Here is a 55,979-nt window from a genome sequence, read left to right as displayed (position 1 = left end):
TACCCGACGTTTTGCCCGTGGTGAGGCCGCAAATAATGCCCTGCTATGGGGCGCGCGGGGGATGGGGAAGTCCAGCCTGGTCAAGGCCATTCATGGGGCGCTCCTGCCGGATCATGGAGATCTGAAGCTGGTGGAGTTGCAACGCGAAGATCTGCCTTCGGTGGCGCGACTGCTAAACCATCTGCGTCGGGCGCCTTATAGGTTTATCCTATTTTGCGATGATCTGTCCTTTAGTCATGACGACCAACACTACAAGAGCCTGAAGGCTGTGCTGGATGGTGGTATCGAGGGGCGGCCCGACAATGTGGTGTTCTTTGCCACTTCGAACCGGCGCCATCTGATGCCCCGTGACATGATCGAGAATGAGCGTTCCAGTGCCATCAACCCCTCTGAGGCTGTAGAAGAAAAGGTGTCGTTGTCTGATCGCTTTGGGCTGTGGTTGGGGTTCCATCCCTGTGATCAGGATGAGTTCCTCGCAATGATTTCAGGCTATTGCACCGCCTACGGTGTGGATGTGGATGGGGATGTTATGCGTGCTGAGGCCATTGAGTGGCAGGCCACGCGGGGCGCGCGCTCCGGGCGGGTAGCCTGGCAGTTTTTCACCGATCTGGCAGGGCGGTACGGGGTGTCCCTAGCGCGGTAGCGCGGCGATGTGACTGCCGTGCTGCCTGGCGGCCCGGCTAGTTCAGATAGGGCAGCGGATCGAGGCTGTCATAGCCGTCGCGGACCTCAAAATGCAGGGTGGCGCCGTCGGTTTCTTGCAGGTGAGCAATGGTTTGCCCACGCTTTACCCGATCGCCTTTGCTGACCAGGATCTTGTCCACATTGGCGTAGATGGTCAGCAATTGCGGGTCATGGCGGATGACAATAATCGGAATGTTTTGCGAATCTTTGGTGATGGCGGCAATTGTGCCGGCGTCTGCGGCCTTGACCGGTGCGCCCGAGGCAGCAGAGATGTCGATGCCATCATTGCGCCCTTTGGCGTAGGTCTTGACGATTTTGCCCTGAACCGGATAGGCCAACGCACTTTCGCTGGCACGGCTGGGACTTGGCACATCGACGGTCGGGAGATTTTGTGAGGCGACTGAGGCCGGGGCCAGGTTTTCCTCTGGGAGCGGCTTGGTCGCGCTTGGCGGTGTTGGCGTGGCGCTGCCTTCGCCCGGCGCTGTGGTGGTCAAGGTTTGTGGCGTGCGCGAGCGCTGTTGGTCCTTGAGAGGGATCAGCAGGTGTTGGCCCTCTCGGATGGCAAAATCGCTGCCCAAACCGTTCCACTCGGCAAGGGATTTCACTGGAACCTGGTAGAGGCGGGAAATCGTATAGGCTGTTTCCCCGCGCACAACTTTATGACGCACAGGCTCTGGGCCAGGCTGAACGGTGGCGGGTGTGTCCGGAGTGGTGGGCTGCAGATCTGTTGTGGTTACAGAGCCGGGGTTGGGAGAGGTTGCTGGGGAAGCGTCAATGGCGCTGCCCGCCAAGGAGGCAATATCGACGCCGCCGGGGGTAGCCGTCCCTGCGGCGTTCGGCAAATTATCTGGTGCTCGGCGGGGCAGGGCAAGGATTTCCCCCTTGCGCAGGGGATCTCCGGATTGCATGCCGTTGAACCTGGCGATTTCGTTTACCGGCAGGCCGATACGGGCGGCAACATCTGCAACAGTGTCGCCACGTTCTGCCACCGCGACCTGATAGGAGGGATAGGTGATCAAGCCACGCGCATCTGCGGCCGGCCGATTGGTCGTTGCGGCCTGGGCAGCGGCGGTGGTGTTGAACCCACCGATCTGGCCGCGCAGATCGTAGTCCAGTGGGCCATCACATGCGGTAAGAAACGTAAGCAAGGGAAGGGTCGTTAGGGCCAATCGGCGACGCGCTGTAAAGCGAAGCTTGGGGCTGCCAGTCATGCTACCTGTTATCATGCTGTCCTCATTCCTTTTCGCGCCGTATCGCGCTTTTGCCTTGTCGTAGGTTATAGGCGCCGGTTTTTCGCCGATCTTAAGGCCTCTTGGGCTGTTGCATAGGCCAAGGTCAATGGTTTTTTGCGGGTCTCGGTGCAATCGGCGCGGCTTTGCCTGAATTTAGGCTTCTTTGCCTAATCCTTCCAGTAGGGGAACAAAGCGTACCGGGCGCAATTCATCATAGTCGAGACCCTCTTCGCTTTTGCGCACCCGGATCAGTGTCTGCACCGTATCGGACTGCCCTACCGGCACCACCATGATACCGCCAGGCTTGAGCTGCGCCAACAGCGGCCCTGGGGGGTCTTCGGCAGCGGCGGTGACAATGATCCGGTCAAAGGGAGCCTGATCGGGAAGGCCAAAACTCCCATCTCCAACCAAGGAGGTGACATTTGGCAGTTGCAATGCATCAAAGATCATGCGGGCCTCGCGCACCAATCGTGCGTGGCGGTCAATGGTGTAGACCCGGCGGGCGAGCTTGGCCAGAATGGCAGCCTGATAGCCTGATCCGGTTCCAACCTCTAGGACCGTGTCACGTGGCGTGACCTGCAATGCCTGGGTCATCAGCCCCACCACAGAGGGTTGAGAGATAGTCTGGCCACAGGCTATGGGCAGCGGCGTGTCCTCATAGGCACGTTCGGCAAAGATACCACGCACAAAGGGGCCACGGTCGATCTGCTCCATCGCCTCCAGCACCCGGCTGTCGGTGACCCCGCGTGAGCGCAGGGCAAACAGAAACTGCATCTTTGTTTCCGGGTCCGGGCTGGTCATTCGATTTCTTTAAATCCTTCAAGCATCTCGTGGGCAGTTAGGTCCGCACGCATGGGCGTTACCGAGATATAGCCGTTCAGATTGACGCTGGCGTCACTATCGGGGGCGGTCTGAACGTGCTGATCGCCGCCGCGAATCCAGAGATATCGCCGCCCCGTGGGGGAAAGCTGCTCTTCGGCAGAAAAATGCGTGCCGCGGCGAAAACCCTGGCGCACAACCCTTGTACCTTTGACGGCCTGGGCTGGGACAGGGGGGAAGTTTATATTGTAAAACAACCTGTAGTCCTGCTGGTTTGCGGGATCTGCTGCGAGGACCCTGCGCACCACGGCGGCGCCATGCTGGGCGGAGGCCTCAAACGGGTCCTCCAGGTCTTTGTTGTGCGGGCCGAAATACTGCGACAGCCCGATGGCAGGGATCCCCTGCAAGGCGGCTTCCATCGCGCCACCCAGAGTGCCCGAGTAGAGCGCGTTCTCCGCAGAGTTATTGCCTCTGTTGACGCCGGAAAGCACCACATCGGGACGGTGGTCTTTCATCGCCACGTGAATGCCGGCCAACACGCAGTCAGCGGGCGAGCCTTCGGCGGCATAGCGACGGGGGCCCAACTGGCTGAGCATGGAAGGGCGGGTATAGCTGATGCAATGGCCAACGCCGGATTGCTCAAAGGCAGGAGCCACGGTCCAGACCTCGCCCTCTGGACCGGCCAGTTCCTGGGCTATTTGTTCCAGCACCACAAGGCCGGGTGCACTGATGCCGTCGTCATTGGTAATGAGAATGCGCATGATATCCCCTGAAACTGTTTAGATCTGAATATGCATTGGCTCAAATGGGGGCAAGTGTTTCGAGCCGTTGAGAGAAACGAAGCGGGGGGGCTCTGGTAGCTGTGCCACAGATGGACCTGGGCAAATGGGAAAAGCCATCTCAACAGGCAAACAGGGAATGTGCTTTCTCTGCCCTACACACCGGTCGTCATGCGGAGGGGTAGAAGGGGCCGCTAAGGAAGGTGCAGGGCAGACTTCGCCTGCGGATCCTCTTGTTGCCAACCGGGCCGCGCAACTGCGTCCTAGCTATGCCCGGGGCCAATCCAAAGACTGGATCTGGAGGAGGCTGTTCCGAAAGGACAAGAAGGCGGCAGTGTGGGCTTTTACCCGCCTATGACAGGATTGCAGGCAGCAGCCGCGCAGCCTCAGCGTGGACATCGGCCAGAGCGGCGCGGTCCTCACCGGGAAAGAACCGGGCGCGCAGGGCCGTGGGCATAGGCTGAGGTTCAAGGATCTTGACCACAGGGCCGGTCTTGACGGTTTCGGACTGCCAACTGCGCGCCATTGCCATCTGTGCGGCCTTGCTGGCGCCATAGGTGCCAAAAAACTTTTCACCCGCGCGCGGGTCATCGAAGAACACGGCCCGGCCTGCCTGCCCCAGAAGAGGCGCTACGTAAGGAATAAGGATCGATGTCGCTGTGGCATTGACCGCGATAGATTTGCTCCAGTCCTTCTCCCCGATCGAGGGGGCAGGGGTCAGCGGCGCGGCATGGATCGCGCTGTGCAGCCAAAGATCAAGCTGGCCCCAGCGATCGTGAATGCCACGACACAGGGTGGCCATGGCGGCCGTCTGGGTAATGTCCATCGGCGCCAGCGTGGCGGAGCCACCCAATGCCTTGATGCGGTCATCCAGTTCTTCGAGCGCACCGGTGGTGCGCGCAACAGCGACGATGTGATGCGTAGGCGCCAGGGCTTCGGCCAGAGCAGCCCCCAGGCCGCGTGACGCGCCGGTGATAAGAGCGATTTTCTGTGTCATGTGCCGACTTGTGATCGGCTTGAGGCAGAGGGTCAAGTCTCGATCTTGGACCAAGGCCCATATGTTACCGTAAAACGGGCAGGGCTAAACCTGGGCGGATACCCCTGCGGATGTTTTCCAGTGCCGGTACAGAGCCAAGATAAGAGCGCTTTGTTTGCGCTAGACCGTTTAGCGGCCAGGCATTTCGAACCTCCGGCTGCGGCCGGATTTTTCCAAAACCAGTCCTGTGGGGTCAATACCAAGAACTCGGCCCTGGGCCAGCCTGCTGCCGGTTTTGACGGTCTTCACCCGGCCACTGGGCAGGCGTACCATAGCTTGCAGGTCGTTCTTTGACCCAAAAAGCCCAAGCAGGCTGAGGCCGGTCGCGGGCAGGGCATTGGCTTGGGTGGCTTCTTTGGCAACACGTGGGGAGGTTTGGCTGGCAGATTGTGTCATGATCAACTTTGTAAAGACCGCAGACCGCTGGACTGACGGTGGTGGGAAGAGAGGTGGTTTACCCCAAGCCAGAGCTGGTGGGCTCCAAACAGAGGGAGATGAGATTGGAGGCTGATAGGGGCACCAGCCAGGAGAGGCGAGAGATAATTGCCGGACCTCCAGCAAGGCCCAGAGCGGCATAGGCGGAGCCTTGCGGCAGGGAGGGGAAACTGGCGGGCTATCGCCGAGACAGCAACCTTACTGGCGTGTTGTTCCTCCCCGGCGACAGCGTGGACTTGACAGTTTTCACCTGGATTTGGCCAGTGGGGAGCGGGTGGCATACGCGTCGTATTGTGGTTTGGTTTGCCCTGCCTGTGCTGGGACTTTAACTATGAATCATAGACCAGAGAGGCGAGGTCATGCCCGTAGGTGTGGAGCAATTCAAACAGCTCTTCGAGCTGGGCGCCGGCATGCTGGAGCGTTGAGAGAGCGTGGTTGGGCTCAGAGATCTGCAGCTCTGGGTATTGGCCCTCGGGGCGCATGTGCAGCATGCAGGCTATGGGCGTGCCAGAATCGGGGGGAATGGCATTGGCCAGCCAGGCTGGGCGACTGCCGAGGCTTTCGGTCTCTTGCATGTCCAAGAGATCGAGATAGGCGTCAAAATCCTCCGCCCCAAGATTGGCCCAGGTGCCCAGGATGAACTCCTGCCCATCGCCATCGGCCAAAGGTATTGCCAACACTGCGCGGACAAACCGCAGATCGCCAAGGCGGCAAAAATCATCGGTCAGAACATCGCCAGTCTGGGCGAGGATCGCGGAATTGTCCTGTACAACGAAGTCCTCAGGGCACAGATCGGGTCGGTCGCAACTGAGGCTGAGCAACTGGGCAAAAGTCGCGCCACAACAGCGGCACTGGCGTGCAGAGATCAGCATTCGGGCGAGGTGAGCGTCCAAGTGGCGGGTCTTTCCTAGGGCCCAAACGGGCGGGGTCGCAAAACAAAGGAAAGGCGCCGATCTTCGCGATCAGCGCCTCTCCCTATGACGTTGGGGCTCTCTTAGCCTGCTTGTACGGCAAGTTCAAACCCTGCATTCCCGCCTTTTGATCGGTATGTATCGAAGCCGACCAGGAGGGCAGGCCGCGGTCAATACTCAGTTCGCCAATTTCATGCTGTTCCAGGATTCGCCGGGGGCGGGCATATCTTGGATCTTTTTGCTCACACGGCCGCTGCTTTCCAGCGATTCGAGGTAGTCTTCGGTCACGCTGCCGGTGACATATTCGCCGTTAAAGCAGGAGCAATCAAAGGTATCGATTTCTTTGTTACCCTCATGTGCAGCCCAAACCAGATCCTCAAGTCGCTGATAAATAAGCGCATCAGCGCCCAACTCCTGGCGGATCTCTTCAGTGCTGCGACCATCGGCGATCAGCTCGTGCTTGGTTGGCATGTCGATGCCATAGACATTGGGATATTTCACTGGCGGCGAGGCGCTGGCGATGTAGACCTTTTTGGCGCCAGCATCGCGACACATCTGAACGATCTTTTGGATGGTATTGCCGCGCACGATGGAATCATCAATGAGCAGGATGTTCAGCCCCTTCATTTCCAGCGGAATGGCGTTCAGCTTGCGGCGTACGGATTTTTGCCGCTCCGCCTGACCAGGCATGATGAAGGTACGTCCAATATAGCGATTCTTTACCAGGCCCTCGCGATAGCGGATGCCCATTGAGTTTGCCACTTCCAGCGCCACGGGCCGTGCAGAATCTGGAACCGGGATGATACAGTCGATTTCCAGATCTGTTTCCTTGATCTGCTTGGCCAAGGTCTGTCCCATGCGAAGCTGGGTTTTATAGACTGAGATACCATCGAGCATCGAGTCAGGGCGTGCCAGGTAGACATATTCAAAGATACAAGGGGTCAGAGTGCCCTCGACCGCCTGGAAGCTGTGCATGTTGCCATCTAGGTCGATAAGAATCGCCTCGCCCGGGTTCACATCACGCAGTTTTTCAAAACCGTTGATGCCAAAGGCCACGTCCTCAGAGGCAAAAGCATAGTCATCGCCGTCGCCTTCGGCCTCACGGCGGGCCACAGAAAGCGGGCGGATACCATGGGGGTCGCGGAAGGCCAGCATGCCGACGCCAGCCACCATGCAGATCACCGAATAGGCGCCTTGAATGCGCTCCATCGTCATTTTTACCCCTGCAAAGAGGTTACGGATGGGATCAACTGTGCCGTTGACCTTGATGCTGTCGGAGATCTTATCGGCCAAAACATTGAGCAGGATTTCCGAGTCGGAAGTGGTGCGTAGATGGCGGCTGTATTTCGCCGTCACTTTGTCACGCTGCTCTGCTGTATTTGTGATATTTCCGTTGTGAACCAGATAGATGCCATATGGCGCATTAACGAAGAAGGGTTGCGCCTCGGAGGCGCTCAGCGACCCTGCCGTTGGATAGCGAACATGCCCGATGCCGACCTTGCCGCGCAGGGTTTCCGCGTCAGAGGCGTTAAAGACATCTTTGACCAGACCGTTGGCTTTGCGTTCCCGGAAGAACTCACCAGTGTAGGTCACAATGCCAGAGGCGTCCTGTCCACGATGTTGCAGCATTAGCAACCCGTCATAAAGTTCCGCAAAAACCTCGTCCTGTCGGCTCGCGATCCCCAAAATCCCGCACATTGAATGGCTCCAATTTCACTGTAGCGTTGCTGTCGGTTGCTATCGGCTAGGGCGCAGCCCGCCTACCGCTGGGGCTTCCTAGCTTGGATGACGCGCAGAATACAGAAGAAAGCAGTGTTTTTCCTGCGTCATTTTTCGAAAGTCCAAGAACAGGGCAGCGGCCTTAGGAGATTGCATTGAGAAACATACAGCCTGCGGGTGTTATCCCATTTCCTATCTAGCCTGATCTGGGGGCATTTGTCCCGTGTCCCTTGTGGAAAAGAAAAGGGGCGACCTTTTTGCGGGCCGCCCGAGTCGGGGAGGAAATCTTTGGCTCTGCAGATGCAGGAGCAATGGCCTATGCTGCTTTTGGGGCCGCTTTGGGCGTGGCGAGAAGGTCCTTGAGCAGGTCAGGGAAGTCGTCTTCTTTTTCTTCAAGGCCAGTCAGTGCCAGAGCACGGCCTTCATCGCTGGCGAGGATCTGACGGGTTTCCGTCAAAGAGAGCTCTTTGAAAGCACCGTCTGGTCCGCCGGTGCCTGCTTGCATCAGCATGCCGCTTTCGGCCCAGATCAGCTCTTCTTCAGCACATTCAATATGGATACGGCCCTGACGTTCTGGGCTCAGCGCCTTGATGCCCTTGTGACCTGCCAGGGAGATCAGCTTAACCAGCACAAGCGGCAGACCAAACAGGCGCTCAACAGCGTCAATTTCCAGGGCAACCATTTGATCTGCTGGCAGTTGAAGGTCACTATCATTGCCCAATGCGCCAGCGGGAACATGCATCATTGTGGTCATGCGGGGGACAGCATGGCGAATGGTTTCAACTTCCTGGCAGCCACCATCAAAAGTATAAACTCTGTCGCCGGGCTTGACGTCACGTGCCTGAACAAAGCCGCGATCGGTTTCAACAAGTGTTTCGGGCAGGAAGCCACCGGTTTTGGCCGACTGCTGGGCTTCGGCTTTTGGCTCAGGACGCACCATTGGAAAGTCCAACAAAAGGCCCACCGGCTGAAAATCGGCGAAAGTGTTGAAATGATCCAGGAGCATGGTGTCGATCCTTCTGAGCGAGAGTGCCTGTTCGTTTGTTGATCCTATCTGGCCCCTGAATTGGGACGGAAATGGGGCAGGGGTGCGGCCAATTTCGATCTTGGGCACTTTTTTCGCGACAAAAGTGGATTTTTCGCGCTTTTGTTAACCATTCAGAGGCGGCGCTTGAGGATTTTTTAAGAATCTCCGCAAAATTCCAAGTTCCAAATTGCGACCGAATGAAATGATTCTTAATGGTTAACATAAGGTTAAAGGTTAACGGGCGCCGTTAACCCATGGTGACGCCTGCTGTGGATAAAGCTGTGAAGTCTTTGCAGGAACATAGAAAAAGGGCGCCAATATGGCGCCCTCTCCGTAGGTCTGCTGGTTTACCTTGGTAAACAGTTCAAGGCTTAGCTGCCGCAGGAGCCGATCAGGGCCTCATATTGCTGCGTTACCCAGCCCAGGGCCTGTTCGGGATTGCGATCTTCGATCTTGCCAATCATACGCTCAAACACCACTGCTGAGCGGCTCTCGTCAACCATTGTAAAGCTCTGGCCGGTCATCACCACATTATAGAGGAAGAAAGCGATCGCCACGAGCAGAATGCCGCGCAGAACGCCGAAGAAGAACCCTGTGCCCTGGTCCAAGCCACCCAGTGCCGAACGCTGCACCAGGGATGAGAACAGCGGGGTGAAGAAAGACACCACAATCAGCGCTACCGCAAAGACAGCTGCAAAGGCAGCAATGATCGACAGCTCACAGCTGTCAGAAATAAATTCTCCAATCACTGGGATCTCTGCCATCAACGGTTCCACCTGAGGGGCGAACATAAAGGCAAGAACTCCGGCTGCGATCCAGCCTGCGATGGCCATGGCTTCGCGGACAAAGCCACGCGAATAGGCCAGAAGCGCCGATAATACGATGACCAGGGCCACAACCCCGTCAATAATAGTGAAACCTTCCATGACCCTCGCCCGTTAGCCTGCAACAAAATTTTGGCAACTCTAGCCGGCTCCAAAGAATTCGCCAACAAATCCCGCCAGATCGGAGGCTTGGCGTAGGCCAAGACCCTTGATCGAAACAGATTTGCCACCACTTGGAGCTATTGCAGAGGTGAAACCAAGTTTTTGCGCTTCTTTCAACCGGTTTTCTGTCTGCGGGGCGGGTCGCAGGGCTCCAGAAAGCGATATTTCTCCAAAAACGGCCGTATCCGCCGGCAGGGCGACATCTTCGCGGGCACTGAGCAGAGCTGCGGCAACCGCGAGGTCAGCGGCGGGCTCGGTAATTTTCATGCCGCCTGCCACGTTCAGGTAGACATCCAATCCCGCGAAAGGAATACCGCACCGGGCCTCAAGTACCGCCAAGATCATCGCCAGGCGGGAGCTGTCCCAGCCCACCACGGCGCGCCGCGGCTGCGAATGCGGCGAAGGGGCAACCAGGGCCTGCATCTCCACCAGGACGGGGCGGGTGCCCTCAATGCCGGCAAAGACCACAGATCCTGGCGACGGTTCGCCACGGTCCGACAAAAACAGCGCTGAGGGATTGGTGACCTGGGCGAGGCCCGAACCGGTCATTTCAAAAACCCCAATCTCGTCTGCTGGGCCAAATCGGTTCTTCACCGCCCGCAGAATACGGAACTGATGGCCCCGCTCGCCCTCAAAATAAAGCACGGTATCAACCATATGCTCCACGACGCGGGGACCGGCGATCTGCCCCTCTTTGGTGACATGGCCGACCATGATTATGGAAATGCCCTGCGCCTTGGCAAATGTTGTCAGCTCATGGGCCGCAGCCCGCACCTGGCTGACGGAGCCCGGGGCGCTATCGACATGATCGGCCCACATGGTCTGGATCGAATCGATAATGGCCAGCTGTGGCTTTTCCGCCTCCAGCGTGGTCAGGATATCGCGCAGATTAGTTTCGGCAGCCAATTTGACCGGCGCCTGTGCCAGCCCCAACCGCTGAGCCCGCATCCGCACCTGCGCCGAGGCTTCTTCACCAGAGACATAGATGGTTTTCACCCCCGCCTGGGCAAAACGGGCCGCAGCCTGCAGCAGAAGGGTTGATTTGCCGATCCCAGGGTCGCCACCCACCAAAATCGCAGAGGCCGCCACCAGCCCGCCCCCAAGCACCCGGTCCAGTTCCGCCACGCCACAGGTGGCGCGGGGCGGTGGGGTTTCCTCGGTAGAGAGATCTGACAGGGGGATTGTCTTGCCGCGACGGATCCCAAGTGATTTCTTTGAGGGACCCGCTGAGGAAAGCCCCTTGTCTTCAACAATGGTGTTCCATTCGCCGCAGCCTTCGCAGCGACCGGACCATTTGGAAAAGCTCGCGCCACAGGCGGAACAGGAGAAAGAGTTTGATTTAGCCATAGGGTCTTCTGCCTCATGTTCTCACTTTGTTCAAGGGGTGCGAGGCTCTGCCTCGCGCTCCGGAATATTTTTTGGAAAGATGATGAGAGCCCTTGGCTCTGATTTGGTCGCAAGCCTTTTGCGGAGCCCAGGACAGGGGCAAGAGTGCCCTTATTCTTTGTTGGGAAGGGCGCGCTCGGTAGCCAAGCTGAGGATCAGAGAGGCAATGATACAGGCCGTGAACATATAGAGCCCCCAGGCGACCTCGATAGTGGCATAGCCAATGCCCTTGGCGAGGGTGATGTAGAGCGCGATCAGAAAGACATCGGCCATGGCCAGTTTGCCTAGCACATGCAGGACGGGCTGTACCTTGGTGTCGAGGAGGTCCCATTGCACCAGGGCGAGGCCAATGGTTTTGAGGTAGGGGGCAAAAATCGCAAAGAAGGTGACAATCAGTGCCAGGGCGGCGTCGCTGCCCCAAAGGCTTTGCAAACCAGTTATCACCGAAATCTCGCTGAGGCCAAAGATTGGCAGCAGGCCTGCCCGCATCAGAGGCGCAAACCAGGCTACAGGGTAGAGGATCAAAAGCGAAAGGGTGAGGAGGCGGAGGGGCATGGTGGTTTGTTCCCGTGGGTATGCAAATACTTGTGCATTCCATTCCGGATTTGAAAGGGGAAAAAGGTGACAGCCTATTTGGAGAACTCTTGGATAATGTCTGTGGGCAGGCGTTGTCCCTAGTCTGGGATGCGTTCAGCGAGACAGACGTTTATTCAATTCGTCCTGAAGTTCGGATAGCAGTAAATCCAACCCAGCCAGTATTGATTCCACGCAAACTTCTTTAAACGCTCTGTCATTGGCTGGATAACGCGACCGATACCTCTCTGCAGATGTCGAACCGCTACTGTCCTCGAAACTACTGTAGTTATTGTTCAGCGACCGTATTTGAGTTTGAAAGAGAAACCATGCACTCGGATCTTCGCCGCCTTCTTCAAGTCGCTGGAGCATGTCGTTTGGTGGCCCGACAAGAATCGCTGCTTGGAATGCGCTATTTTCAACTTTATCTAGGTCACGTTTCTCAGAGAGTAGTTTGTAGAGTTTTTCTAAGTCGTGCCCTAGCTTACGTAAGTCACCTTTTGTGCTGCCGGACAGCAGAAGAGCTGTTTTGAAGGTGAGTTCGGTGGCGAGTCCAAGGTTTTGATAGACAGGTCCCACTCGAAAAACGCGATCTTTGTGGTCGGAAAACTCTTTAACACTCTTCCCGAGATGTTGCGCTGGTACCAATCTTCGACTGGCCTTGAAACTATAGTTGAAGAAATCAACTATAGTTTCAAGGGATTTACTCAACGTACCGCCTCGATCGGCCCCTCTGCGCGGCCGTTGATGAATTGATCCAGGTAGGGGTCGCCCGACTGGTCCATTTCCGCCACCGGGCCGGTCCATTGGATCACCCCGTCGTGCAGCATGGCGACATTGTCGGCGATAGCCCTTACGGATGACATATCGTGGGTGATGGTCATGGCCGTGGCGCCCATCTCGACGACGATCTCGCGGATCAGATCGTTGATCACCCCGGACATGATGGGGTCCAGCCCCGTTGTGGGCTCGTCAAAGAAGATGATCTCGGGCTCGGCGGCGATGGCGCGGGCGAGGCCGACACGTTTTTGCATGCCCCCCGAAAGCTCGGCCGGCAGGCGATCCGCCACATCCGGTTTCAGTCCCACCCGGCGCAGCTTTTCAATTGCGATCTCGCGGGCTTCCTGGGCGGGGCGTTTCAGCGCGCCGCGCATCAGGCGGAAGGCCACATTCTGCCAGACCGGCAGCGAGTCAAACAGGGCTCCGCCCTGAAACAACATTCCAAAGCGGGCCAGAAAGGCATCGCGGTCGCCGGAACCTGCTGGCTTGCCATCGACATAGATCTCGCCGCTGTCCGGCGTGATCAGCCCCAGCACGCTTTTGAGTGCGACGGACTTACCGGTGCCGGAGCCGCCGATGATCACCATCGAGCTGCCCCTGGGGATCGTAAGGTCCATGCCGCGCAAGACGCGGTTGTCGCCAAAGGCCTTATGCACCTGATCCATTTTGATCATCGGGTGGGGGGCGTTGCCGTTTGTCATGGCTGTCATAGCGAAAAGAACACCCCTGTCAGAATGAAGTTGGTCGCCAGGATCAGCACAGCCGCCGCTTCGACCGAAGATTTGGTCGCACTGCCAACACCCTGCGCGCCACGCCCAGATTGCATACCGTAGTAGCAGCCCATAGTGGCCGCGATAACGCCAAAGAAGGCGCCCTTGACCAACGAGGAAATCAGATCCAGCGGTTCAAGGAAATCGACAGTGTTTTTCAAGTAGGCCGCCGAGTTGAAGCCAAGGTTGTGCACTGAAACGGTGTAGCCGCCGGCAATTCCGATGATGTCACCGATGCCGACCAGAACCGGCACGGTCAACAGCGCCGCCAGCACCCGTGGGGCGACGAGATACTGCATGGGATTTGTTGAGAGGGTCACCAGTGCATCGATCTGTTCTGTCACCTTCATGGTGGCGATTTCGGCGGCAATGGAGGAGGTCACCCGCGCTGCAATCATCAAGCCAACCAGAACGGGGCCAAGTTCACGCACCATGCCAATGGCAACAATCTGCGGCACCACGGCTTCGGCATTGAACCGCGCGCCGCCTGCGTAGATTTGTAAGGCCAAGGCGCCGCCGGTAAAGACTGCGGTCAGGGCGACCACTGGCAGCGATAGCCAGCCGATCTGCAGCAGCGACAGCGCGAGCTCGCGTGGGTAGTAAGGCGGGCGCAGCATATGGGCGAAGGCGCTGACCGTAAACAAGGCGACCCGGCCGATCATTGCCAGCGCCGCCAGCGTGGAACGCCCAAGCCGGGCCAATAGGCTCAAGGGAGTCATCCTTGATAGGTCCGTGCGTAGCGGTGCCCCATGGAGGTGAGCATTTCATAGCCGATAGTCCCTGCAGCATTGGCCAGGGTATCGACGGTCTGCACTTCGTTGAGGATGCTGAGGCTGGCAGGGGTTTCGGGCAAGGCGGTGACGTCGACGGTGACCAAATCCATCGAGATACGGCCCACGACCGGACAGCGGGCTTCACCTGCAAAGAGATCGATACCGCCAGTCATCAGGGCGCGATGTAAACCATCGGCATAGCCCGCTGCAACGGTGGCGATGCGGCTGGGCACCTGAGCCACCCAAGAATTGCCATAGCCGACGCTTTCACCTGGGGCAACGTCCCGTGTTTGAATGACCGGCAGGTCCAATTGGACCACAGGCATCGCATCGCCATAGGGCGCGCCACCATAAAGGCCGACGCCAGGGCGGCAGAGGTCAAAATGATAGTCGCGCCCCAGAAGGATACCCCCCGTAGCCGCCAAGGAGCGCGGCACTTCCAGCCCGTCGGTCATCTCACGAAAGGCCTGTAGCTGTTGGGCATTCATTGGGTGGCCAGGCTCGTCAGAGCAGGCCAGATGCGACATCAGCAGAACGGGGGCCTGCCCCAGGGCAATATCGCGCACAGCAGCCCATTCGGCGGGCTCCATGCCGAGGCGGTTCATGCCAGAATCCAGCTGGACCCCAAAGGTATGGCCAGGCAGGGTCTCAAAATGGCGCAGCATCTGATCCAGTGAGTTCAGCATCGGCGCCAGTTGGAATTCCTTCAGCAGCCGGGTGTCGCCTTCCATATGGCCGGAAAACACCGAAATGCCGGGTCCGGGGCCAAGGGCGCGGCGCAGCGCCACGCCTTCTTCGGCGGCAGCCACAAAAAAATTGCGCGCGCCGCCCTTGGCCAATGCCGTGGCCACGCGGGCGGCATCCAGCCCATAGCCGTTTGCCTTGACCACAGCTGCGGTTTCGCAGTTGGTCATGGCGTTCAGATTCTGCCAGTTGGTCACCAGCGCATCGAGATTGATTGTAAGTCTAGCCGTGCTCATGCCCCGTTCTTGACATGCGCAGGGCAGGGGTCAAGTGAAATTCGCGGGGAATACTGTTAGGTTTGGTGGCATTGGGCGGCTTGTGGCTGGTTTGGATCACCAAAGCTATCCAATGTCCAAGATAAGGGCCAAATTGCCATTGGACCATTTCAGAAAGTCACCGCGTCCGTACCGAGGGGTGGGAAGCGAAGCGCCCGCCCTGTGGGGGCGCTTCGGGCGCTACCAAAGCTGTGCTTTGGCAATTGGTAGCGTATCAAAGGTTCATAGATCAGTTTGAACTACTTCTTATTGAACCACTGCTTAGCGGACAAAGTTACCTTTCGCTGCACTCGTCCCAACGGCTGCTTTTACATTCTGCTCACCCGCATGGATATCAGATCCGATGACTTCGCGATAACCTTTGCCATAAAGAATCGGGCGCATGCGCATGGACATTCGACACCGTCATTGCTCTGTAGATGAGGCGAGATCTAAATTTCCGATCATTGGAGTTGAACAACATGTATAAATTGCCTGCGCTGTCTGATCGTCATTCTGACCCGGCAACGTACCCTCCCGGCATTGCCTTCATGGATGGCCAATATCTTCCGATCAGCGAGGCAAAGATTTCGGTGTTGGATAATGGCTTCCTCCACTCAGATGCGACATACGATGTTGCGCATGTGTGGAAGGGAGCATTTTTCAGGCTTGATGATCATCTTGACCGGTTCTTCGCAGGGATGGAAAAGTTGCACATGTCGATCCCGTTTGGTCGTGCCGAGATGACTGAGATTTTGCACAATTGCGTTGCTCTATCAGGTCTCCAGGATGCGTATGTCGAGTTCATCTGCACACGCGGCACTTCTCCTACGTTTAGCCGCGACCCTCGCGATGCCGTCAACCGCTTCATCGCCTTCGCAATTCCATTTGGGTCGGTTGCAAACCCAGAACAGATGAGACGTGGCTTACACGCAGCCGTCACCGACCTTGTCCGCATTCCACCCAGCTCCGTTGATCCAACCGTAAAGAACTATCACTGGCTGGACCTGGTCAAAGGTTTGTATGCGGCGTATGCGCAGGGAGCCGAAACCGCCATTCTTTTAGACGCCACCGGAAACATAGCGGAAGGGCCCGGTTTCAACGTCTTCGCCGTGAAAAACGGCAAAATTTCCTCGCCCAAGTTTGGGGTGCTGATGGGAATAACACGCCAAACAATCTTTGATCTTTGTGACGAATTACAGATCACCTGCGCGACGGATGATCTGGCACCAAGTGAATTGAGGGCGGCGGATGAAGTGTTCGTGACCTCAACCGCTGGCGGCGTCATGCCCGTCACCAAGATCGATGAAACTTCAATTGGAAGCGGATTGGTCGGCCCGATAACCAAGGAGATCACTGAAGCGTATTGGAGGATGCATGAAGATGATCGTTTTCGGAAAGCGATCCGATATCCTTGAAATAGTTTCTCACAAACCAGACATTGGCCAAAGGGCCAGTTTATGAGACTTACTTCGCTTTTAGTTTGTCAATTGGCAAACAGGAAGGAGATGTGCGCTCAGGGAGACGCCGCCCGGCGGAATGCCGGGCAGCGCCCGACCCTCCCCACGGGAGGGCGCTTTGCACCCACCCAGGGTCAGGCGCTGCCCTAGAGTTTTGTTTGATCTTTCGCGGGCTGGATTAGTACTCGTCTTCGCGGGGGCCGTTCTGCCATTCCTTGGCCAGGTTGCCAAAGCGGGTGAATTCGGCGGTAAAGGACAGCTCTACCGTGCCGATGGGGCCGTGACGCTGTTTGCCGACGATAACCTCGGCCTTGGCGTGCAGCCGCTCCATTGCGGTTTTCCACTCTTCCATCTTGTCCAGCTCGTGATCGCCGGGCTTTTCACGCTCCTTGTAGTATTCTTCGCGGAACACAAACATCACCACGTCGGCATCCTGTTCGATCGAGCCGGATTCGCGCAGATCCGAGAGCTGCGGGCGTTTGTCTTCGCGGTTTTCCACCTGACGCGACAGCTGGGACAGGGCGATTACCGGGATCTGCAGCTCCTTGGCGATGGCCTTCATCCCCATGGAGATCTCGGCGATCTCGTTCACCCGGTTTTCCGACATGCCGCGGCAGAGCTGCAGGTAGTCGATCACCAGCACATCAAGCCCGTGGGTTCGCTTAAGGCGTCGCGCCCGCGCAGCCAGTTGCGAGATCGGCAGGGCGGGGGTGTCGTCGATGAACAGCGGGCAGCTTTCCAGATCCTTGGCGGCCTGAACAAAGCGGCGGAACTCGCTTTCGGTCATGTCGCCCTGGCGGATCTTGTGGCTGGAAATTTCGGAGGCTTCTGCCAGAACCCGGCCTGCCAGCTGCTCGGCCGACATCTCGAGGCTGAAGAAGCCGACAACGCCGCCGTCAATGGCGCCTTCAGAGCCATCGGGCTTGGTGCCGCGCTTATAGGCCTTGGCGACGTTAAAGGCGATGTTTGTGGCCAGCGAGGTTTTCCCCATCGAGGGACGCCCCGCCAGGATCAGCAAATCCGAAGGGTGCAAGCCGCCGAGCTGTTTGTCGAGATCGGCCAGGCCAGTGGAAACCCCGGCCATGCCGCCGCCCCGCTGATAGGCTTCATTGGTGACATTCACGGCCTCGGTGACGGCCTTGAGAAAGGACTTAAAACCGCTTTCAGTCTGGCCTTGCTCGGCCAGCTGATAGAGCGATTGTTCGGCTTCGACGATCTGCTCCTTGGGCTCCGAGGCCACATCAACCCGACGGGCCTTGTCAGCGATGCTCTGGCCCAGAGCGATGAGTTCGCGCCGGATCGCCAGATCATAAATCATCTGCGCATAGTCGCGCACCGCAAAGGCGGAAATCGACGCACCGGCCAGTTTCGCCAGATAGGCGGGGCCGCCCAGCTCTTTCAGCCCCTCGTCATCCTCCATAAAGGCCTTGAGCGTCACCGGGGAGGCCAGTGCGTTTTTGGAAATACGCGCAGCAGCGATTTCATAGATGCGGGTATGGACCGGATCGTAGAAATGGGTGGCATTGATGATCGAGGCGATGCGGTCATAAACATCATTGTTGGTCAGGATCGCGCCCAGAAGCTGCTGCTCGGCCTCAACCGAATGGGGCAGCTCGACAGCCTCTTCTGCGGCTTTGGCAACGACCATGCCCTGGTTCTGACCCTGACCTGTGGTCGAGGCAAGCGCCTGGCTGGCCGGGATATCTCCAATCATCTGCATGGGATCCTGCGCCATCTCATCGGGCATCTCGCTGGAGATGTGATCGGGCATTTCATCCGGCAGGGGGGCGCTGGGGGGGATATCGTTCATTGCTGCTCTCTTTGCTGTAAGCGCAAGTTATACTGTGATTTGCCGCAGTTTGGTATCGGGAAATCTCTGTGGATAAGCCAGGGATAGATAAGGGGGACCTGGTCTGCCTCGGACCAACCCTATGTCCACAAGAGAAAAGGCCGCTCTGATGCGGAGCGACCCTTTTGCTGATCGGCGACTTTTTGCGGATCAGGCCTTTTTGTTTGCCTCTTGCCAGGCGCGTGGGTCCTTCAGGAAGCTTTCAACTTCCGTCAGGGTTTCCTCGTCGAAGGCTTTCTGGGCCTTGGCCTCAGCCAGGACATCCCACCAGGTGCAGAGATAGTGCAGTTCAACCCCATGGTCGCCCAGCCGTTTTGTGGTTTCGGGAAAGATGTCATAGTAGAAAATCACAGCGGTATGGCCACAGCTGGCGCCGGTCTCGCGGATGGCATCGACAAAGGACAGCTTGGAGCCGCCATCGGTGGTCATGTCCTCCACCAGCAATACACGCTGATCTTCCGTCATCACGCCTTCAATACGGGCGTTTCGGCCGTAGCCTTTGGGCTTCTTACGCACATAGGTCATGGGCAGCGCCATCCGCTCGGCCACCAGGGCGCCAAAGGGGATCCCTGCGGTCTCACCACCGGCAATATTGTCAAAGGCTTCAAAGCCGGCATTGCGCATCACGGTGATGGTGAGGAAATCCATCAAAGTGGTGCGGATGCGTGGGAAGGAGATCAGCTTGCGGCAATCGACATAGCTTGGCGAGGGAAGGCCAGAGGCTAGGGTATAGGGGTCACGTGCGTTGAAGTTGACGGCGCCGATTTCCAGCAGCATCCGGGCGGAAAGGCGGGCAATTTCTTCGCGGGTGGGGTAGGAGGTCGGGATCATGGTCTATCCTTCGAAAGCCTGGGCGCCAGAGGCGAGGGCGGATGCCTCCGGCGGGAATATTTGGGGAAAGATGATATCAGGTGCGGGGGCCGGTCAGGCCACCGACCAGTAGATCGGGTAGCCGGGGTCAAAGAGAGTGACGGGTCCGTCATCAGAAGCGATCTTGGCCGGGAACTGGGTCGCGCTCTCGGACTTGACCAACGTGATTTTGTCTGGATTCTCTGGCAGGCGATAAAACGCAGGGCCGTTCTGGCTGGCGAATTTTTCCAGGTTCTCCAGTTTGCTTTCCTCCTCAAAGACTTGGGCCAGCAGCGGCATGGTATTGGTGGCGGTGAAACAGCCTGCACAGCCGCAACCGCTTTCTTTCGCGGCATCCACATGCGGTGCCGAGTCGGTGCCGAGAAAGTAGCGGGCGTCCCCGGAGGTTGCCGCCGCCCGCAGCGCCAGGCGGTGTTCTTCGCGTTTGGCCACCGGGAGGCAGTAATAATGGGGTTTGATGCCGCCCACTAGGATGTGGTTGCGGTTGATGATCAGGTGGTGGGTGGTGATGGTAGCTCCAAGATCCCTGTCCTGGCTGGCGACATAATCGGCCGCGTCTTTGGTGGTGATATGTTCCATCACCACGCGCAGGCCGGGGGTGGCGCGGCGGATGGGATCAAGCACGCGGTCGATAAAGACGGCTTCGCGGTCGAAGATATCAATGTCGTGATCGGTGACTTCCCCATGGGTGCAGAGCGGCAGGCCGATCTCAGCCATTTTCTCCAGTACGGGGCGGACATTGTCAAAGTTGCTGACGCCGCTGCTTGAATTGGTCGTGGCACCCGCTGGGTAGAGCTTGACGGCCTTTACCAGACCGGAGGCCTGTGCGGCTGCCACATCTGCCGGGTCAGTGTCTTCGGTCAGATAGAGCGTCATCAGGGGGGCGAAAGTCATGCCCTCGGGCAGGGCAGCCAGAATGCGATCGCGGTAGGCGGCTGCCTGGGCGCCAGTCACCACGGGGGGGACCAGATTGGGCATGATAATGGCACGGCCAAAATCACGGGCTGTTTCGGGCAGGACGGCCTTGAGCATTGCGCCATCGCGCAGGTGCAGATGCCAGTCATCGGGGCGGGTCAGGGTGAGGCTCTGGAGCGGGTGCTGGGTCATGGCGCCGCGTTAGCACAGCTGCGCCAAAAGGGGAAGCGGCCTGGACAAGGCTGGAATTTCAAACTGCGTGTTCTTGGCGGGCTTGGCCCTGTTTCAGAGGGAGGAAGGGAGTTCGAATTCGCCATCGGCAGCGCGTTGTTCCAGGCTTTGCAGCCGACGACGAAACCGTGGGGCGCGCACTCTGGACAAAACATTCCGACAGACCAGGACCTGGAGGTAAGGGCGATCCTGATGGTCCAGGCGTGCCATCAGTGCACGCAGGTAAGAGGCGTCGTCGCGGCGCGCCCGGAAAAGCCGGGCAAAGGCGAGCTCTGTGAACGCATCGTCAGCTGCTTTTTTCAGGATGGTATTGAGGATTTTCATCTCCAGCATGCGGGTTTGCACGGCCGCGCCAAGATTGGGCACCCTGAACCGAGAGACGTTTTTGCGGCTGAACAGGGCGGCATGCATGGCGTCGAGCCGCTCATAGGGGTCATAAAAGATATAGGCCTGTTTTGCGGCATCCAGCATGTCAGGCGCATAGCCATAGCGATCGGTAAAGGAGACCCGGCGCATTTCTACAAAACGTTCGTCCCATTCGGTCATGCGTGGATCCAGCGTCGCTTGAGGCTGGATCGCCACAACAGTCGCCCCCGGTGCTGCGACTGAAAAGGCAGAAGCCGCATAGCCACAGGGACCAGCTCCATAGAAGATCACGTTGTCAAATTCATCAAAAAAGCCGTCGTCGATCAGTTGATCAAAAAAACCATAGACCCGTTCATTGCGAAACCAGGTGTCGCCGCTGGAGAGCAGACCTAGATGCGACCAGCCTTCGCTTTTGACCATGTCAAAACCCAGGGGTTGCGCCAGCTTGGAAAGGTTATGAATGCCCTGAACCGTTTCAAAAGTCACCAAGAGCGTATTGCCCTGGTCCAAAAAGGTGGCGCAGTGCTTTGGCCCCAAGGGCTGGAACATACCCAGCTCTTCGGTGATGGCGGCAAGACGCTTCTCCCACTGGGCGGGTTTCAGACCAGACAGGTCTTCGCCCAGGATTTCGAGGTTCTCTTGCATTCCAAATATTCCTTGCACTGACAAATACAGCGGTCTCTCTGGCTAAGATTTAGGCAAGGAATGCGGCCAAAATTGGAAAAACTCGGGTCGCTTTGCTGTCCCTTTGCCACCGATCTGTCCAGCAAAGAGGGGGAGAAACAGGGGTTTTGCGCGAAAGTGAGCTGAGCTAGAGCGCCTAGTCGTTGCTATCTGGCTTGGGTTGGTCTTTGCTGGCTGCCTTTTGGGCGGCGCGGCCGAGATTGGCAAATGTTGTTAGAGTTTGGGCGGTTACGGCATTGATGGGGCGCGATGGTGGAGTCATCAACAGGCGGGAAAACAACGCGCGATAGGGCTCAAGCTGCATCAGTTCGCGAAATCTCTGGTGGCGCCAGGCCACTGCTTTGCTGCGTAGATCGGCCAGAGCAGGGTCGGCCAGAAGGTGCTGTTCCAGCTCGCGACGTTGTTGGGAGTAGCGATCAATCGACGTATCCGTAGCAGTGTTGAAATTGCGTTCCACCCAGTAATCAGTTCCCAGCAAATGATCCGAATGCACGGCACGGCCGCGATCCGCCTTCAGAATGTAGCTTTCCATGGCGCCCAGGGGATAATGGTTGAGCTGCGCCAGGTCATAGTTTTTGCGGCCATAGTTGGAAAACAGCCGACGGGTTTTGAAGGCCTCTCCCAGCTCTCGGCCGGTGCAGTCAAACCAGCGAAAATCATCGAGCTTTTCCGGGTCTTTGACATCGCGGGGGCGGTGGACGCCGGTTTTGCGATAGGTACCGTTATTGCGGTAGAGCGTTTTGAACATCGAGGCGCGCCAGGGCCAGTGTATAATCTCTGGGGCGCAGCGGCGAAAAAGCCCGGTCACGGGGGCGTCTTCAAAACGCAGGATGTCGGAATTGCCAAACAGCCGCCAGGTGAGGGTGATCGCGTCAGCATCAGGCAGCGCGCTGAGCAGGTCTGTGAGTGTGCCCTCGCCAGTCTTGATGTTGACAAATTCATCCACGTCCAAGGCCAGGACCCAGTCAGCCTGTTTCGTGAGGGGGTGCTTATCCGCCTGCTTCATCGCGGAGAACTGGATACCGCCTTTGCCATAGGGGCCATCGTTGCGGATATGAGTAAGCTGACCCAGGTGTTCAAGCTGGTCCAGAATGGCATCTGTGCCATCCTGACAGTCATTGGAAAAGACCAGGAAATCGGTGAACCCCACAGCCCGGTGATGGGCCAGCCATTCCAGTAGGAAGGCGCCCTCATTGCGAACTGTGAGGATAGCCAAGAAACGCATCAGTCACCAATCAGAGCGAAACACTGCGACCTTGCCCTGGGACCAGCGGGGGAAAAACACGAGGCCCGCGGCATCCAAGCAGCGAAAGACCTTTTGCATGCCCTGCTTACCGATCCATTGTGGGTGAGTCTCTATCACGACAGCGCGCAGCCCGGTGAGGTCCATCTTGGGCAATAGATCCGCCTCGGCGCCCTCAATGTCGCAGATCAAGACACTTGGCTGCAGCTCTTTGATTACCGCGTTGACGTCCCGGGTCGGGACCTCGACCTCAGTGCACTCTGCGGCATCCTCCATCGGATCCAGGGAAGAGGCGAGAAAATTCTTACGGATGTAAAAGGGAGCGGTTCCATCGCTGTCGCCCAAGACCGCGTTGGTGACATGGGCGTTGGTCACCTCATTCAGGGCATGAACCTGTGCAATATAGGGCATCAACTGTGGGTTGGCCTCGAAGGAATGCACTGACTTGGCCGGGGTTTTTTTGGCCACCAGCGTGGACATGAAACCAATGCCCGCGCCCAGTTCCATCACCACGTCATCCGCCTTAACCAGTTTCCGCACGGCAATGGCCTCTTTTGCCTCATAGTTGCCTTCGCGCAGTAGGGCGCGGATACGTGGCGGCAGGACGTCGCGATCCAGCGGAAAGCGCAAGCCGCGGCATTTCAACATTTTTTGCTTTTCGGCAGTCTTGGTCATGACTTAGCTCTCCACATCAAGCGCCAGCGCATAGGCGACGCGTTCGGTTGCGGTCAGTTTAAGGGATAGGGCCTGTTGGTATAGGTCTTCGAATTCTTCCATGCTGTGCAGCTCATCTGCCTTGGCGCGGTGCCAATCCAGCCCCTTTTTATGCCAGTCGCGCAGTTGGTCGTCTTGCATCAGGCGATCATATTCGGCTTGCAGGCGGGGCTGGTTGCGCTGGATCGTGACATCGCGGTGATCGTTCCAGTCCATGCGGATCCAGTAGTTGATCCCGATCGAGCGATCTACGTGCAGCGCGCGCCCGCGCTGGCGCTTCACCAGAAAACTCTCGGCGGAGCGCAGGGCGTAATGGTTGAGCTGGATCAGATCATAGCCGATGGATTTGCGCGAGTTGCGCCAGCCATTGTCGGCGGCCTCCCCAGTCATGTCCTTACCCGAGCCATTGACCCATTTCACCTTGTCGCGGAGGTTTTCTTCCAGTTTGTTGGGGCGGTGGCAGCTGATCTTTTGGTAGGCGCCGATGTTTTTGAACATGGTCTTAAAACCCCAAACCGTATGCGGCTTTGGCAGTGTTTGGGGGCGCAGGCGTCAAACTGTGCGGTGACAAACTTATCCTTCAGGGACACCACATCGTTGGAGCCAAACAGCCGCCAGGTCATGGCGATATTACTGGCATCCGGCACCCGATCAAACAGATCCTGCAGCGTGCCGTTGCCGCACCGGACGTTCATGAACTCATCCACGTCAATATGGATGATCCATTCGGCATTTTTGATCACCGGCTCATTCAGCGATTGGTTCAACGCATGTTGCTGTGGCGAGTTGCCTTTCCAATCGTCGTTGTTGCGGTGTTGCAGAATGCCCATCTCTTGCAGCCTGTCCAGCAACTCGCTGGTACCGTCCTCGCAGCCATTGGTGTAGATCAGAAAATTATCCACCCCCATGGCTCGGTGATAGGCGACCCATTCCAAAATATAGGGCGCTTCGTTTTTCATGCAGCCAACGATGACATTGCCAGTGCTGCCGCTCGCCAATTCACGCGGGCGGATCTCGCTATAGGGGGGCTGGGGGAGATCCTCGCCTTTATGGCCCAAATTGTTGTGGGGGCGAAACGGGGAGCCTTGCAGCGTTTCGAAGTTTTCCAAGGCGCGCGGGGTCATCACCGAGAGTGCGGCGGCCGTAGGGGTTTCCCTGACGGGAGCCGAGGCTTTGGTCATTCCCAGGAGGTCATTGCCCTTACCCTCCATTTCTTCCTTGGTGGCCCGATTGATGCGGCGCATGAAGGTCAATAGGTATTGTGAAGCGCGAAATCCGCGTTCCGGTGCGGCCTCCTGCCAGGGTGTGGTGTCCTGTGGCGCTTCGCAGGCAGTGCCAAAATCAGCTGCCGTTAGAGCGGGGTGGCGTTGTGCCAGATCCTGATTTGCAGCAGCAAAGTACCGCGACACCGGAGCCAGCGTAGCGGGGTCAATGGCTGGGCCGTCAAGGGCTATTTCATTGAGGAAACTGCGCCAGAGCTGACGTGGCAAGATCTTGTTGCGCTGAGCCAAGAGCTGCAACAACAGCACATTGAGCTGACGGCTGCGCGCCAGCCAGGGGGCTGAGGGCTGTTGTGGGATCTTGCCAAGCGGGCTGCGGCCAATCTGCGCGGCAATGCCAAAGGCTGCGCAGATTTCACTGGGTGCTTCGGCACCATAAACGGCGTCTTCGTTAAAGGGACGAAAGGCGAAATTTCCGACCCCAAAGATGGCCTCCCAATGGGCCTGCAGGGCGGTGTAGTCGAGCCAGAACGGCGCGCCTTGTGTTTCTTCAAACTGACCTGCCTGTGGGTCAGGAACTGGCAGGGTCTGAAGCGCTGCTGGCCACCAGCCATCGCTGTCGCACAGGTTCAGTTCTTGTGACAAGGGGCGATCCCGCCCCTCCAGTATCTGGGACCCGTAGTGGCGTGCCAGCGCGCGGGCGGGGGTGGCAATATGGGCGACCACCTGGATGTCATCCGACAGCGGCGCGAGTAGGGTTTTCAATCGGGTGAGCTCGCTTGGGCGGTGCAGTTTGGTGCCCAGCTGCGAGGCCGAGAGGATCAGGGTATCAGGCTGGGCCTGCGCAACCTCCGTCTGCAGCTCCTGTTCCAGTGTTTGATACAGGCGGCTTTGCTTTTCTGCGGTGATAAAGCCGCGATTATACCGCAGAGGGTCAACGTGATCGGGGTCGGTCACTGCCATGAACAGCCGGGTGTGGTTTTTGCTGCCCGGTGCACGGGGAAACAGTACTCCCTTGCTGCGCAGCTGGTCGCGCTTGTCCGCCATGACCTTTTGAAGCCGGTCTGCACCGGTGTGTTCCAGGCCGATATGAAGATAGATCCGCATCAGGTGTTCTGCGCCTTCCGATTGACATTGGCCTTGCCCCACCAGGGCAGATCGCGTCCCAGATGAGCACTGACTTTCTCTTGCGCCTCTGGCGCGGCCACATTGATTTCCAGATATCGGGGGTCATCGCGGAACCAGTGTTTGAGCGCCTCGTAATGGCCATCAATCCACAGCATCTGTTGATCGGCTGTCTTGCCATATCCGATCGGAAGGCCAGGCACGGTGCTGGAGGGCAGCCGAGTGCTGCCGAGATTGTTCCAGGCCATGATTGATTTTGAATGGCTTTCGGCATCGCGCCGGGTGGCGATAAACCGGGCCTCTGGGTAGAGATCCTGCAGGGTTTTGATCAGGGCGAAATCAAACTGCGGCCAGACCGAGAATTTCCCGTGAATAAAACTGATCTCAGAGACCGCATCATAGTCTTTCATATAGGCCATCGGGTCGCCGGTCTCATAGAGCCCCTTGTACAGCATCGAGCCGACAAAGACGCGACGTTTGCCGGGGCGATCTTTTTCGCGTGACTTCAGACGATGATCCGCAACGGTATAACCCGCCTGGCTCAGCGCTTTGTTCAGCGTGGTGGTGCCTGATTTGGGCAGGCCGAGGTTAATGACTTTTAGCTCCACGGGGCAGGTTCACTCTGTTGCATGTGTCAAAAGGCCGAGGTCTTCCAGCAGGGCCTCTTCCTGCGGCGGTAAGGTCGATGTCGCCAACAGCTGAGCGCGCATGTCTTGGTAGCTGGGCTGCGCCAAGAGCGCATCACGCTTTTCACAATGCAGCCGGACACAGTTTGCATGCAGCTCGGCGATTTCGTGATCCGCCTTGAGTACTTCCAGCGCCGCCGTCAGCTCCGGCAAATAGCGTTGGATCGACAGGTCTTCAAAGGCTGGATCATTGCGTTCGCGCCAATAGCTGTCGTCAAAGGCGCGGTGCTCTCGGTTCACATCACCCCGGTCGTTTTTCACCAGATAGCTGTCCAATGAGCGCAGCGCGTAGTGGTTGAGCGTGGCAAAGTCGCGGCAGCCCTTGGCGGGGAACTTGCGGATGCGGCGTGGATTGTCCGCCACCAGAAACTTGTGCGGCACATCCCGCCCAGAGCCATCGCTCCAGCGCGGATATCTGCGTGGCGGTAGGTTCTTTTTGAAAAAGGGGCGATGGGCACCAAAGTATTTGAGCGGAAAATCTTGCCGCACCAGGCTCTTCACCTCAATTGCGGTTTCAGCACACCATATGTCCGGATTGTGCGAATGGATGAACTGGGAAATGACCGGTGCGTCGACAAAACCCTCGATGCCGTCATTTGCAAAGAACTGGAAGCTGATAGAAATTGCCTTGGGATCTTTACAGGCCTCGATCAGGGCCGGGATGCGGTGGTCGCCCACGTGGATGTTGAGAAACTCATCTACATCGGCCACCCAGATCCAATCGGCATCCTGCACCAGCGGCTGATGGGCGGCATCTTTCAGGGCCTCCATCTGGTAATTGCGCCCCTGAGCCGGGTTGGGCAGATGAGTCAGCATGCCGCGCGCAGCCAATGCATCCAGCAACTCAGCTGTGCCATCGGTACAATCGTTGGAGTAGAACAGAAAATCTGTGACGCCAATTAGGCGGTTAAAGGCGATCCATTCCAGCAGGAAAGGCCCTTCGTTTTTCACACAGGTCACTGCGGTGATGCGCATCTGGCATCCCCTCTCATATGCTCGCGCTGGTGACTGGCTGTGCCAGTCGCGCCTGATTGTGGGTTTGGAACCCGTCTGCCTCAATGCGCCACTTTGATGGGCGCTTTATCTCATTGGCTGCAGTTTTGCATTGCAGGGCTTTGACGTCAATCATTGTGCCGCGCCGCGCATAGGGTGAAGGTCAGAGTGTTGCCTCTGGGACGTAACGGCAGGTTACGGTGGCTTGACCAGAACCGCCCCACATGGCCTGTTGCTCAAGAGCGGCGCCGAATAGGGGTGCGCGGCAGGGGAAAGGGTACCAATGATACAGGCAAAGTCGATTGATCATGTCCAGCAGATGCTGAGCGAACAGGGCTATGTCTGTGGCCGCCCGCTGGCGACAATAGTGTTCTTGTCGTTGAAGCTGGGGCGTCCGCTATTTTTGGAGGGCGAAGCTGGGGTTGGTAAGACCGAAATAGCCAAGGCTCTGGCAGCGGCTTTTGGACGACGGCTGATCAGGTTGCAATGTTATGAGGGGCTTGATGCGTCTTCTGCCGTTTATGAGTGGAACTTTGCCGCCCAGATGGTAGCCATCCGCACTGCGGAGGCAGCCGGTGGGGCGGACCGTGCCACCTTGCAGACAGAACTGTTTTCAGACGAATTCCTGGTGGAGCGTCCTTTGCTGGAGGCGATGCGCCCGGATGAAAACGGCCCTCCCGTTTTGTTGATTGATGAGCTGGACCGCACAGATGAACCCTTTGAGGCATTTCTGCTGGAGGCGCTGTCGGATTTTCAGGTGACCATCCCGGAACTGGGCACGATCAAAGCCCCAGAGCCGCCCATAGTGGTGCTGACTTCGAACCGCACGCGCGAAGTGCATGATGCGCTAAAACGACGTTGTTTGTATCACTGGGTGGAATATCCAGACTTTGATCGCGAAGTGGAAATCCTGAGGTCTCGCGCGCCTGACGCCTCGGAGCAACTGAGCCGTGAGGTGGTGGCCTTTGTCCAGACCCTGCGCACTGAAGATCTGTTTAAAAAACCCGGAGTTGCGGAGACAATCGATTGGGCCAACTGTCTGCTCGCATTGGATGTGATCGATCTTTCACCAGCGGTCATTGCTGATACGCTCGGAGCGATCCTGAAATACCAAGACGATATCAATCAGTTGCAAGGATCAGAGGCCAAGCGCATTCTGGAACAGGCCCGCGCAGGTCTGGATGACATCTGATGGTTGAGCTGTCAGAGTTGAGCTTGCCGGACGATCCCAAACTCGCGCAAAACATCACGCATTTTGCCCGCGCTCTGCGCAAGGCTGGGCTGCCCATCGGGCCGGGCCGGGTGATCGATGCGGTAGAGGCGGTGGCGGCGGCAGGCTTTACCTCTCGGCAGGATTTTTATTGGGCACTACATGCCTGTTTCGTCTCCAAGCCCGAGCATCGCGTGGTTTTTGGCCAGATCTTTCGGCTCTATTGGCGCGACCCTCGGTTTCTAGAACGGATGATGGAGGCGCTCTTGCCTTCGGTGCGGGGCGTCCAAGAGGAGCAGGCTGCCAAGCCGGGCGAGAAACGGGCAGCCGAGGCGCTCTTGGATGGGGTGAACCAGGATGTTGAGCTCCCTGAACCTCCAGAGGAGGAGGGCACAGAGATCGAGGTGGATGCCTCCCTCACTATCTCTTCGGAAGAGCGGCTAAGGTCCTTGGATTTTGAACAGATGAGCACCGATGAGGTCGCCCGTGCCAAGCAGATCCTGGCGCAGATGAAACTACCCGTGCAGCCGATGTTATCGCGTCGTTTGATGGCGGCAAAACGCGGGGATCGGGCGGACTGGCGTCGCAGTTTCCGCGAGGCGGCGCGCCGGGGCGGCGATATTCAAACCATTGCGCGCGCCAAGCGGCGTCATCGCTGGCCAAATCTGGTGGTGATCTGCGATATCTCTGGCTCGATGAGCCACTATAGCCGCATCGTGCTGCATTTCCTGCATGCGGTGGCCAATGCCAAAGGTGCCGGTTGGGCTCGGGTGCATGGGTTTACCTTTGGTACCCGGCTGACCAATATCACCCGCCATATGGCGACACGCGACGTGGATGCCGCATTGGCGGCAGCGGGTGCTGAGGCTCAGGATTGGGAGGGGGGCACCCGGATTGGCGCTTGCCTGCATGAGTTCAATCGCGACTGGTCCCGTCGGGTGATGGGGCAGGGGGCCGTCGTGCTGCTAATTACAGATGGGCTGGACCGCGACGACCCAAAGGCGCTGGCCCATGAGATGCAGCGGCTGCATCTCTCGGCGCGGCGTCTGATTTGGCTCAACCCCTTGCTGCGCTGGGATGGCTTTGCCGTCAAGGCCCAGGGCATTCGCGCCATGCTGCCCCATGTGGACAGCTTTCGCGCCGGTCACTCCATTGCCTCGCTGGAGGATCTGGTTCAGGCGATCAGCGATGAGCATGACGCCGGGGAAAAGACCCGGCTGATGGCGCAGTTACAGAGACAGGCCTAGGGGCGGCAGTTGGACAACGGTTGTTGATGCAGCATAAAGACTTTGTCATCGGGGGCGCGTTCCAGAATGCGCGGTTTTGCATCGCAATCGGAAAAATAGAGATCGGTTCCACCGGTGATCAGGATTGAGGAGTGGTTTTTGACGACCACGTCAAATCGGCCGCCATCACATTCCACACCACAGGACAGGCTGTTGCCCTTTGGTCTGCAGATCACCGGTGTTTGCCAGGTCGAGCGCCCTCGCAGCCGAACCGCAATGCGCAGGTTCATCTCGCTACCGGGCATAGCGCGGCTTTCCGCGCTGAAATGCGACAGCTGAATGGCTTCAACCTTTTGCACCGGATGGCTGGCCAGATGGCTGTCGGAGTAAAACCGCTGAAAGCAGCTGTCGCGGTACTTGTCGAAATGCTGCGAGATGGACTGGGCTGCGACGGGAAGGGCCGCAAAGAGGCCAAAGCTGAAGACGGCGGTTTTTTTGAACATTGCTTTTTCCAAAATCTGAAAGGGCAAAGGTAGCGGGAAGGGTAGAAAAGCCAAGAGTTAATAAAATTCCAAAAATTGAATGTGATTTGATTTCGATCAAGCCGCGCAGCCGGAAACCATATTACATTTCAAAAAATGAATGTAATAGGAGGGCGAACAATGCCAATGAATTGGAAAACCGGTGGGCTCCTGCTCGGGCTGGTGTTCTTTCTGGCGGTGCTATTGGTCAAACCGATTGGGGTTTCGACCCAGTTTGTGATCCTGGACGGGATCATTGGCGATGCGGTCAATGCCGAATTGGTGACCCAAACGGAAGAGGGCTACACCTCAACCAATGCCTATCTGGCAAAGTCAGGCGGGAAATATGCAAAATCCGTCGCCAATCCGTTGAACTATAGCTTTGTCTTTGTTCTGGCCATGGCGCTGGGCGGCTTTGTTTCCATGCGGCTGCGTGGCGGGCTGGACGCAGTTGAGCGCTCTGTGCCGGCGCTCTGGCGGGCTAACTTTGGTGAGAGCCCGGCGCTGCGCTATGGAGCGGTGTTTCTGGGCGGGTTTATTGTGCTTTACGGTGCCCGTCTGGCGGGAGGCTGTACATCTGGCCATATGATGTCGGGGATGATGCAGACCGCGCTGTCGGGCTATATTTTTGCGGCTGGCGCTTTTTTGGCTGCCGTCCCTGTTTCCCTGATTTTGTTCAAAAAGGAGGCCTGAGCCATGACATCTATTCTTCTTGCGCTGGTGATTGGGGCCGCTTTTGGGGCGGTGCTCGACCGGGTTGGCGCTTCCAATCCAAACTACATTGGCAAAATGCTGAACCTGACAAATCTGAACCTGGCAAAATCGATCATGCTGGCCATCGGCACCGGATCGGTGCTGATGTTTGGCGGTCAGATGCTGGGCCTGGTGGATGTGGGTCACATGTCAGTCAAAGCGGCCTATATCGGGGTCTTTATCGGTGGGTTGATGCTGGGGGCCGGTTGGGCGCTGGCGGGCTATTGTCCTGGTACCGGCGTGGTTGCAGCGGCCTCGGGGCGCAAGGACGCTTTGTTCTTTATCGCTGGGGGCCTGTTTGGTGCAGCCGCCTATATGCTGACCTACCCCAGCTGGAAAGCCAGCGGGCTGCTGGACAGCGTTGCCGGCGGTAAAGTCACCCTGGGCGCGGTTCCAGGGGGCAAATTCGATGGACTGACCGCGCTGCCTGGGGATCTGCTGGGGCTCTTGCTCGGCGCAGTCTTTATTGTCGTCGCCTTTGCTCTGCCTGAGCGCATCATCGGCACAGGCCCTGTCACCCAGCCCGCTGAGTAGACGGGCAGGCCTCAAAGGCGCGCCAAAATGAGGTGCGCCTTATACGAAACGGTTGAGACCGGACTTGGTCAGGCGGCACCTGCATGCGACTGCAGGTGCCGCCATGTTTTTTGCGCCTATGGGTTTTGCAGCTTGAAACCTCTCTGACGGATGCGCACACTCCGGGCAAGAACAGGCAGGATCACGCCTGAGCGGAGGACATATGACCCAAGAAACCAGCAGCCTCGCCAGCGCGGCGGAGATCGCATTGGAGTGGCACCAGGCCGGGCGCGGCGCGGCGCTGGCCACAGTGGTGCAGACCTGGGGATCGGCGCCGCGTCGCGTCGGCGCGCAGCTGGTGGTCAGCGGCGATGGTCGCCTGGAGGGCTCTGTTTCTGGAGGCTGCGTCGAGGGCGCCGTGGTGATGGAGGCACAAGAGGCGCTTGCCGATGGCAAGCACCGGGTGCTGGAATACGGCGTCAGCGATGGCGATGCTTTTGCCGTGGGGCTGGCCTGTGGTGGCACCATTCGCATTCTGGTCGAACCTGTGGGCGGCTCCTTGCCTGTGGCTTTGCTCGAAGACTTGGTTGCGGCACAGAGCTCCCGCCACCAAGTGGCCTATGAGGTAAGCCTAAGCACCGGCGTCGGGGTTTTGCTGCAAGACGCCTATCCCGAACGGATGCGATTGGACCGTTCCGGTGTCGAAGAGGACGATGAGACTTTTGTTGCCGTGCATAATCCACCGCTGCGACTTGTGGTTGTGGGTGCTGTTCATATTGCTCAGGCGTTGGTGCCGATGGCGCAGCTGGCGGGCTATGATGCTGCGGTGATTGACCCACGTGCGGCCTTTGCCTCACCAGAGCGATTTCCCGGTGTCACCCTGCTGGACGACTGGCCGGATGAAGCCGTGGCGGCGCTGGGGCTTGATACCCGCACTGCCCTTGTGCTGCTCACCCATGATCCCAAACTAGATGATCCTGCTCTGGAGGCGGGGCTGCGTGGGGCATGTTTCTACATTGGCGCTTTGGGCTCCAAACGCACCCATGCCAGCCGTGTTGAACGGATGCTGGCGGCGGGTTTCACGGACCCAGATCTCGCCCGCATTCACGGCCCTGTGGGGCTGGACATTGGCGCCGCAGGCCCGGCGGAAATCGCTATCGCGATCCTTGCAGAGATGACGGCGGTGCTGCGTGGAAAAGCCGGATGAAATTTGGCAGTGTCAAACTGGCTGAGGCGGAAGGGGCGATTTTGGCCCATTCCATGCGGGCTGGTCAGCCCCCCTATGAGGCCCAGCTCTGCTACCGGATCCCCAAGGGAACCCCTTTGACGGCGCAGCATTTGGCCGATCTGGCGGCGGAAGGTCATCACGAGGTCACCGTGGCGCGGCTCGAACAGGGCGACCTGCATGAAGACGCCGCCGCTCTGGCGCTCGCCCAGGCCTTGGTGCCGGATGAGGCAAAACAGGGCATTCGCATCTCTGGAGCCGGGGCGGGGCGGGTCAATCTCTATGCGCTTGGGGCGGGGCTGGTCCGGCTGGATCACGCGGCGCTTGAAGCGCTGAACGATGTTGATCCGATGATCACCATTGCTACTGTGCCGGACTACCACAGGGTTGATACCGATGGGATGATCGCGACCATCAAGATCATCTCTTACGGGGTCGAGGAGGCAGCGTTGCTGCGTGCCGGGGCAGGCGTTGCGGGGGCTTTGCATGTTCTGCCACCGGTTTTTACGACGGCAAGCCTGATTGAAACCCGTGTCAGTCGAGAGATCCCGGCAGATAAGGGGCGGCGCGCCATGGCTGGGCGGTTGCACCGGATGGGGCTCAGCCTGAGCGACCGGGTTGTGGTGCCACACCGTGAAGCAGAACTGGCAAAGGCGCTGGAGGAAGCACCAGGGGAGGTTTTGTTGATCCTCACGGGCTCTGCCACTTCGGACCCGATGGATGTGGCGCCGCAGGCGTTGCGCCGGGCCGGGGGCAGTGTAACGCGTTTTGGCATGCCGGTGGATCCCGGCAATCTGCTTTTTCTTGGCGATTTCAGGGGGCGCCCGGTAATTGGCCTGCCAGGATGCGCCCGTTCGCCCGCCTTGAATGGTGCCGATTGGGTGTTGGAGCGGGTTCTGTGCGGCTGCAGGGTCACAAGCTCTGATATTGCGGGGATGGGCATCGGCGGTTTGCTCAAGGAGATTCCCACCCGTCCGATGCCGCGCCGGTCCGACTAATTCTGCGCCAGATGCTCAGAATTTGAGCAAATTCCCTGTGTCACAGCAGGCTGTCAGAGTGACGAGCCCGGCCTCCTCTGAAAGGAGGCAGCAGCGGGCAGGGGCGAGATTTTGCCAAGCGGTAAAATTGTTTGTGACGGAGCGTTTAAGGGGGTTCGCGCAGGCGCAATCCCGTGCTTAACTTCTCTCAGCCACTAATAAGTAGCAAAATGGGAGGAATTCATGACCAAGGTCTCAATGACCGTGAACGGCAAAGCCGCGAGCGGTGACGCAGAGGGTCGCACGCTGCTGTCGTCGTTCCTGCGCGAAGAACTGGGGTTTACCGGAACACATGTGGGCTGTGATACCAGCCAATGCGGTGCCTGCGTTGTGCATGTGAACGGTGTTGCGGTAAAATCCTGCACCATGCTGGCCGTTGAGGCCGAAGGCGCAGAGGTTGCCACTATCGAAGGTCAGGCAGCGCCAGATGGCACGCTCAATACCATTCAGCAGGCCTTTCAGGATCATCACGGGTTGCAGTGCGGTTTTTGCACGCCAGGCATGGTGATGTCGACTGCCGCTCTGTTGAAAGAAAACCCAAAGCCCAGTGAACAAGAGATCCGTGAGTATCTCGAAGGCAATATCTGCCGCTGCACCGGCTACCACAATATCGTCAAGGCGATCATGGCCGCATCTGGTCAGGATGTCTCTGCTATCGCCGCTGAATAAGCCGCCGCTCCTGGGCCTCATTGGGAGGTGTGGCCCCCGAGGACATCAAGACGCAAGGATCAAACTGCATAACCAAGAGGTGCGCCCGAGGGCGGCACCCTCCAGGGAGGAGATTTGAATATGCCTAAAGATACTGGCATTGGCGCCAGCCCAAAACGGCGCGAGGACGTCAGGTTCCTGACGGGAACCGGCAATTACACCGATGATATTAATCTGAACGGTCAGGCCTATGTGCATTTCCTGCGCTCGGATATGGCGCATGCGCGGATCAATTCCATTGATACCGCTGCGGCTTCGGCGATGCCCGGCGTGGTGCGGATTTTCACTGGCGCCGATTTTGAAGGCGTTGGCGGCATTCCCTGCGGCTGGCAGATCACTGATAAGCATGGCGAAGCGATGCAGGAGCCGGCCCACCCGGTTCTGGCCCAGGGCAAGGCGCGCTATGTGGGCGATGCCATTGCCGCTGTTGTCGCGGATACGGCCGAGCAGGCCCGTGATGCGGCCGAGGCAATCGAGCTGGACATGGAAGAACTACCAGCGGTCATCGATATGAAAGCGGCTGTGCAGGAGGGCGCTACCAAGGTCCATGACGATCTGACTTCGAACCTCTGCTATGACTGGGGTTTTGTTGAAGAAAACAAACCCGCCGTTGAAGAGGCCTTTGCCAATGCCGCCCATGTGACGACGCTAGAGCTGGTCAACAATCGGCTGGTCGCGAACCCGATGGAGCCGCGCGTTGCCGTGGGCGATTTCAATCGCGCAACAGGTGACAGCACGCTCTATACCACCTCGCAGAACCCGCATGTGATCCGGCTGTTGATGGGCGCTTTTGTATTGGGTATCCCCGAGCACAAGCTGCGCGTCATCGCACCGGATGTGGGCGGTGGCTTTGGCACCAAGATTTTCCACTACGCCGAAGAGGCCTTTTGTACCTTTGCCGCAAAGGCACTGAACCGGGCGGTGAAATGGACCTCTTCGCGCTCAGAGGCCTTCATCTCGGATGCCCATGGACGGGACCATGTCTCCACCATTCAGCTGGCGCTGGATGCGGACAATAACTTTACCGCGCTGCGCACCGATACCTATGCCAATATGGGCGCCTATCTGTCGACCTTTGCGCCCTCGGTTCCAACCTGGCTGCATGGCACGTTGATGGCCGGTAACTACAAGACGCCGCTGATCTATGTGAACGTGAAGGCGGTCTTCACCAATACGGTGCCAGTGGATGCATATCGCGGGGCGGGCCGTCCCGAGGCGACCTATCAGCTGGAGCGCGTCATCGACAAAGCCGCGCGCGAGTTGGGCGTTGATCCGGTGGCTCTGCGGCGGCAGAACTTTATCACCGAATTCCCCTATGCCACCCCGGTGGCGGTGGAATATGACACCGGTGACTATAACGCCACCATGGATAAGCTGGAAGAGATTGCCGATATATCAGGTTTTGCCGCGCGGCGCGCGGCCAGCGAAGCCAAGGGTAAGGTGCGTGGCCTCGGCGTGAACTGCTATATTGAGGCCTGCGGCATTGCCCCCAGTAATCTGGTGGGTCAGCTGGGCGCCCGTGCGGGGCTTTATGAAAGCGCTACGGTGCGGGTCAACGCCACTGGTGGTCTGGTGGTGATGACGGGGTCGCATAGCCATGGACAGGGGCATGAGACGTCGTTCCCGCAGGTGATCGCGGAAATGATTGGTATCGATGAGAGCATGGTGGAAATCGTGCATGGCGACACCGCCAATACGCCAATGGGCATGGGCACCTATGGGTCTCGCTCGTTGGCGGTTGGCGGATCTGCCATGGTGCGTGCCACAGAGAAGATCATCGCCAAGGCCAAGAAGATCGCCGCCCATATCCTTGAAGCCTCAGATGCGGATATCGAGCTGAAGGATGGTCAGTTCTCGGTTGCGGGCACGGATAAATCCCTGGCCTGGGGCGATGTAACCCTGGCGGCCTATGTGCCGCATAACTACCCGCTGGAGGATATCGAGCCTGGTCTGGAAGAGACGGCATTTTATGATCCGGCCAACTTCACCTATCCGTCAGGTGCCTATGCCTGCGAAGTGGAGCTGGACCCGGAGACGGGCAAGGTCAGCATTGAGCGTTTTGCCGCTGCTGATGATTTTGGCAATGTGGTCAATCCGATGATCGTGGAAGGGCAGGTCCATGGCGGTATCGGCCAGGGCATTGGTCAGGCGCTGCTTGAGGCGGCTGTCTATAACGATGAGGGGCAGCTCCTGTCGGCCTCTTATATGGACTATGCCATGCCGCGCGCGGATGATCTGCCATTTTATCAGGTGGACCATTCTTGTCAGACACCCTGTACTCATAACCCCTTGGGGGTAAAGGGCTGCGGTGAAGCTGGTGCCATTGGGTCGCCGCCTGCGGTCGTAAATGCTGTGGTGGATGCCTTGCAATCCATGGGCAAGGATATCACCCATGTGGACATGCCTTTGAGCCCGGCACGGGTCTGGTCGGCGATGCATGAGTAACAAAGCTCCGGGATAAGAGGATGGGCGAGGGGCGCGGCCCCTCGTGCTCCCCGGAATATTTTGGGAAAGATGAATGAGCCGGCAGATCCGGTTCTGGGAAGGAAAGCGGAATGTATAATTTCGATGTTGAAAAACCCACAAGCATAGCGGATGCGGTGGCTGCGCTGGCAAGCGATGATGAGGCTCAGGCGCTGGGTGGTGGCCAGACCCTGATTCCGACGCTGAAACAGCGCCTGGCGAGCCCTTCGAAGCTGGTCTCGCTGAGTGGTGTTGCAGAGATGCAGGGGGTCAGCACGGATGGCGGTGTTGTCAGTATTGGCGGTGCAACCCCTCACGGGGTTGTGGCTGCTGAAGTCGCGCAGAGCTATCCGGCATTGGCGGCATTGGCGGGCAATATTGGGGATCCTGCGGTGCGCAATCGGGGCACCATTGGCGGTTCGCTCGCCAATAATGATCCAGCAGCCTGCTATCCGGCGGCAGCTTTGGCCAGTGGCGCGACTATTGTCACCAATGGCCGCGAGATTGCGGCGGATGACTATTTTGACGGGCTGTTCACCACAGTGCTGGAGGAAGGCGAGATTGTCACCCAGGTACGCCTGCCGGTGCCGGAGGCAGCAAACTATCAAAAATTCGTCCAGCCGGCCTCGCGCTTTGCCCTTGTTGGGGTCTTTGTGGCCAAATTCGCGGATGGCGTTCGGGTGGCTGTGACAGGTGCCTCGGAAGATGGGGTTTTCCGCTGGAGCGAAGCTGAGGCCGCATTGAGTGCAAATTTCAGTGCTGATGCGCTGGATGGCCTGTCGGTTGCGGCGGATGGCATGATGGCAGATATCCACGGTTCCAAGGCCTATCGTGCCCATCTAATTGGCGTTCTGACGAAGCGGGCGGTTGCCGCGGCGGCCTGACCTAACAGGCTGAAATAGAAGCAAAGGGCTGGGCCGGGGCAACCTGTCTGGCCCTTCTGCGATCTCGCTGTTACTGGTGCCAGCCAGGATCCAGACACAAAAAAGCCGCCTCTTCCACAAAGGAAGAGGCGGCTTTGTCCAAACAGGGTCTGGATTATTTCTGGGGTAGAGGCCCGATCATCATGACCATTTGGCGGCCTTCCATTTTGGGCATGTTTTCAACCTTGCCCATATCCTTGACGTCTTCGGCGACGCGTTCCAGCAACTGGCGGCCCAGGTTTTGGTGCGCCATTTCGCGTCCGCGGAAACGCAGTGTGATTTTCACCTTGTCGCCGGCCTCGAGGAATTTGAACACATTGCGCATTTTGACGCTGTAGTCATTGGTGTCGGTGTTGGGCCGAAATTTGACCTCTTTGACCTCAATGATTTTCTGCTTTTTGCGCGCTTCGCTTTCGCGTTTCTGCTGCTCGTATTTGAACTTACCAAAGTCCATGATCTTGCAGACAGGAGGTGTCGCGTTGGGCGAAATTTCAACCAGATCAAGACCGGCCTCATTTGCCATGTCCATAGCCTTGGCAGGGTGCACGACCCCGACATTTTCGCCATCAGCGCCAATCAGGCGAATTTCAGAGGCGCGAATTTTTTCGTTCGTGCGCGGGCCGGTGTCACGTTGCGGCGGCGCATTATGAGGTCTGCGGGCTATGGCTTTGATCCTTTGATTATTGCCGAATTTCGAGCACGGAACTTAAACGGAACGGTGGAATGTTTCAAGGCGCAACCGTAGCGGCTTGAGCGGAATTCCCGTGGGATTGTCGTTTTTTTGGAGCAGGATCCAAGGTTTTAGTTCTGCAACATGGCCTCGGCCACAAATTGGTTCGGGTCAAGAGGGAATTCTCTAGGGCAATTGGTCTGGCGGCGGGTTGCTTTGGAAGGGTGAGTCTGTCGGCAGGCTTTGGCTGATCGGGCTGGATGAGGAATGCTGCTGGATATTCCCCCTTGTGGAAAGCGCCCGTTGAGCGCACCTCCCTGATATCGAGCCTGCAAGGATGCAGGTGAATGAAGGGTAAAGGTCATGAAGCCGATTTTTGTAATTTTGGGACTGGGTGTTGTTGCGGCAGGGGGCTATTTTTATGTCCAAAGCCAGAATGAAGCAGAACCTAACGTTGTTGAACAGCAAACGACTGCTCCTGCGGTCGAGGAAACCGCAGAGGAAGCGGTGGACGAGCAGGTGGAAGCGGTTGTTGAAGAGACAGAAGCCGCTGCCGAAGAGGCGGTTGAAACTGTGACCGAGGCGGCTGAAAGCCTGGTAGATGAGGTGACTGAAACAGCTTCCGAGGCTGCCTCCGACGCCAGTGAAGCCGCTGTTGAAGCGGCCACCGAGGCCGTAGAGGCCGGCGCCTCCGTTGCAGAGGCAGCAAGCGCTGCGGCGACAGCCGCCACCGAGGCCGCCGTCGAGAGCGCCACGACCGCAGCCCAAGCGGCGACTGAGACCGCAGCTGAGGTCGCCTCTGAAGCTGCAACCGCTGTCACAGAAACTGCTACTGAGGCAGCGGCACAGACCGATGCTGGCGCCAGCTCTGCCCTGGGTGGGATGAGCGAGTATCTCACTCTTGACGGTTTCGACTTTGACAAGGTGATTGAAATGATCAACGGCTCAGAGCTGGACGCCTTGAAGAAGACCATGCTGAACACAGCCTTGACCAAGGCCAAGGACAATCCTGAACTGCTTTCTGGCGTGCTGGATCAGGTGAAGGCGGCGTTGGGGCTGTAATAGCGGTCTTTCGCCCCTCCAGAGCCAAATACGAAATCGGGCAGTCTCTTGCGAAAGAGGCTGCCCGATTTCATGTGTTTCTGTGGTGCGCGCACGGCGGCTAGTCCAAAAAGGCCTTTTCCACAACATACTGTGCGGGTTTGGAATTGGCACCTTCTTCGAGCCCGGCCTTTTCCAACATGTCCTTCAACTCAAGATTAAAGGCCATGTTGCCGCAAATCATCGCCCGGTCATTGTCAGGGCAAAGTGGCGCTACATCGAGATCCTTATAGGCCTCACCAGAATTGATCAGATCGGTGATCCGGCCCATCTTGGGGCTCTCTTCTCGGGTGGTGGTGGGGTAATACTTGATCTTCTTCCAGAAGCCATCCCCAATCACTTCATTGAGCAGCTCATCGTCTTTCAGCCCCTCAATCAGTTCACGACCATAGGTCAGTTCACCGGCGGTGCGGCAGGTATGTGTGATGATGACCTCGTCGTAGTCTTCATAGGTCTGTGGTTCCCGCAGCAATGATGCAAAGGGGGCAAAGCCAGTGCCTGTGGCAAAGAACCAGATGCGCTTGCCTGGGATCAGCGCGTCATGCACGAGAGTCCCAACGGGTTTGGGGCGCAGGATGATCTCATCGCCAACCTTGATGTGCTGAAGACGCGAGGTGAGTGGGCCGTTTTCGACTTTGATGGAGTAGAATTCCATTTCCTCGTCCCAAGAGGGTGACGCAATGGAATAGGCTCGCAGCAGCGGCTTTTGTTTGCCGGTCTTTTCATTGACCTCGCCCATCAGGCCGATCATCACAAATTCACCGGACCGGAAGCGCAGGCTTGCAGGGCGGGTGCAGCGGAAGGAAAACAGTTTGTCCGTCCAGTGCTTCACTTCGGTTACGGTCTGGGCATCGGGCAGGGCAGGGGTGGCCTTTACAGGCGTGTCGGTCGCAGCATCTGTCACGGGCGAAATCTCGTTCATTCGGTTGCACTACCGGTTAGTTAAACCGGCACCTCTGATTAATCTTTGATGTAGGTCAGGGGAAGCCCCGGAATCTGCAACGCCGCAGCGTCGTTGACGCGAGGGCGCGGCTGGCCGGGGCCGTCCTGATGGAAAGAGGGGCTGGCTTAGCCGGTGGCAGAGCCACCGCGAAGGCGGGCCTGGTAGTTATGCGCGCCCCATTGGGCGCGGGCAAGCCATTGCTCCTGAGGCTGACGGGCGGCGAGCTCATCGCTGATTTCCACCTCGTCGAATCCGGTACGCCGGGCCATGGCATATTGATCTGCGAGAACATGACCCTTGGCGCGCAAACGGCCCCCATAGCCCATTAAGCGCAGTTGCCGCGCAAGGGTGAAACCTCGTCCATCGGCAAAGCTGGGGAAATCAATGCGAATGATCTCAACCCCTGCCAAACGATCACTGAGCGTCGCCGGATCCGTGTCTGAGGCCAGATCTAAGGTCGTTTCGGCCTCGAATCCTGCGGTCCAGGTCTCAGAGCCAAAGCCCGCGTCGGTTACAATTACAGTCATATCACTTATGCTCCTGTGCGGATGAATTGGCCGTTCACAACGTGAATGCCACATTCTTCCTTGCTTTGGTCACGCCAGCGTCCAGCGCGGGGATCTTCGCCTGCGGCCACTGGCGAGGTGCAGGGGGCGCAGCCGATCGACGGGTATCCCTTGGCCACCAGCGGATGGCGGGGGAGGCGGTTTTCAGTCATATAGGCGCGGACATCCTCTGGCGCCCAGTGGGCCAGCGGATTGATTTTGATGCGCCCGGTTTGGCCCATTGCGGTCTTTTCGACCTCAAAGAAGTCCAGAGCAGCGCGACTGCCCGCCTGAAAGCGTTTGCGCCCAGTAATCCAGCCGTCAAAGCCATCAAGGGCGGCCTGAAGCGGGGCGGTTTTACGCAGGGCACAGCAGGCATCGGTGTCACTAAAGCGCAGAGCGCCATAGGGGTCTTTTTCCGCGATATCTGCCGCCTTTACGATTTGCACATTGCGCAGGCCTAGGCGTTCGCTCACTTCCTGCTGGTAGACCAGCGTTTCGGTGAACAGCAGCTCGGTATCTACAAAGAGCACGGGCACCATCGGATCGATCACCGCAGCCATATGCAACAGCACCACGGATTCAGCGCCAAAACTGGAGACCAGCGCGATGTGACCCGCATCATTCAGTGCGCCCTGCATCACCGCAGTCGCAGAATGGTGTCGGTAGCGGGCATTGAGGCCCGCCACCTTGGTGGTCAGGGCGTTCTGCGCCGCAGAGGCCCCATCCTGTGCAAAGGTATCTGTTTCAAGGTTCACCATGGGGCTATGCCACCTTTTTCTGAGCCTCGGGGTAGAGCGCGGACTTGAAAGGCACCATGCCGAGACGACGATAGGTTTCCAGGAAGGTCTCACTTTCGTCGGAGCGAAGGCCCATGTAGGCGTCCACCAAACGCTCGACTGCGGGCACGATCTCGTCATAGGCAAAGCCCGGTCCGGTGCGTTTGCCGATGGCAGCGGTTTCAGTGGCGTCGCCCCCCAGGGTGATCTGGTAGTTTTCCACCCCAGCGCGGTCCAGGCCTAAGATGCCGATATGGGCCACGTGGTGGTGGCCACAGGCATTGATGCAGCCGGAGATCTTGATCTGGAGATGACCGATATCATGCTCCAGTTTCAACGCCTCAAACCGGGTAGCGATTTCCTGTGCGACGGGGATAGAACGCGCTGTCGCCAGCGCGCAATAGTCCATGCCGGGGCAGGCGATGATATCCGAGATCAGGCCGATATTGGCGGTGGCTAGCCCGTTTTCTTTCAGCCGGGCATGGATCGCGGGCAGGTCGTTCTTATGGACATGTGGCAGGATCACATTTTGCTGGTGGCTAATGCGCAGCTCGTCATAGCCCAGCTCTTCTGCCAGCGCCGCCATGACCCGCATCTGTTCAGCCGTTGCATCGCCCGGCGTGGCACCGTGCTTCTTGATGGAGATGGTCACGATGGCATGTGCCGCGTCGCGGTGTTCGGCCAGGTTGGTGTCTGCCCAGGCGCGAAACACCGGATCGGCTTCATAGGCGGCTTCATAGGCTTCCGTGGGGCCCGCGCGCAGGGCGGGGGGCGTGAAATGGGTTTTGATATCAGTCAGCAGTTGCTGATCGGTGCCGTCAAATTCATGACGGCGTTCTTCAAAACGGGCCTCGACCAGCTCGCGGATTTTCTCAATACCGTTTTCCTGCACGGTGATCTTGATGCGGGCTTTGTATTTGTTATCGCGACGTCCCAACACGTTGTAAACGCTGAGCACGGATTCTAGATAGGGCAGTAGGTCTGGCTGCGGCAGGAAGTCCCGAATGACCTTGCCCACCATCGGCGTTCGGCCCAGGCCGCCACCAACAATGACTTCAAAGCCGATCTCGCCGTCTTTTTCCACCATGCGCAGACCCACATCATGCGCCTTGACCACAGCGCGGTCATTGGGGCTACCGGTGATGCCGATCTTGAACTTGCGGCCCAGGAACTGGAATTCTGGATGGTCAGTCGACCACTGGCGGATCAGCTCCGCATAGGGCCGAGGATCGGTCAGCTCATCTGCAGCTGCCCCGGCAAAATGATCGGCAGTGGTGTTGCGGATGGTATTGCCTGAGGTCTGAATTGCGTGCAGGCCAACCTCGCCCAGGGCATCCAGCATATCGGGGATGTCGTTGAGTTTGGGCCAGTTGTACTGGATATTCTGCCGGGTGGTGAAATGGCCGTAACCTTTGTCCCACTTCTCTGCCAGCAGGGCCAGAGCACGCATCTGGGCAGAATTCAAGGTGCCATAGGGAATTGCCACCCGCAGCATATAGGCATGCAGCTGCAGATAGACGCCATTCATCAGGCGCAGGGGCTTGAATTCATCCTCGGTGAGGGAGCCGTCGATGCGGCGGGCGACTTGGGCACGAAACTGAGCGTTGCGTTCTGCAAGGAAGGCCTCGTCAAAAGCGTTGTACTTATACATGGGCTGCGGCCTCCTGTTTGCCGTGGCTGTAATTGGATGGGCCTTTGCGGCGGAAATCTTCTCGGAAATGAACCGGTTCCGGGCCATTTTCGCCTGCCTTGGCATCGGCCAGATAGGCGCCGACAATCGAGATGTTTTGCTTTTCAGCCTCCAGCAGGCGAAGCTGGGCTTCGGCCTCGTCCACGATGAGCTCCGCCTGGGCAAGCTCGCGGGTCCAGCTGTTGTCTGCCTTGAAGTAGATCACATCCCCTTCCAACAGGTCGTTGGCGGTGATGACTTTTGGCGTAAAAGGACGGGCCATTATGCAAGCTCCATATTCAGGTCAGTAAGGGCAGTCACGCTTTGGCGTGGGGCGAGCCCAAGAAAGGTCAAGGCGGGGCCGTCAAAGGCGGCCTGCGCCAGATCTGTCGGCAGATATTCCAGTGTGGTCTCCAAGACGCGCTGATCCGCGCGGGAGGCGTTTTCAATCACGGTGACCGGCGTGGCGCGATTGGCGCCATGCATGATCAGACGGCCCTGCACAAAACGAGCGGATTTCTTGCCCATATAGATTGCGGCGACCTCACCGGGGCGGGCCAGCGCGGCCCAGTCCTGATCCGCAAAGCCCTTCATGTCGTGTCCCGTCACAAAGCGCACGGACGAGTTGCGACCACGCTGCGTCAGGCTTTGACCGATACCCGCCACAGCGGCTGAGGCGGCGGTGATGCCGGGCATGATCTGATAGGTGACGCCCGCCTCTTCGCAGGCAGTGAGCTCCTCATCCAGGCGACCAAAGATGGTGGGGTCACCGGATTTCAGACGCAGTACCTTTTTGCCCGCCAGCGCGTGTGCCACCATGCGGGCGCAGATCTCGGGCTGGCTCATCGAGGGACCAAAGCCTTCTTTGCCGACATCTTCCAACTGGCTGTGGGGGGCGGCAAGAGCCAGAATTTCAGCACTGACCAGGCGGTCAAACAGCACAACATCCGCCTCTTGCAGGGCACGGGCCACTTTGAGGGTCAACAAGTCAGGATCGCCAGGGCCGGAGCCCGCAAAGGCCACCTGGCCTTTGGCTAGGCAACACATGCCGCTGCGAGTGTGAGCGGTGGATTTTGCGGTATGTGTGATGGGACCGGTCATATCGGACCTCTTTGCTGGAGTTTGACTTGAGGATAGATATAGGAAATATTCCCGCTATTACGCTATATGCCTGGGTAAATAAGGAATAATGTCCCAGCTATCGGTGCAGCCAGATAGAATGGTCCTGAAACAGAGGGAAAACGAGAATGACAGTGCGGATCGATGCGACAGACCGGAAAATTCTGGCAGAGCTGCAGCGCGATGCAGGGCAATCCTTGGATGAAATTGCCAAACAAGTGGGCAGTTCGAAGACGCCGGTGTGGAATCGGATCCGAAAGCTGCGTGAGGCTGGCGTGATCGGTCAGCAAACCGTGATGCTGGATGCAGAGGCTCTGGGGTTTGAGGCTTGTTTCTTTGTTCTGATCCGCACTTCGGAGCATGAGGCGGACTGGCAGGCCAAGTTCCTGAAGGCCCTGCGGGACCGCCCGGAAGTCCAAGAGGCGCATCGTTTGGCGGGCGATATTGACTATATTCTCAAGGTACGGGTGCAGAATGCCCGGGCCTATGACGTTTTTTACCAAGCGCTGATTTCGGAGGTGAAGGTCCATAATGTGACCGCGCTTTTGTCGATGGAAGAAATCAAATCCACGACCATGCTGCCGCTTGAGAGCTGAAGGATGACAAAAGGAGCGCTACCGCGCACTGATTTCTGCTTGTGGCACTGCAACGCAGAACGCGGGCGGCAGTGAGTCTGGCTGCCTTGTATGGATTTGCTGAGAAGCGCTTCAGGGGCAGAACTGCCCTGAAGGCGCAATCGCTAATTTGATAAGGCTAGGCGCTTCAAGGGCCAGCCGTGCCAGAGGCACGGGGGTCGTTGGCCCTCCTTGACCCGTGAGGCGGGGCTAGCGCGTTACGCGCAGCTCTGTCAGCCCGTGGAAGTGATAGCTGTTGCTGTAGTGCGGATCTGCTGCGAGTTTGAGGTCAGGACAGCGTTCAAACAGAATGGGTAGAGCGATCTGCATCTCCAGGCGTGCCAGCGGCGCGCCGACGCAAAAATGCAATCCGCCGCCAAAAGACATATTGGTCCGGGCAGGCCGGGTGGGATCAAAAATTTCTGCCTTGTCTTCGGCGGCAGGGTCCCTGTTGGCAGAGGCCAGCAATAGCGCGACCTGGTCGCCACGTTTAAAGGTGTGGCCCATGACCTCTATCTCTTCATAGGCGTAGCGGGTGAACATATGCAGCGGTGGATCAAACCGCAGGATTTCTTCCACCAGATTTTCGATGCCATCTGGCGCCAACCACGCGGAGTCCCAGCCCTGCTGCAGCATGGTTTTGATGCCGTTGCCAAGGGCGTGCACGGTCGCCTCATGGCCTGCGTTCAGCAGTAAGATGCAGGTACCGATCAGCTCTTGAGTGCTAAGCTTGTCGCCCTCTTCTTCTGCGGCAATCAGGCGTGTGATGAGGTCATCCGCAGGCGTGCTGCGGCGCTGCTCTATATAGCTGGCTAGGAAATCGCTAAAGGCCTGTGCCGCATTGGCCGCTGCGTGTTCGGTCTCAACAGTTTTTGCGGCTTGATACATTGCGACCATGTCGTGTGACCAGCTCAGCAGCTGTGGAGCCATGTCGCTTGGCACCCCGAGCAGGCGGCAAATGGTGATCACCGGCACCTGAGTGCAATAGGCTGACAGCAGGTCAAAAGGCTGATCGGGAAAGGTATCAATCAACTGATGGCACAGCCTCGCAAGGCCTGCCTCCTGTGCCTTAATTTCACGCGAGGTGAAGGCGCGCATCACCAGTTTGCGCAGTCTGGTATGGCGAGGGGGCTCTGCCTCAAGCATGGAATGGGCTTCGATGGCCATAAAGGGCGCCAGGTGTTCGGGCGCGGGCCTGGCGGCTTCGGGTGGAATCTCGCGGCCAAAACGGCGATCACGCAGGATCGCATGTACGGCGGCACGGCGAAAGGCTGCAGGCATACCGTAGTCTTGCCAAAAGTTCAGCCCGCCCTGCGCGCGGGCCTTTTCATAAAACGGGTAGGGGTCTTGCACAAAGGCGGGATCTGTCGGGGATTGAGTGACTGTTTTCATGGAGGGATTTTGCCGTCATGGCTGGTGTTTGCAAGAGCAGTCTTGCTAGAGTGTTCAAAAACCAAAGGTCAAAAGAAAGCCTTGATTGATGCAGAGATGGCCGTTGTTACTGGGGTTTGCGCTTGCAGTGTCTTGTATAGTCGGAGCGACTTGGATGTACGGCTACCGTCAGGCGCTTGATTCCCTGGCAAAGCGTAGTGCGGCGGATCTCGCTCTGGCCTCGGATCGGGTCAGTACCCAGTTGCAGATCTATCAAGAACTTGCGGTGATTATGGCGGATCATCCGGTTCTGGAGCAGCTCGACACTGCGGCTGGGCGTACGGCTGCGCATCAGGTCTTGCGCGGGGTTGCGGATAAAACATCGGCACTGGATGTGTTTTATGCACAGGCCTCAGGCGAGGTGCTGGCCGCCGCTGAAGGGGTTACAGGAACCAACATCTCTGAGGCTGGGTACTTTCGCCGTGCCATGCAGGGGGCATTGGGCATTGGTGCGGATGTGCTGACCGGCACCGGGCGACGCGCATATTTTTACGCCGCGCCCAGCTTTTCGCCACAGGGGGAAGTGGCTGGGGCGCTTGTCGTGGTTGCCGATGTCGAAGACGTGGAACAGACCTGGCGCGGCTCATTGCCTGCGGTCTTTTTTACCAATGATCGCGGCGAAGTCTTTATCTCCAACCGGCCTGAGCTGCTGTTCTGGCACCAAGGGCAGGAGGAGACCGCCAATGGGACCTTGCGCCGGAAAGAGTTGAATTATGAGGTTTCAACCATAGGCGGCTATGAGATTTGGGCGCTGTCCGGAAGCGCCTATTTGCCCGATCGCGCCTTGCATTTGTCGGTGGGGTTGCCTGTGATCGGATTGAATGGGCAGATTTTGGTGGATGTGGCACCGGCCCGCAGGCTTGCGCTGCTTCAGGCGGCGGCGCTAGGGGCGCTTTGTTTGGCCTTTGGGGCCTTTCTTTTCCTGACCATGGAGCGTCGTCGCACCCTGGCTGAGGCAAATGCGGTATTGGAAAGCCGGGTTGAAACACGCACACGGGCGCTTCAATCTACCAACAGCCAGCTTCGCCGCGAAGTGAGCGAGCGCCAGGATGCAGAGGCAGCGTTAAAAAAGGCTCAGGAAGAACTGGTGCAGGCAGGAAAACTATCGGCCCTGGGACAGATGTCGGCGGGGATCAGCCACGAGCTGAACCAACCGCTGATGGCGATCCAGCAATTTGCAGAAAACGGAGATGCCTTTTTGCAGCGCGGCCAGATTGACCGGGTGGGCGAGAATCTGTCTCGCATTGCTGGCATGTCGGCCCGCATGGCGCGGATTATCAAGAATCTGCGGGCCTTTTCGCGCAATGAGAACGAACCGATGGCGCGGGTGGATTTGGTGCAGGTGATCAATACCGCAGTGGAGCTCACAGCCTCGCGTCTTGAAACGGATGCGGTGATGCTCAGCTGGACACCGCCCGAAGGGGATGATCCGATCTATGCATGGGGCGGCGAGGTGCGACTGACACAGGTCTTCGTCAATCTTATCAACAATGCTGCGGATGCGATGCTGGGGCAGGATAAGCGCGCGATAAGCATAACGCTGGAGGCTGGAACGCGGCTAGCCGTCGTGGTCTCTGACATTGGCCCGGGCATCAAGGAACCAGAGAAAATGTTTGATCCGTTCTACTCCACCAAAGTGGTGAGCAGTTCAGAGGGGATGGGGCTGGGGCTTTCGATCTCTTATGGGCTGTTGCAGAGCTTTGGGGGCAATATCCACGGCAGGAACGGCAGGCGCGGCGCAGTGTTTACCGTAGAGCTGGACCATTGGAATGAGAGTGCTGCGACATGACGTCAAAAGTCTTGGTTGTCGATGACGATGCCGCCCTGCGAGAGGCTTTGGCGCAGACACTGGAGCTGAATGATCTTGAGCCAATCACGGCGGGGTCCTTTGTGGCTGCAAAAGATCTGATCACCGCTGATTTTGGCGGGGTGATCCTGTCGGATATCCGCATGCCTGGGCGAGATGGCTTTCATCTGCTCGATTATGTGCAGGGTATCGATGATGACCTGCCGGTGATCCTGTTGACCGGGGAAGGGGATATCCCGATGGCAGTCAAGGCGATGACCCGCGGTGCCTTTGGCTTTCTTGAGAAACCCTGTGTCACAGCGGATCTTCTGACGGCATTGCAACGGGCGCTCAAGACGCGGGATTTGGTGCTAGAAAACCGCGACTTCAAACAGCAATTGGAGGAGGGCGATCCTGCGGCCCGTATGCTGTTCGGGACCTCGCCTCAGTCTGACGAATTGCGGGCGCGGGTACGGGCGGTTTCTGCGACAACAGCTGAGGTGCTGGTTGCGGGGCCTGCAGGCAGCGGCATTTCCAAGGTGGCAGAGGTCATTCATCTGATGTCGCCGCGGGCACAGGGGCCCTTTGTCAAATCGCCGTCAGCGGGGCTTAGCGTGGCAGGTCTTCAGGATCTTTGCCAGCAGGCGGCGGGGGGGTCGCTGTTTCTGGATGAGATTTCAGCCCTGTCAGAGGCCTTGCAATATGCGGTGCTGGAGTGGCTTGAACAGGGCGGCGAGGCGCGGCTTATTGCTGGTAGTACCGCCGATCTTTCGGCGCTGGTGGAGGCAGGCAGCTTTGGTGCGGATCTCTATTACCGGCTCGAAGGGATGCGGGTGCGTATCCCGTCGCTGGCAGAGCGCCCGGGCGATATCCCTGTGTTGTTCCGACTTTATGTGGCCCAGGCCGCGGAACAGGCCGGGATTGAGGCACCGCAGATTAGCCAGGAACATTTGGCGGCCCTCATGGCGCAGGATTGGCCAGGTAATGCACGATCATTGATGTCAGCGGCAATGCGGTTTGTGCTGGGCATGCCGGATGAGATCAGCGGCGCCACTGAACTCGGGTTGGCAGAGCAAATGGCCCAGGTGGAACGCTCGCTCCTGATCGCGGCGCTGGGCCGACAAAATGGTCGGGCTGCGGCTGCGGCTGAGGCGCTGAAACTCCCGCGCAAGACCTTCTATGATAAATTGGCCCGATATGGCATCCGCCCTGAAGACTACCGCCGTGCTTGATTGGGCCCTGTCGGGTTGAGGGCGCGTGTTGGCGAATCTTTGCCGAGCCATCACAGAGCTGAGTTGTGCGAAAATCCGCACAACCGCGCTAATCACTGTGCGAAATTTCGCACAACTGCCTGATGGGATGTGGGTGCCACGGCTACCTTTTTCAAGCAACTGTTTGAAAAATATGCAAACCACCTGAAGACACTACAAATTTTAATCAATTGTTGAGCAAAGCCACGCAACGGGCAATCCTGATGAAGAAGCTCCTATCGAGGGTAGGAGTTCTGGATATCTCTGGGAGGATTGATATGAAATTTGTAACCGCTGCTGCCACTGCAATGGCCCTGACAGTCACCGCAGGCGCTGCATCTGCCGCCTGTGACGACGGCGAAATCGTTGTTAAATTCAGCCATGTTACCAACACGGATAAGCACCCTAAGGGGATTGCGGCCTCCTTGCTGGAACAGCGCATCAACGATGAGATGAACGGCACCATGTGCCTGGAAGTCTACCCGAACTCGACGCTCTATAACGACAACAAGGTTCTGGAAGCCATGTTGCAGGGCGATGTGCAGCTGGCTGCGCCCTCTCTGTCAAAGTTCGAGAAGTTCACCAAAGAGTTCCGTCTGTTTGATCTGCCCTTCATGTTCAAAAATATTGATGCGGTTGATGCCTTCCAGGCCTCGCCCGATGGGCAAGCCCTGCTGGACAGCATGCAGCGCCGTGGTCTGCAAGGGCTGGCCTATTGGCACAACGGCATGAAGCAGATGTCGGCAAACAAGCCACTGGTTGCGCCAACGGATGCCAATGGCCTTAAGTTCCGCGTTCAATCCTCTGACGTGCTGGTAGCCCAGATGGAAGCCATTGGTGGTTCGCCCCAAAAGATGGCCTTCTCGGAAGTCTACGGTGCGCTGCAGCAGGGCGTTGTTGACGGGCAGGAAAACACCTGGTCCAACATCTACGGCAAAAAGTTCTTCGAAGTGCAGGACGGAGTCACCGAGACCAACCACGGCATCATCGACTATCTGGTCGTGACCAATGTGGATTGGCTGGAAAGCCTGGATGCGCCCGTACGTGAACAGTTCTTGCAGATCCTTGGTGAAGTGACCGAAACCCGCAACGCGGAGTCCACACAGGTGAACAACGAAGCCAAGGCCGCAATCATCGCAGCTGGCGGCGAAGTGCGCAGCCTTGATGCCGCTCAGCGTCAGGCCTGGGTTGAAACCATGATGCCGGTTTGGGAGCAGTTCGCTGGTGACGTAGGTCAGGACAAGATCGACGCAGCGCAGGCGATCAACGCCAATCACTGATTGATTGGTTCTGACAAGCGGACCCGCCCGACTGGCGGGCCGCATCCGCGGCGGCGATCCTGTGTGATCGGGCCTCCACGGACCTTCAGGCGGCGCGGGGATCCGCCGCCTGACCTTACTTATTCTCAACATTATCGGGGTGATAACTATGTCGGGGGCAAAAACCGGCCTGTCCGGGTTTATCAACACATTGGAAGAAACGCTGATTGCGTTGCTTCTGGGGCTGATGACGCTGATTACATTTGCCAATGTAATCGCGCGTTTTGCCTTTAACTCCAACATCCTATGGGCGCTGGAGCTGACCGTTTTCCTTTTTGCCTGGCTGGTGCTTTTGGGCGCGGCCTATGCGGTAAAGACCCATACCCACCTGGGCGTGGATGCCATCGTCAATATCCTGTCTCCGGGCGCGCGCCGAGTGGTTGCGCTGATCGCGGCGGCGGCCTGCCTTCTGTTTTCATTGTTGCTGCTGAAAGGCGCCTATGACTACTGGGCGGTTTTTGCGGACCTGCCGCCCACCTCCGGGCGTTGGTTTCCTACCGGGTTTGACATGAAAGCCCGCAGTCAGAGCTTCTATGAGGTGCAGGATGTGCCAATGGTGGGCATGTTTCGGTTTCTGGAAGATTTGATCAACTACGGCGATTCTTATGAAAAACTGCCGAAGGTGGTGCCCTACGTCGTGTTGCCGCTGTCGATGCTGTTGTTGGTGATCCGCTTTGCTCAGGCGGCCCTGCAGGTGCTGCGCGGCGATGCGGACCGGCTGGTTGCCAGCCATGAAGTCGAAGACGAGCTGGACGAGGCCCGGGCCCGTGCCACCGAGGGAGAAAAATAATGGACGTCGTAATCCTTTTTGCCATGGTGATTGGCCTGATGCTGATCGGGGTGCCGATTGCCATTTCGCTTGGCCTCAGTTCGGTTTTGTTTTTGCTTGTCTACTCGGATAGCTCGCTGGCTTCCGTTGCCGGTACTCTGTTTGAGGCTTTTGAAGGGCATTTCACCCTGTTGGCCATCCCATTTTTCATTTTGGCTTCCACCTTCATGTCAACGGGCGGCGTGGCGCAGCGGATCATCCGGTTTTCCATCGCCTGTGTCGGCCACTTCCAGGGCGGCTTGGCCATTGCCGGTGTCTTTGCCTGTATGATGTTTGCCGCCCTGTCGGGTTCCTCGCCGGCCACGGTTGTGGCAATCGGCTCGATCGTCATCGCCGCGATGCGCCAGGCGGGCTACACCAAGGAATTCGCTGCCGGGGTGATCTGTAACGCCGGGACGCTTGGTATTTTGATCCCGCCCTCCATCGTCATGGTGGTCTATGCGGCCTCAGTCGATGTCTCTGTTGGGCGGATGTTCCTGGCTGGCATTATTCCAGGCCTGTTGGCTGGTATTATGCTGATGGTGACGATCTATGTGATTGCCCGCATCAAGAATATGCCCAAAGGCAATTGGGCCGGTTGGGGCGAGGTTGGCGCCTCCTTCCGTGAGGCCTTTTGGGGGCTGTTCCTGATCGTGATCATCATGGTCGGCATCTATGGTTACCCGTGGTACTCCGCTGAACTGGGGCTCTACAAAGAAGACGCCATCTTTACCCCAACAGAAGCGGCGGCTGTGGCCTCTGTCTATGCCTTCTTTGTCGCTACCTTTGTCTACCGTGATATGGGGCCGTTGGCTGAAACTTCCGAGAGACCGCGTCGCTCGGTGTTTCAGGCGCCGCAGGCCTTGTTGACGGTTTGGGCGCATAAGGACACCAAGAAGGCGCTGTTTGATGCCGGTAAGCTGACGGTGACACTGATGTTTGTGATCGCCAATGCGCTGATCCTGAAACATGTGCTGACCGATGAACAGGTGCCGCAGCATATCGCCAATGCGATGCTATCTGCAGGGTTCGGCCCTGTCATGTTCCTGATTGTGGTCAATGTAATCCTGTTGATTGGTGGCCAGTTCATGGAGCCATCGGGACTGTTGGTGATCGTGGCGCCGCTGGTTTTCCCCATCGCCATCGAATTGGGGATTGATCCGATCCATCTGGGCATCATCATGGTGGTCAACATGGAGATCGGCATGATTACACCGCCAGTGGGGCTCAATCTCTTTGTCACCTCTGGGGTGGCGGGCATGCCGATGATGTCGGTGGTGCGGGCGGCCTTGCCCTTCCTTGCGGTGCTTTTTGTTTTCTTGATCATGGTCACCTATATCCCCTGGCTGAGCACCCTGATCCCCAACGCCCTGATGGGGCCTGAGATCATTACCAATTAGCGGGTTTCTGAGGCCTGAGTAGGAGACCAAGAAAAACGCCCCGGAGAGATCCGGGGCGTTTTTTCTGGCGGCGAGGAGGGGGCTCTGCCCCCGCGCCCAAAGGGCGCTCCCCCGGAATATTTGGGGAAAGGTGAAAGCCGACGTAGGGTTAGCTGGCGTCGAGGGCCGCGATGATGGGGGAGAAATCTTCGGCCTTTAGGCTGGCACCGCCGACCAGGGCCCCATCAACGTTTGATGTGGTAAAGATGTCAGAGGCATTGCCTGGTTTGACCGAGCCGCCGTAGAGAAGGCGCGTGGTTGCGGCCATTTCAGCGCCGAATCTTGTGCTAAGTTCTGCGCGCAGGAAATCATGGACCTCAGCGATTTGTGCCAGGCTGGGCACTTTTCCGGTGCCAATGGCCCAGACAGGCTCATAGGCGATGACGGTGTTTTTAGCCGTTGCACCATCGGGCAGGGAGGTGGCGAACTGGGCACCGATGATCTGCAGGGTGTCACCGGCTTCCCGCTCTGCCAAGGTTTCACCAAGGCAGACAATGGCGGTGAGACCCGCGCCCCAGGCGGCTGCGGCCTTGGCGGCGACAGTCTCGCTGGTTTCATTGTGGTCTGCGCGCCGTTCCGAGTGGCCCAGGATGACCGAAGTTGCGCCTGCCTCTTTCAGCATTTGGGCAGAGAGGTCGCCGGTATGGGCGCCGGAGCTGGCGGCGTGGCAGTCCTGACCTCCTAGGGAGAGGTTGCTTTCGCTGGCAATATCGGCTGCGCGAGACAGGAGTGTCGCGGGAGGGCAGATCAGGATTTCCGATTTTGCAGCACTCTGCGTCTGAATGAGGGCTTCAAGTTCCGCCAGGGCCGCGCCTGTGCCGTTCATCTTCCAATTGCCTGCTGCCAGTTTTTGACGCATCTGATGCTCCCCAAGTTATGACTTGGCCAAGTGGTAACACCAGCCGCTGTGCGGGGCAATCGGACAAAGAGAAGGCGGGGAAACACCCGCCTCTGTGGCGCGTCACGGTGCTGCGCTTTACAGGCTTGGCACATCCTTGAAACTAATGGATTCGCCGCAGCCACAGGCCTCGGACACATTGGGGTTGTTGAACTTGAACCCACTTTCCAGCAGCGATGTCTCATAGTCGATTTCGGTGCCAAAGAGGAACATCTGCGCCATCGGGGCGATCAGAACCCTGGCGCCGTCTTGCTCGACCACCTCGTCGTTGTTATCCGGCTCGTCGACATATTCCATGGTATATTCCATACCCGCACAGCCGCCCTTTTTGACGCCTATGCGCAGGCCCGCGTGGCCGCCGCTGGTCATCAGCTTGGTGATCTGGGCCGCAGCCTTCGGGGTGATTGTCACAGCCTGTTTGCCGGGAATGCCGAACATGAGTGTCTCCAATGCGCGCGTTACAACCTATCTAGGCGCGCAAGGGCGCGGGCTCAAGAGGGCTGCATGGCAAAACGGGCCACAAGGGGATGTGGCCCGTCAAAAACCTAGCTCTGATGGCTTTAGAGGATCTTAAAGCCCCATGCAGTTGGCATAATAGGTGACCGTTGCGGGCCAGTCGGAGAAGATACCTTCGATTTCGACATCCTGGGCCAGAACGTCGAGGATCTCATAGTAGCTGGAGGCATTGCTGACGGCGGGCTGCACGCTCTGGAAGTACCAGCCACCACCTGTGGTCAGCGGGCCTGAGCGTTCCAGCGTCCAGGTGATCAGCTTCAGCCCGGCCGCCTTGGCCTCTTTGGCATATGCGGAGGGCACCATTTTGCCATCTTCAAGCGTGACGAGGAACCACATCGGCGGCGCGATATAGTTCACGCCCATATCTGCCAGTTCCTGCATCGAGGGGCTGAAGCTATCGGGGTCGCTGGGGTCCAGGGGCAGGTCGCCACTGTAGCGGCCATCCAGATAAACCGCTTGTTTGCCAAATTCAGGCTCGTTGTCGATCCAATATTTCACCACCTCAAGATCAAAGCTCTGGGCCCAGACATCCGCTGCGGGGATGCCGGCGGCCTTGTATTCATTGATCATCTTCTGAGCGTAGTCATCCATGGAGAATCCGTTAAAGGGCATCTCGACGGCTGGGGACTTGAGCTCGGGGGTGAATTTGGCGCCGAGAGATTTGAACAGATCAATGCTCTCTGCATGGGTCATGGCGGTGGCGCCATCCGAGTATTGGGTGCTGCGCCAGGAGGCGACGCCGCCCTGCGAGGCCGCTGCGGTGGTCGCGCTTTTGTCAAAGCTGTCCATCTTGGGCGCCAGGGTGCGGAATTCAGCCAGGGTGATGTCCGAGCTGCGGCATTCAGCTGTGGCAGGGCTGTCGCCAGTGGCCGGGGAGAAAGGCGTGATGCAGGTCTCGGCCAGATCCGTGGTCAGGATATTGGTGGTTGTGTGCAGATCGTTTTGCGCATGGCGGCAGATCAGCTCTAGATCCTTGGTAAAGGTCACATCGCATTCCAGAATGCCGGCCCCCATCTGCGCGGCGGCGACATTGGATTGCACGGTATGTTCGGGAAACAGCAGCGGCGCGCCACGGTGGCCGATGGAGAAGGTGCTACGGGCCGGGACCTGTGCAGCGCAGGACTGCAGTTTGGATTTCAAATCACCTTCGGGCAGCAGGCTGATCAGATAGGCCGGGCGCGGACCATAGCTGAGGCCGGCATCTGTAGGCGTGGCATCAAGCGCTGAAGCGGCAGGCGCCAGGGTTAAG

At 58.1% G+C, this 55,979-nt stretch carries 56 protein-coding genes (2 of these 56 only partly in view); 18 read left to right on the top strand and 38 right to left on the bottom strand.

What is annotated here, in order from left to right; translation table 11 throughout:
• Positions 1-643: the 3' portion of an ATP-binding protein gene (locus tag MED193_RS06565; protein ID WP_039966722.1), read on the top strand. Its footprint begins 203 nt before the window's first position; only the last 643 of its 846 coding nucleotides appear in the window; the start codon falls outside the window, past its left edge; its stop codon occupies positions 641-643.
• Between the two features lie 37 nt (positions 644-680).
• On the opposite strand, the gene MED193_RS06560 is transcribed toward MED193_RS06565, so the two are convergent.
• The 16 genes from MED193_RS06560 to MED193_RS23330 form a co-directional block, all read right to left on the bottom strand.
• A complete protein-coding gene (locus MED193_RS06560; RefSeq protein ID WP_009808892.1) occupies positions 681-1,895 on the bottom strand; it encodes a peptidoglycan DD-metalloendopeptidase family protein in 1,215 nt (404 codons plus the stop codon).
• A 174-nt stretch (positions 1,896-2,069) separates the two neighbouring features.
• A complete protein-coding gene (locus MED193_RS06555; protein WP_009808891.1) occupies positions 2,070-2,717 on the bottom strand; it encodes a protein-L-isoaspartate(D-aspartate) O-methyltransferase in 648 nt (215 codons plus the stop codon).
• Entirely contained in the window at positions 2,714-3,496 is a 783-nt protein-coding gene (gene surE / locus MED193_RS06550; RefSeq protein ID WP_009808890.1) for a 5'/3'-nucleotidase SurE, read from the bottom strand. The genes MED193_RS06555 and surE overlap by 4 nt, the downstream gene beginning before the upstream one ends.
• Positions 3,497-3,866: 370 nt before the next feature.
• Positions 3,867-4,511 carry an SDR family oxidoreductase gene (locus tag MED193_RS06545; RefSeq protein ID WP_009808889.1) on the bottom strand — a complete coding sequence of 215 codons (645 nt, stop codon included), beginning with the start codon at positions 4,509-4,511 and terminating at the stop codon, positions 3,867-3,869.
• A 168-nt stretch (positions 4,512-4,679) separates the two neighbouring features.
• A complete protein-coding gene (locus tag MED193_RS06540; RefSeq protein ID WP_009808888.1) occupies positions 4,680-4,946 on the bottom strand; it encodes a hypothetical protein in 267 nt (88 codons plus the stop codon).
• 368 nt (positions 4,947-5,314) lie between these two features.
• Complete coding sequence (locus MED193_RS06535; protein ID WP_009808887.1) at positions 5,315-5,857, bottom strand: DUF2199 domain-containing protein; 543 nt, start codon at positions 5,855-5,857, stop codon at positions 5,315-5,317.
• 216 nt (positions 5,858-6,073) lie between these two features.
• Entirely contained in the window at positions 6,074-7,594 is a 1,521-nt protein-coding gene (purF, locus tag MED193_RS06530; protein WP_009808886.1) for an amidophosphoribosyltransferase, read from the bottom strand.
• A gap of 337 nt (positions 7,595-7,931) precedes the next feature.
• A complete protein-coding gene (locus MED193_RS06525) occupies positions 7,932-8,621 on the bottom strand; it encodes a Hint domain-containing protein (protein ID WP_009808885.1) in 690 nt (229 codons plus the stop codon).
• Between the two features lie 392 nt (positions 8,622-9,013).
• Entirely contained in the window at positions 9,014-9,568 is a 555-nt protein-coding gene (locus MED193_RS06520) for a CvpA family protein (RefSeq protein ID WP_009808883.1), read from the bottom strand.
• Positions 9,569-9,607: 39 nt separating this feature from the next.
• Entirely contained in the window at positions 9,608-10,975 is a 1,368-nt protein-coding gene (radA, locus tag MED193_RS06515) for a DNA repair protein RadA (RefSeq protein ID WP_009808882.1), read from the bottom strand.
• Between the two features lie 150 nt (positions 10,976-11,125).
• The gene (locus tag MED193_RS06510; protein WP_009808881.1) at positions 11,126-11,569 is read right to left on the bottom strand and encodes a paraquat-inducible protein A; all 444 of its coding nucleotides are present in this window, start codon (positions 11,567-11,569) and stop codon (positions 11,126-11,128) included.
• A 135-nt stretch (positions 11,570-11,704) separates the two neighbouring features.
• The gene (locus tag MED193_RS06505) at positions 11,705-12,298 is read right to left on the bottom strand and encodes a hypothetical protein (RefSeq protein ID WP_009808880.1); all 594 of its coding nucleotides are present in this window, start codon (positions 12,296-12,298) and stop codon (positions 11,705-11,707) included.
• Positions 12,295-13,041, bottom strand: coding sequence for an ABC transporter ATP-binding protein (locus MED193_RS06500; RefSeq protein WP_039966721.1), 747 nt, complete (start codon positions 13,039-13,041; stop codon positions 12,295-12,297). Before MED193_RS06500 ends, MED193_RS06505 begins: the two co-directional genes overlap by 4 nt.
• A 32-nt stretch (positions 13,042-13,073) precedes the next feature.
• A complete protein-coding gene (locus tag MED193_RS06495; protein WP_009808878.1) occupies positions 13,074-13,856 on the bottom strand; it encodes an ABC transporter permease in 783 nt (260 codons plus the stop codon).
• On the bottom strand, positions 13,853-14,890 hold the full coding sequence (gene alr, locus MED193_RS06490) for an alanine racemase (protein WP_009808877.1): 1,038 nt from the start codon (positions 14,888-14,890) through the stop codon (positions 13,853-13,855). The genes MED193_RS06495 and alr overlap by 4 nt, the downstream gene beginning before the upstream one ends.
• A gap of 300 nt (positions 14,891-15,190) precedes the next feature.
• Positions 15,191-15,325, bottom strand: coding sequence for a hypothetical protein (locus MED193_RS23330; protein ID WP_009808876.1), 135 nt, complete (start codon positions 15,323-15,325; stop codon positions 15,191-15,193).
• Positions 15,326-15,390: 65 nt separating this feature from the next.
• Between MED193_RS23330 and MED193_RS06485 the strand changes: the two genes are divergently transcribed.
• Positions 15,391-16,326, top strand: a complete 936-nt coding sequence (locus MED193_RS06485) for an aminotransferase class IV (RefSeq protein WP_009808875.1) — start codon at positions 15,391-15,393, stop codon at positions 16,324-16,326.
• A gap of 220 nt (positions 16,327-16,546) precedes the next feature.
• Here MED193_RS06485 and MED193_RS06480 read toward each other — a convergent pair whose 3' ends face one another.
• From MED193_RS06480 to MED193_RS06440, 10 genes are all read right to left on the bottom strand, one after another.
• A complete protein-coding gene (locus tag MED193_RS06480; RefSeq protein ID WP_050757629.1) occupies positions 16,547-18,016 on the bottom strand; it encodes a replicative DNA helicase in 1,470 nt (489 codons plus the stop codon).
• Between the two features lie 351 nt (positions 18,017-18,367).
• Positions 18,368-19,048, bottom strand: coding sequence for an orotate phosphoribosyltransferase (locus MED193_RS06475; RefSeq protein ID WP_009808873.1), 681 nt, complete (start codon positions 19,046-19,048; stop codon positions 18,368-18,370).
• A gap of 93 nt (positions 19,049-19,141) precedes the next feature.
• Positions 19,142-20,194, bottom strand: coding sequence for a dihydroorotase (gene pyrC / locus MED193_RS06470; RefSeq protein WP_009808872.1), 1,053 nt, complete (start codon positions 20,192-20,194; stop codon positions 19,142-19,144).
• 93 nt (positions 20,195-20,287) lie between these two features.
• Positions 20,288-21,244: a hypothetical protein gene (locus MED193_RS06465; RefSeq protein ID WP_009808871.1), complete on the bottom strand. Its 957-nt coding sequence runs from the start codon at positions 21,242-21,244 to the stop codon at positions 20,288-20,290.
• 175 nt (positions 21,245-21,419) lie between these two features.
• A complete protein-coding gene (locus MED193_RS06460; protein WP_009808870.1) occupies positions 21,420-22,508 on the bottom strand; it encodes a glycosyltransferase family 2 protein in 1,089 nt (362 codons plus the stop codon).
• Positions 22,509-22,511: 3 nt separating this feature from the next.
• Positions 22,512-23,201, bottom strand: a complete 690-nt coding sequence (locus tag MED193_RS06455) for an FkbM family methyltransferase (protein WP_009808869.1) — start codon at positions 23,199-23,201, stop codon at positions 22,512-22,514.
• 3 nt (positions 23,202-23,204) lie between these two features.
• On the bottom strand, positions 23,205-23,738 hold the full coding sequence (locus MED193_RS23385; RefSeq protein WP_083790458.1) for a hypothetical protein: 534 nt from the start codon (positions 23,736-23,738) through the stop codon (positions 23,205-23,207).
• Positions 23,657-25,567, bottom strand: a complete 1,911-nt coding sequence (locus MED193_RS06450; protein ID WP_009808867.1) for a glycosyltransferase family 2 protein — start codon at positions 25,565-25,567, stop codon at positions 23,657-23,659. The genes MED193_RS23385 and MED193_RS06450 overlap by 82 nt, the downstream gene beginning before the upstream one ends.
• Positions 25,567-26,193, bottom strand: coding sequence for a sulfotransferase (locus tag MED193_RS06445; RefSeq protein WP_009808866.1), 627 nt, complete (start codon positions 26,191-26,193; stop codon positions 25,567-25,569). Before MED193_RS06445 ends, MED193_RS06450 begins: the two co-directional genes overlap by 1 nt.
• A 9-nt stretch (positions 26,194-26,202) precedes the next feature.
• On the bottom strand, positions 26,203-27,246 hold the full coding sequence (locus MED193_RS06440; RefSeq protein ID WP_009808865.1) for a glycosyltransferase family 2 protein: 1,044 nt from the start codon (positions 27,244-27,246) through the stop codon (positions 26,203-26,205).
• Positions 27,247-27,547: 301 nt separating this feature from the next.
• Between MED193_RS06440 and MED193_RS06435 the strand changes: the two genes are divergently transcribed.
• Positions 27,548-28,456 carry a MoxR family ATPase gene (locus tag MED193_RS06435; RefSeq protein WP_009808864.1) on the top strand — a complete coding sequence of 303 codons (909 nt, stop codon included), beginning with the start codon at positions 27,548-27,550 and terminating at the stop codon, positions 28,454-28,456.
• The gene (locus MED193_RS06430; protein WP_009808863.1) at positions 28,456-29,721 is read left to right on the top strand and encodes a VWA domain-containing protein; all 1,266 of its coding nucleotides are present in this window, start codon (positions 28,456-28,458) and stop codon (positions 29,719-29,721) included. Before MED193_RS06435 ends, MED193_RS06430 begins: the two co-directional genes overlap by 1 nt.
• On the opposite strand, the gene MED193_RS06425 is transcribed toward MED193_RS06430, so the two are convergent.
• Positions 29,718-30,203 (bottom strand): hypothetical protein, encoded by a 486-nt coding sequence (locus tag MED193_RS06425; RefSeq protein ID WP_009808862.1) that lies wholly within the window; start codon positions 30,201-30,203, stop codon positions 29,718-29,720. The genes MED193_RS06430 and MED193_RS06425 overlap by 4 nt on opposite strands.
• A gap of 159 nt (positions 30,204-30,362) precedes the next feature.
• On the opposite strand from MED193_RS06425, the gene MED193_RS06420 reads away from it, so the two are divergent.
• The 7 genes from MED193_RS06420 (at position 30,363) to MED193_RS06390 (ending at position 37,804) form a co-directional block, all read left to right on the top strand.
• A complete protein-coding gene (locus MED193_RS06420) occupies positions 30,363-30,914 on the top strand; it encodes a YeeE/YedE thiosulfate transporter family protein (protein ID WP_009808861.1) in 552 nt (183 codons plus the stop codon).
• Positions 30,915-30,917: 3 nt separating this feature from the next.
• On the top strand, positions 30,918-31,508 hold the full coding sequence (locus MED193_RS06415; protein WP_009808860.1) for a DUF6691 family protein: 591 nt from the start codon (positions 30,918-30,920) through the stop codon (positions 31,506-31,508).
• Positions 31,509-31,710: 202 nt separating this feature from the next.
• Positions 31,711-32,694 carry an XdhC family protein gene (locus MED193_RS06410; RefSeq protein ID WP_009808859.1) on the top strand — a complete coding sequence of 328 codons (984 nt, stop codon included), beginning with the start codon at positions 31,711-31,713 and terminating at the stop codon, positions 32,692-32,694.
• Entirely contained in the window at positions 32,691-33,710 is a 1,020-nt protein-coding gene (locus tag MED193_RS06405) for a molybdopterin-binding protein (protein ID WP_009808858.1), read from the top strand. Before MED193_RS06410 ends, MED193_RS06405 begins: the two co-directional genes overlap by 4 nt.
• Before the next feature lie 222 nt (positions 33,711-33,932).
• On the top strand, positions 33,933-34,418 hold the full coding sequence (locus MED193_RS06400; protein ID WP_009808857.1) for a (2Fe-2S)-binding protein: 486 nt from the start codon (positions 33,933-33,935) through the stop codon (positions 34,416-34,418).
• A gap of 120 nt (positions 34,419-34,538) precedes the next feature.
• A complete protein-coding gene (locus tag MED193_RS06395; RefSeq protein ID WP_009808856.1) occupies positions 34,539-36,902 on the top strand; it encodes a xanthine dehydrogenase family protein molybdopterin-binding subunit in 2,364 nt (787 codons plus the stop codon).
• Positions 36,903-37,012: 110 nt separating this feature from the next.
• Positions 37,013-37,804 (top strand): xanthine dehydrogenase family protein subunit M, encoded by a 792-nt coding sequence (locus tag MED193_RS06390; protein WP_009808855.1) that lies wholly within the window; start codon positions 37,013-37,015, stop codon positions 37,802-37,804.
• A gap of 154 nt (positions 37,805-37,958) precedes the next feature.
• Here MED193_RS06390 and infC read toward each other — a convergent pair whose 3' ends face one another.
• A complete protein-coding gene (infC, locus tag MED193_RS06385; RefSeq protein ID WP_039965977.1) occupies positions 37,959-38,507 on the bottom strand; it encodes a translation initiation factor IF-3 in 549 nt (182 codons plus the stop codon).
• A gap of 369 nt (positions 38,508-38,876) precedes the next feature.
• Here infC and MED193_RS06380 point away from each other — a divergent pair, with 369 nt between their 5' ends.
• Positions 38,877-39,575: a hypothetical protein gene (locus tag MED193_RS06380; RefSeq protein ID WP_009808853.1), complete on the top strand. Its 699-nt coding sequence runs from the start codon at positions 38,877-38,879 to the stop codon at positions 39,573-39,575.
• A gap of 100 nt (positions 39,576-39,675) precedes the next feature.
• On the opposite strand, the gene MED193_RS06375 is transcribed toward MED193_RS06380, so the two are convergent.
• From MED193_RS06375 to cobA, 6 genes are all read right to left on the bottom strand, one after another.
• Positions 39,676-40,536 carry a ferredoxin--NADP reductase gene (locus MED193_RS06375; RefSeq protein WP_009808852.1) on the bottom strand — a complete coding sequence of 287 codons (861 nt, stop codon included), beginning with the start codon at positions 40,534-40,536 and terminating at the stop codon, positions 39,676-39,678.
• A gap of 146 nt (positions 40,537-40,682) precedes the next feature.
• Complete coding sequence (locus MED193_RS06370; protein WP_009808851.1) at positions 40,683-41,084, bottom strand: DUF934 domain-containing protein; 402 nt, start codon at positions 41,082-41,084, stop codon at positions 40,683-40,685.
• Between the two features lie 5 nt (positions 41,085-41,089).
• On the bottom strand, positions 41,090-41,863 hold the full coding sequence (locus MED193_RS06365) for a phosphoadenylyl-sulfate reductase (RefSeq protein WP_009808850.1): 774 nt from the start codon (positions 41,861-41,863) through the stop codon (positions 41,090-41,092).
• 4 nt (positions 41,864-41,867) lie between these two features.
• Complete coding sequence (locus tag MED193_RS06360; protein WP_009808849.1) at positions 41,868-43,532, bottom strand: nitrite/sulfite reductase; 1,665 nt, start codon at positions 43,530-43,532, stop codon at positions 41,868-41,870.
• Complete coding sequence (locus MED193_RS06355; RefSeq protein WP_009808848.1) at positions 43,525-43,833, bottom strand: DUF2849 domain-containing protein; 309 nt, start codon at positions 43,831-43,833, stop codon at positions 43,525-43,527. The genes MED193_RS06360 and MED193_RS06355 overlap by 8 nt, the downstream gene beginning before the upstream one ends.
• Positions 43,833-44,597: a uroporphyrinogen-III C-methyltransferase gene (gene cobA / locus MED193_RS06350; RefSeq protein WP_254655491.1), complete on the bottom strand. Its 765-nt coding sequence runs from the start codon at positions 44,595-44,597 to the stop codon at positions 43,833-43,835. The genes MED193_RS06355 and cobA overlap by 1 nt, the downstream gene beginning before the upstream one ends.
• A gap of 200 nt (positions 44,598-44,797) precedes the next feature.
• On the opposite strand from cobA, the gene MED193_RS06345 reads away from it, so the two are divergent.
• A complete protein-coding gene (locus MED193_RS06345) occupies positions 44,798-45,265 on the top strand; it encodes an Lrp/AsnC family transcriptional regulator (RefSeq protein WP_009808846.1) in 468 nt (155 codons plus the stop codon).
• Positions 45,266-45,493: 228 nt separating this feature from the next.
• Here MED193_RS06345 and MED193_RS06340 read toward each other — a convergent pair whose 3' ends face one another.
• The gene (locus MED193_RS06340) at positions 45,494-46,675 is read right to left on the bottom strand and encodes a cytochrome P450 (protein ID WP_009808845.1); all 1,182 of its coding nucleotides are present in this window, start codon (positions 46,673-46,675) and stop codon (positions 45,494-45,496) included.
• Positions 46,676-46,829: 154 nt separating this feature from the next.
• On the opposite strand from MED193_RS06340, the gene MED193_RS06335 reads away from it, so the two are divergent.
• The 5 genes from MED193_RS06335 (at position 46,830) to MED193_RS06315 (ending at position 53,277) form a co-directional block, all read left to right on the top strand.
• The gene (locus MED193_RS06335) at positions 46,830-48,503 is read left to right on the top strand and encodes an ATP-binding protein (RefSeq protein WP_009808844.1); all 1,674 of its coding nucleotides are present in this window, start codon (positions 46,830-46,832) and stop codon (positions 48,501-48,503) included.
• Complete coding sequence (locus MED193_RS06330; protein WP_009808843.1) at positions 48,500-49,732, top strand: sigma-54 dependent transcriptional regulator; 1,233 nt, start codon at positions 48,500-48,502, stop codon at positions 49,730-49,732. Before MED193_RS06335 ends, MED193_RS06330 begins: the two co-directional genes overlap by 4 nt.
• A gap of 296 nt (positions 49,733-50,028) precedes the next feature.
• Positions 50,029-51,030, top strand: a complete 1,002-nt coding sequence (locus MED193_RS06325; protein WP_009808842.1) for a DctP family TRAP transporter solute-binding subunit — start codon at positions 50,029-50,031, stop codon at positions 51,028-51,030.
• Positions 51,031-51,178: 148 nt separating this feature from the next.
• Positions 51,179-51,859 (top strand): TRAP transporter small permease, encoded by a 681-nt coding sequence (locus MED193_RS06320; RefSeq protein ID WP_009808841.1) that lies wholly within the window; start codon positions 51,179-51,181, stop codon positions 51,857-51,859.
• Positions 51,859-53,277 (top strand): TRAP transporter large permease, encoded by a 1,419-nt coding sequence (locus tag MED193_RS06315; RefSeq protein ID WP_009808840.1) that lies wholly within the window; start codon positions 51,859-51,861, stop codon positions 53,275-53,277. Before MED193_RS06320 ends, MED193_RS06315 begins: the two co-directional genes overlap by 1 nt.
• A gap of 148 nt (positions 53,278-53,425) precedes the next feature.
• Here MED193_RS06315 and tpiA read toward each other — a convergent pair whose 3' ends face one another.
• The 3 genes from tpiA to MED193_RS06300 form a co-directional block, all read right to left on the bottom strand.
• Positions 53,426-54,175 carry a triose-phosphate isomerase gene (gene tpiA, locus MED193_RS06310; protein WP_009808839.1) on the bottom strand — a complete coding sequence of 250 codons (750 nt, stop codon included), beginning with the start codon at positions 54,173-54,175 and terminating at the stop codon, positions 53,426-53,428.
• A 117-nt stretch (positions 54,176-54,292) separates the two neighbouring features.
• Positions 54,293-54,652, bottom strand: coding sequence for an iron-sulfur cluster assembly accessory protein (locus tag MED193_RS06305; RefSeq protein ID WP_009808838.1), 360 nt, complete (start codon positions 54,650-54,652; stop codon positions 54,293-54,295).
• Between the two features lie 132 nt (positions 54,653-54,784).
• On the bottom strand, positions 54,785-55,979 hold the 3' portion of the coding sequence (locus tag MED193_RS06300; RefSeq protein WP_254655436.1) for a glycerophosphodiester phosphodiesterase family protein. 32 nt of this gene lie beyond the right edge of the window; only the last 1,195 of its 1,227 coding nucleotides appear in the window; the start codon falls outside the window, past its right edge; it ends in the stop codon at positions 54,785-54,787.

Source organism: Roseobacter sp. MED193, assembly GCF_000152965.1.
In the GTDB taxonomy this organism is placed as follows: Bacteria; Pseudomonadota; Alphaproteobacteria; order Rhodobacterales; family Rhodobacteraceae; genus Pseudophaeobacter.
This window is presented reverse-complemented; position numbering and strand designations above follow the sequence as displayed.

Coding starts and splice junctions, on each gene's coding strand:
- MED193_RS06305 (WP_009808838.1), bottom strand. CDS start 54,652: ATGTTCGGCATTCCCGGCAAACAGGCTGTGACAATCACCCCGAAGGCT.
- tpiA (WP_009808839.1), bottom strand. CDS start 54,175: ATGCGTCAAAAACTGGCAGCAGGCAATTGGAAGATGAACGGCACAGGC.
- MED193_RS23385 (WP_083790458.1), bottom strand. CDS start 23,738: ATGTTCAAAAACATCGGCGCCTACCAAAAGATCAGCTGCCACCGCCCC.
- MED193_RS23330 (WP_009808876.1), bottom strand. CDS start 15,325: ATGTCCATGCGCATGCGCCCGATTCTTTATGGCAAAGGTTATCGCGAA.
- MED193_RS06345 (WP_009808846.1), top strand. CDS start 44,798: ATGACAGTGCGGATCGATGCGACAGACCGGAAAATTCTGGCAGAGCTG.
- MED193_RS06495 (WP_009808878.1), bottom strand. CDS start 13,856: ATGACTCCCTTGAGCCTATTGGCCCGGCTTGGGCGTTCCACGCTGGCG.
- MED193_RS06335 (WP_009808844.1), top strand. CDS start 46,830: ATGTACGGCTACCGTCAGGCGCTTGATTCCCTGGCAAAGCGTAGTGCG.
- MED193_RS06555 (WP_009808891.1), bottom strand. CDS start 2,717: ATGACCAGCCCGGACCCGGAAACAAAGATGCAGTTTCTGTTTGCCCTG.
- MED193_RS06410 (WP_009808859.1), top strand. CDS start 31,711: ATGACCCAAGAAACCAGCAGCCTCGCCAGCGCGGCGGAGATCGCATTG.
- MED193_RS06430 (WP_009808863.1), top strand. CDS start 28,456: ATGGTTGAGCTGTCAGAGTTGAGCTTGCCGGACGATCCCAAACTCGCG.
- cobA (WP_254655491.1), bottom strand. CDS start 44,597: ATGTGTTGCCTAGCCAAAGGCCAGGTGGCCTTTGCGGGCTCCGGCCCT.
- MED193_RS06390 (WP_009808855.1), top strand. CDS start 37,013: ATGTATAATTTCGATGTTGAAAAACCCACAAGCATAGCGGATGCGGTG.
- MED193_RS06525 (WP_009808885.1), bottom strand. CDS start 8,621: ATGCTCCTGGATCATTTCAACACTTTCGCCGATTTTCAGCCGGTGGGC.
- MED193_RS06395 (WP_009808856.1), top strand. CDS start 34,539: ATGCCTAAAGATACTGGCATTGGCGCCAGCCCAAAACGGCGCGAGGAC.
- MED193_RS06455 (WP_009808869.1), bottom strand. CDS start 23,201: ATGACCAAGACTGCCGAAAAGCAAAAAATGTTGAAATGCCGCGGCTTG.
- MED193_RS06435 (WP_009808864.1), top strand. CDS start 27,548: ATGATACAGGCAAAGTCGATTGATCATGTCCAGCAGATGCTGAGCGAA.
- MED193_RS06460 (WP_009808870.1), bottom strand. CDS start 22,508: ATGCGTTTCTTGGCTATCCTCACAGTTCGCAATGAGGGCGCCTTCCTA.
- radA (WP_009808882.1), bottom strand. CDS start 10,975: ATGGCTAAATCAAACTCTTTCTCCTGTTCCGCCTGTGGCGCGAGCTTT.
- MED193_RS06325 (WP_009808842.1), top strand. CDS start 50,029: ATGAAATTTGTAACCGCTGCTGCCACTGCAATGGCCCTGACAGTCACC.
- MED193_RS06510 (WP_009808881.1), bottom strand. CDS start 11,569: ATGCCCCTCCGCCTCCTCACCCTTTCGCTTTTGATCCTCTACCCTGTA.
- MED193_RS06400 (WP_009808857.1), top strand. CDS start 33,933: ATGACCAAGGTCTCAATGACCGTGAACGGCAAAGCCGCGAGCGGTGAC.
- MED193_RS06420 (WP_009808861.1), top strand. CDS start 30,363: ATGCCAATGAATTGGAAAACCGGTGGGCTCCTGCTCGGGCTGGTGTTC.
- MED193_RS06370 (WP_009808851.1), bottom strand. CDS start 41,084: ATGACTGTAATTGTAACCGACGCGGGCTTTGGCTCTGAGACCTGGACC.
- pyrC (WP_009808872.1), bottom strand. CDS start 20,194: ATGACCCAGCACCCGCTCCAGAGCCTCACCCTGACCCGCCCCGATGAC.
- MED193_RS06375 (WP_009808852.1), bottom strand. CDS start 40,536: ATGAACGAGATTTCGCCCGTGACAGATGCTGCGACCGACACGCCTGTA.
- MED193_RS06500 (WP_039966721.1), bottom strand. CDS start 13,041: ATGATCAAAATGGATCAGGTGCATAAGGCCTTTGGCGACAACCGCGTC.
- MED193_RS06380 (WP_009808853.1), top strand. CDS start 38,877: ATGAAGCCGATTTTTGTAATTTTGGGACTGGGTGTTGTTGCGGCAGGG.
- MED193_RS06475 (WP_009808873.1), bottom strand. CDS start 19,048: ATGATCCCGACCTCCTACCCCACCCGCGAAGAAATTGCCCGCCTTTCC.
- MED193_RS06520 (WP_009808883.1), bottom strand. CDS start 9,568: ATGGAAGGTTTCACTATTATTGACGGGGTTGTGGCCCTGGTCATCGTA.
- MED193_RS06425 (WP_009808862.1), bottom strand. CDS start 30,203: ATGTTCAAAAAAACCGCCGTCTTCAGCTTTGGCCTCTTTGCGGCCCTT.
- MED193_RS06340 (WP_009808845.1), bottom strand. CDS start 46,675: ATGAAAACAGTCACTCAATCCCCGACAGATCCCGCCTTTGTGCAAGAC.
- alr (WP_009808877.1), bottom strand. CDS start 14,890: ATGAGCACGGCTAGACTTACAATCAATCTCGATGCGCTGGTGACCAAC.
- MED193_RS06315 (WP_009808840.1), top strand. CDS start 51,859: ATGGACGTCGTAATCCTTTTTGCCATGGTGATTGGCCTGATGCTGATC.
- MED193_RS06360 (WP_009808849.1), bottom strand. CDS start 43,532: ATGTATAAGTACAACGCTTTTGACGAGGCCTTCCTTGCAGAACGCAAC.
- MED193_RS06320 (WP_009808841.1), top strand. CDS start 51,179: ATGTCGGGGGCAAAAACCGGCCTGTCCGGGTTTATCAACACATTGGAA.
- MED193_RS06560 (WP_009808892.1), bottom strand. CDS start 1,895: ATGACTGGCAGCCCCAAGCTTCGCTTTACAGCGCGTCGCCGATTGGCC.
- MED193_RS06440 (WP_009808865.1), bottom strand. CDS start 27,246: ATGCGCATCACCGCAGTGACCTGTGTGAAAAACGAAGGGCCTTTCCTG.
- MED193_RS06405 (WP_009808858.1), top strand. CDS start 32,691: ATGAAATTTGGCAGTGTCAAACTGGCTGAGGCGGAAGGGGCGATTTTG.
- MED193_RS06355 (WP_009808848.1), bottom strand. CDS start 43,833: ATGGCCCGTCCTTTTACGCCAAAAGTCATCACCGCCAACGACCTGTTG.
- purF (WP_009808886.1), bottom strand. CDS start 7,594: ATGTGCGGGATTTTGGGGATCGCGAGCCGACAGGACGAGGTTTTTGCG.
- surE (WP_009808890.1), bottom strand. CDS start 3,496: ATGCGCATTCTCATTACCAATGACGACGGCATCAGTGCACCCGGCCTT.
- MED193_RS06540 (WP_009808888.1), bottom strand. CDS start 4,946: ATGACACAATCTGCCAGCCAAACCTCCCCACGTGTTGCCAAAGAAGCC.
- MED193_RS06465 (WP_009808871.1), bottom strand. CDS start 21,244: ATGCAAGAGAACCTCGAAATCCTGGGCGAAGACCTGTCTGGTCTGAAA.
- MED193_RS06450 (WP_009808867.1), bottom strand. CDS start 25,567: ATGCGGATCTATCTTCATATCGGCCTGGAACACACCGGTGCAGACCGG.
- MED193_RS06535 (WP_009808887.1), bottom strand. CDS start 5,857: ATGCTGATCTCTGCACGCCAGTGCCGCTGTTGTGGCGCGACTTTTGCC.
- MED193_RS06415 (WP_009808860.1), top strand. CDS start 30,918: ATGACATCTATTCTTCTTGCGCTGGTGATTGGGGCCGCTTTTGGGGCG.
- MED193_RS06480 (WP_050757629.1), bottom strand. CDS start 18,016: ATGGTCGTTGCCAAAGCCGCAGAAGAGGCTGTCGAGCTGCCCCATTCG.
- MED193_RS06365 (WP_009808850.1), bottom strand. CDS start 41,863: ATGGTGAACCTTGAAACAGATACCTTTGCACAGGATGGGGCCTCTGCG.
- MED193_RS06485 (WP_009808875.1), top strand. CDS start 15,391: ATGTATAAATTGCCTGCGCTGTCTGATCGTCATTCTGACCCGGCAACG.
- MED193_RS06330 (WP_009808843.1), top strand. CDS start 48,500: ATGACGTCAAAAGTCTTGGTTGTCGATGACGATGCCGCCCTGCGAGAG.
- MED193_RS06545 (WP_009808889.1), bottom strand. CDS start 4,511: ATGACACAGAAAATCGCTCTTATCACCGGCGCGTCACGCGGCCTGGGG.